The sequence below is a fragment of the Rhizobium hidalgonense genome (genome assembly GCF_005862185.2).
GTDB classification, from domain to species: Bacteria; Pseudomonadota; Alphaproteobacteria; order Rhizobiales; family Rhizobiaceae; genus Rhizobium; species Rhizobium hidalgonense.
This window is the reverse complement of sequence record NZ_CP054028.1, coordinates 1,537,482-1,593,328: the sequence shown is the minus strand read 5'-3', so window position 1 is coordinate 1,593,328 and position 55,847 is coordinate 1,537,482. Positions and strand designations below refer to the sequence as shown.

The 55,847-nt window shown below is 60.7% G+C and carries 53 protein-coding genes and 2 pseudogenes (2 of these 55 cut by a window edge); 30 read left to right on the top strand and 25 right to left on the bottom strand.

Translation table 11 applies throughout. The annotated features are described in order from the left end of the window. The 3 genes in view from FFM81_RS28745 to cydX are tightly spaced (at most 13 nt apart) and all read left to right on the top strand, a layout consistent with a single transcriptional unit that may run on beyond the window. Positions 1–391, top strand: partial view of a cytochrome ubiquinol oxidase subunit I gene (locus tag FFM81_RS28745; RefSeq protein WP_138384642.1) — the end only. It extends 1,190 nt beyond the left edge of the window; only the last 391 of its 1,581 coding nucleotides appear in the window; the start codon falls outside the window, past its left edge; the stop codon is at positions 389–391. Positions 392–396: 5 nt separating this feature from the next. Further along, entirely contained in the window at positions 397–1,551 is a 1,155-nt protein-coding gene (cydB, locus tag FFM81_RS28740; protein WP_003571892.1) for a cytochrome d ubiquinol oxidase subunit II, read from the top strand. 13 nt (positions 1,552–1,564) lie between these two features. Then, positions 1,565–1,687, top strand: coding sequence for a cytochrome bd-I oxidase subunit CydX (gene cydX, locus FFM81_RS28735; protein WP_003571891.1), 123 nt, complete (start codon positions 1,565–1,567; stop codon positions 1,685–1,687). A 44-nt stretch (positions 1,688–1,731) separates the two neighbouring features. Here cydX and FFM81_RS28730 read toward each other — a convergent pair whose 3' ends face one another. From FFM81_RS28730 to FFM81_RS28710, 5 genes are all read right to left on the bottom strand, one after another. Beyond that, the gene (locus tag FFM81_RS28730) at positions 1,732–3,735 is read right to left on the bottom strand and encodes an aldo/keto reductase (RefSeq protein ID WP_003571890.1); all 2,004 of its coding nucleotides are present in this window, start codon (positions 3,733–3,735) and stop codon (positions 1,732–1,734) included. Positions 3,736–3,772: 37 nt separating this feature from the next. Then, on the bottom strand, positions 3,773–4,855 hold the full coding sequence (locus tag FFM81_RS28725; protein ID WP_138384643.1) for an ABC transporter ATP-binding protein: 1,083 nt from the start codon (positions 4,853–4,855) through the stop codon (positions 3,773–3,775). 13 nt (positions 4,856–4,868) lie between these two features. Then, the gene (locus FFM81_RS28720; RefSeq protein ID WP_003571888.1) at positions 4,869–5,705 is read right to left on the bottom strand and encodes a carbohydrate ABC transporter permease; all 837 of its coding nucleotides are present in this window, start codon (positions 5,703–5,705) and stop codon (positions 4,869–4,871) included. Continuing rightward, positions 5,702–6,562, bottom strand: a complete 861-nt coding sequence (locus FFM81_RS28715; protein ID WP_003571887.1) for a carbohydrate ABC transporter permease — start codon at positions 6,560–6,562, stop codon at positions 5,702–5,704. Before FFM81_RS28715 ends, FFM81_RS28720 begins: the two co-directional genes overlap by 4 nt. Before the next feature lie 88 nt (positions 6,563–6,650). After that, positions 6,651–7,925, bottom strand: a complete 1,275-nt coding sequence (locus FFM81_RS28710; protein ID WP_003571886.1) for an ABC transporter substrate-binding protein — start codon at positions 7,923–7,925, stop codon at positions 6,651–6,653. Between the two features lie 86 nt (positions 7,926–8,011). On the opposite strand from FFM81_RS28710, the gene FFM81_RS28705 reads away from it, so the two are divergent. Further along, entirely contained in the window at positions 8,012–8,932 is a 921-nt protein-coding gene (locus FFM81_RS28705; protein ID WP_003571884.1) for a helix-turn-helix domain-containing protein, read from the top strand. Positions 8,933–8,948: 16 nt separating this feature from the next. Here FFM81_RS28705 and FFM81_RS28700 read toward each other — a convergent pair whose 3' ends face one another. The 3 genes from FFM81_RS28700 to FFM81_RS28690 are packed head-to-tail and all read right to left on the bottom strand — an operon-like array spanning position 8,949 to position 11,477. Beyond that, complete coding sequence (locus tag FFM81_RS28700) at positions 8,949–9,344, bottom strand: VOC family protein (protein WP_138384644.1); 396 nt, start codon at positions 9,342–9,344, stop codon at positions 8,949–8,951. Positions 9,345–9,361: 17 nt separating this feature from the next. Next, positions 9,362–10,456 carry a Gfo/Idh/MocA family protein gene (locus tag FFM81_RS28695; RefSeq protein WP_138384645.1) on the bottom strand — a complete coding sequence of 365 codons (1,095 nt, stop codon included), beginning with the start codon at positions 10,454–10,456 and terminating at the stop codon, positions 9,362–9,364. A gap of 10 nt (positions 10,457–10,466) precedes the next feature. After that, a complete protein-coding gene (locus tag FFM81_RS28690) occupies positions 10,467–11,477 on the bottom strand; it encodes a Gfo/Idh/MocA family protein (RefSeq protein ID WP_003571878.1) in 1,011 nt (336 codons plus the stop codon). 369 nt (positions 11,478–11,846) lie between these two features. On the opposite strand from FFM81_RS28690, the gene FFM81_RS28685 reads away from it, so the two are divergent. Continuing rightward, a complete protein-coding gene (locus FFM81_RS28685) occupies positions 11,847–13,007 on the top strand; it encodes a fumarylacetoacetate hydrolase family protein (protein ID WP_138384646.1) in 1,161 nt (386 codons plus the stop codon). 59 nt (positions 13,008–13,066) lie between these two features. Here the strand turns inward: FFM81_RS28685 and scpA are convergent, their stop codons facing one another. Beyond that, positions 13,067–15,205, bottom strand: coding sequence for a methylmalonyl-CoA mutase (gene scpA / locus FFM81_RS28680; protein ID WP_138384647.1), 2,139 nt, complete (start codon positions 15,203–15,205; stop codon positions 13,067–13,069). 96 nt (positions 15,206–15,301) lie between these two features. On the opposite strand from scpA, the gene FFM81_RS28675 reads away from it, so the two are divergent. Then, positions 15,302–16,660, top strand: coding sequence for an LLM class flavin-dependent oxidoreductase (locus FFM81_RS28675; protein ID WP_138384648.1), 1,359 nt, complete (start codon positions 15,302–15,304; stop codon positions 16,658–16,660). Position 16,661: 1 nt separating this feature from the next. On the opposite strand, the gene FFM81_RS28670 is transcribed toward FFM81_RS28675, so the two are convergent. The 5 genes from FFM81_RS28670 to FFM81_RS28650 form a co-directional block, all read right to left on the bottom strand. Beyond that, a complete protein-coding gene (locus tag FFM81_RS28670; RefSeq protein ID WP_003571872.1) occupies positions 16,662–17,315 on the bottom strand; it encodes a methionine ABC transporter permease in 654 nt (217 codons plus the stop codon). Further along, complete coding sequence (locus tag FFM81_RS28665; RefSeq protein WP_025418067.1) at positions 17,296–18,384, bottom strand: methionine ABC transporter ATP-binding protein; 1,089 nt, start codon at positions 18,382–18,384, stop codon at positions 17,296–17,298. The genes FFM81_RS28670 and FFM81_RS28665 overlap by 20 nt, the downstream gene beginning before the upstream one ends. Before the next feature lie 87 nt (positions 18,385–18,471). After that, positions 18,472–19,305 carry a MetQ/NlpA family lipoprotein gene (locus tag FFM81_RS28660; RefSeq protein WP_003571870.1) on the bottom strand — a complete coding sequence of 278 codons (834 nt, stop codon included), beginning with the start codon at positions 19,303–19,305 and terminating at the stop codon, positions 18,472–18,474. A gap of 241 nt (positions 19,306–19,546) precedes the next feature. Next, on the bottom strand, positions 19,547–20,107 hold the full coding sequence (gene msuE, locus FFM81_RS28655) for an FMN reductase (RefSeq protein WP_003571868.1): 561 nt from the start codon (positions 20,105–20,107) through the stop codon (positions 19,547–19,549). 217 nt (positions 20,108–20,324) lie between these two features. Then, complete coding sequence (locus FFM81_RS28650; RefSeq protein ID WP_003571866.1) at positions 20,325–21,527, bottom strand: MFS transporter; 1,203 nt, start codon at positions 21,525–21,527, stop codon at positions 20,325–20,327. A gap of 346 nt (positions 21,528–21,873) precedes the next feature. Here FFM81_RS28650 and FFM81_RS28645 point away from each other — a divergent pair, with 346 nt between their 5' ends. The 8 genes and pseudogenes from FFM81_RS28645 to FFM81_RS28610 all read left to right on the top strand — a co-directional run bounded on the left by FFM81_RS28645 (position 21,874) and on the right by FFM81_RS28610 (position 30,965). Then, entirely contained in the window at positions 21,874–22,332 is a 459-nt protein-coding gene (locus FFM81_RS28645; protein ID WP_003571865.1) for a helix-turn-helix domain-containing protein, read from the top strand. 27 nt (positions 22,333–22,359) lie between these two features. Continuing rightward, positions 22,360–24,309 (top strand): AfsR/SARP family transcriptional regulator, encoded by a 1,950-nt coding sequence (locus tag FFM81_RS28640; RefSeq protein ID WP_025418069.1) that lies wholly within the window; start codon positions 22,360–22,362, stop codon positions 24,307–24,309. 130 nt (positions 24,310–24,439) lie between these two features. Next, a complete protein-coding gene (locus tag FFM81_RS28635; protein ID WP_003571860.1) occupies positions 24,440–24,679 on the top strand; it encodes a hypothetical protein in 240 nt (79 codons plus the stop codon). A gap of 311 nt (positions 24,680–24,990) precedes the next feature. Beyond that, positions 24,991–26,205 carry a plasmid partitioning protein RepA gene (gene repA / locus FFM81_RS28630; protein WP_003571859.1) on the top strand — a complete coding sequence of 405 codons (1,215 nt, stop codon included), beginning with the start codon at positions 24,991–24,993 and terminating at the stop codon, positions 26,203–26,205. Between the two features lie 42 nt (positions 26,206–26,247). Continuing rightward, entirely contained in the window at positions 26,248–27,306 is a 1,059-nt protein-coding gene (gene repB, locus FFM81_RS28625; RefSeq protein WP_138384649.1) for a plasmid partitioning protein RepB, read from the top strand. Positions 27,307–27,375: 69 nt separating this feature from the next. Beyond that, positions 27,376–27,992 (top strand): annotated as a pseudogene (gene repC, locus FFM81_RS28620) (plasmid replication protein RepC); the annotation flags it as partial. A 289-nt stretch (positions 27,993–28,281) separates the two neighbouring features. Continuing rightward, a complete protein-coding gene (locus tag FFM81_RS28615) occupies positions 28,282–28,848 on the top strand; it encodes a sugar transferase (RefSeq protein WP_097537007.1) in 567 nt (188 codons plus the stop codon). A 122-nt stretch (positions 28,849–28,970) separates the two neighbouring features. Then, on the top strand, positions 28,971–30,965 hold the full coding sequence (locus FFM81_RS28610; protein ID WP_138384650.1) for a polysaccharide biosynthesis protein: 1,995 nt from the start codon (positions 28,971–28,973) through the stop codon (positions 30,963–30,965). A 206-nt stretch (positions 30,966–31,171) separates the two neighbouring features. Here FFM81_RS28610 and FFM81_RS28605 read toward each other — a convergent pair whose 3' ends face one another. The 3 genes from FFM81_RS28605 to FFM81_RS28595 form a co-directional block, all read right to left on the bottom strand. Beyond that, entirely contained in the window at positions 31,172–32,446 is a 1,275-nt protein-coding gene (locus tag FFM81_RS28605) for an O-antigen ligase family protein (RefSeq protein WP_138384651.1), read from the bottom strand. 337 nt (positions 32,447–32,783) lie between these two features. Beyond that, a complete protein-coding gene (locus FFM81_RS28600) occupies positions 32,784–33,035 on the bottom strand; it encodes a hypothetical protein (RefSeq protein WP_138384652.1) in 252 nt (83 codons plus the stop codon). A 37-nt stretch (positions 33,036–33,072) separates the two neighbouring features. Then, positions 33,073–33,486, bottom strand: a complete 414-nt coding sequence (locus FFM81_RS28595) for a DUF2934 domain-containing protein (RefSeq protein WP_003571852.1) — start codon at positions 33,484–33,486, stop codon at positions 33,073–33,075. Between the two features lie 147 nt (positions 33,487–33,633). On the opposite strand from FFM81_RS28595, the gene FFM81_RS28590 reads away from it, so the two are divergent. Beyond that, positions 33,634–34,353, top strand: a complete 720-nt coding sequence (locus tag FFM81_RS28590; RefSeq protein ID WP_025418074.1) for a GntR family transcriptional regulator — start codon at positions 33,634–33,636, stop codon at positions 34,351–34,353. A gap of 44 nt (positions 34,354–34,397) precedes the next feature. Next, positions 34,398–35,585 (top strand): mannonate dehydratase, encoded by a 1,188-nt coding sequence (gene uxuA, locus FFM81_RS28585; protein ID WP_138384653.1) that lies wholly within the window; start codon positions 34,398–34,400, stop codon positions 35,583–35,585. Positions 35,586–35,648: 63 nt separating this feature from the next. Here the strand turns inward: uxuA and FFM81_RS28580 are convergent, their stop codons facing one another. Further along, entirely contained in the window at positions 35,649–36,296 is a 648-nt protein-coding gene (locus FFM81_RS28580; protein WP_138384654.1) for a TetR/AcrR family transcriptional regulator, read from the bottom strand. 136 nt (positions 36,297–36,432) lie between these two features. On the opposite strand from FFM81_RS28580, the gene FFM81_RS28575 reads away from it, so the two are divergent. Then, complete coding sequence (locus FFM81_RS28575) at positions 36,433–37,614, top strand: HlyD family secretion protein (protein WP_138384655.1); 1,182 nt, start codon at positions 36,433–36,435, stop codon at positions 37,612–37,614. Between the two features lie 23 nt (positions 37,615–37,637). Then, positions 37,638–39,221, top strand: a complete 1,584-nt coding sequence (locus tag FFM81_RS28570) for a DHA2 family efflux MFS transporter permease subunit (protein ID WP_138384656.1) — start codon at positions 37,638–37,640, stop codon at positions 39,219–39,221. Positions 39,222–39,264: 43 nt separating this feature from the next. Here the strand turns inward: FFM81_RS28570 and FFM81_RS28565 are convergent, their stop codons facing one another. The 3 genes from FFM81_RS28565 to FFM81_RS28555 form a co-directional block, all read right to left on the bottom strand. Next, positions 39,265–39,708 (bottom strand): hypothetical protein, encoded by a 444-nt coding sequence (locus FFM81_RS28565; RefSeq protein WP_138384657.1) that lies wholly within the window; start codon positions 39,706–39,708, stop codon positions 39,265–39,267. A 140-nt stretch (positions 39,709–39,848) separates the two neighbouring features. Next, on the bottom strand, positions 39,849–40,718 hold the full coding sequence (locus FFM81_RS28560) for an aldose 1-epimerase family protein (protein ID WP_138384658.1): 870 nt from the start codon (positions 40,716–40,718) through the stop codon (positions 39,849–39,851). 109 nt (positions 40,719–40,827) lie between these two features. Continuing rightward, the gene (locus FFM81_RS28555; RefSeq protein WP_138384659.1) at positions 40,828–41,157 is read right to left on the bottom strand and encodes a DUF6665 family protein; all 330 of its coding nucleotides are present in this window, start codon (positions 41,155–41,157) and stop codon (positions 40,828–40,830) included. A 141-nt stretch (positions 41,158–41,298) separates the two neighbouring features. Here FFM81_RS28555 and FFM81_RS28550 point away from each other — a divergent pair, with 141 nt between their 5' ends. From FFM81_RS28550 to FFM81_RS28540, 4 genes and pseudogenes are all read left to right on the top strand, one after another. After that, on the top strand, positions 41,299–42,921 hold the full coding sequence (locus tag FFM81_RS28550; protein WP_003571844.1) for an ABC-F family ATP-binding cassette domain-containing protein: 1,623 nt from the start codon (positions 41,299–41,301) through the stop codon (positions 42,919–42,921). 39 nt (positions 42,922–42,960) lie between these two features. Next, a pseudogene (locus FFM81_RS33005) lies at positions 42,961–43,113 on the top strand (VOC family protein); the annotation flags it as partial. 93 nt (positions 43,114–43,206) lie between these two features. After that, positions 43,207–43,797, top strand: a complete 591-nt coding sequence (locus FFM81_RS28545; RefSeq protein WP_138384660.1) for a hypothetical protein — start codon at positions 43,207–43,209, stop codon at positions 43,795–43,797. A 100-nt stretch (positions 43,798–43,897) separates the two neighbouring features. Continuing rightward, positions 43,898–44,062, top strand: coding sequence for a DUF1328 domain-containing protein (locus tag FFM81_RS28540; protein WP_003571841.1), 165 nt, complete (start codon positions 43,898–43,900; stop codon positions 44,060–44,062). A gap of 80 nt (positions 44,063–44,142) precedes the next feature. Here the strand turns inward: FFM81_RS28540 and FFM81_RS28535 are convergent, their stop codons facing one another. Both FFM81_RS28535 and FFM81_RS28530 read right to left on the bottom strand, forming a co-directional pair. Next, positions 44,143–44,499, bottom strand: coding sequence for an EF-hand domain-containing protein (locus tag FFM81_RS28535; protein ID WP_138384661.1), 357 nt, complete (start codon positions 44,497–44,499; stop codon positions 44,143–44,145). Between the two features lie 20 nt (positions 44,500–44,519). Continuing rightward, positions 44,520–44,768: a glycine zipper 2TM domain-containing protein gene (locus FFM81_RS28530; protein WP_003571837.1), complete on the bottom strand. Its 249-nt coding sequence runs from the start codon at positions 44,766–44,768 to the stop codon at positions 44,520–44,522. Positions 44,769–45,341: 573 nt separating this feature from the next. On the opposite strand from FFM81_RS28530, the gene FFM81_RS28525 reads away from it, so the two are divergent. Further along, positions 45,342–45,863 (top strand): DUF992 domain-containing protein, encoded by a 522-nt coding sequence (locus FFM81_RS28525; protein WP_138384662.1) that lies wholly within the window; start codon positions 45,342–45,344, stop codon positions 45,861–45,863. Positions 45,864–45,961: 98 nt separating this feature from the next. Further along, positions 45,962–46,429, top strand: a complete 468-nt coding sequence (locus FFM81_RS28520) for a GNAT family N-acetyltransferase (protein ID WP_138384708.1) — start codon at positions 45,962–45,964, stop codon at positions 46,427–46,429. 15 nt (positions 46,430–46,444) lie between these two features. Here the strand turns inward: FFM81_RS28520 and FFM81_RS28515 are convergent, their stop codons facing one another. Continuing rightward, positions 46,445–47,374, bottom strand: a complete 930-nt coding sequence (locus tag FFM81_RS28515) for a LysR family transcriptional regulator (protein WP_003571829.1) — start codon at positions 47,372–47,374, stop codon at positions 46,445–46,447. A 71-nt stretch (positions 47,375–47,445) separates the two neighbouring features. Between FFM81_RS28515 and FFM81_RS28510 the strand changes: the two genes are divergently transcribed. After that, entirely contained in the window at positions 47,446–48,363 is a 918-nt protein-coding gene (locus FFM81_RS28510) for a DMT family transporter (RefSeq protein WP_025418081.1), read from the top strand. A 41-nt stretch (positions 48,364–48,404) separates the two neighbouring features. On the opposite strand, the gene FFM81_RS28505 is transcribed toward FFM81_RS28510, so the two are convergent. Beyond that, the gene (locus FFM81_RS28505; RefSeq protein WP_003571827.1) at positions 48,405–49,037 is read right to left on the bottom strand and encodes a hypothetical protein; all 633 of its coding nucleotides are present in this window, start codon (positions 49,035–49,037) and stop codon (positions 48,405–48,407) included. A 161-nt stretch (positions 49,038–49,198) separates the two neighbouring features. Here FFM81_RS28505 and FFM81_RS28500 point away from each other — a divergent pair, with 161 nt between their 5' ends. The 5 genes from FFM81_RS28500 to FFM81_RS28480 form a co-directional block, all read left to right on the top strand. After that, positions 49,199–52,726 (top strand): ATP-binding protein, encoded by a 3,528-nt coding sequence (locus FFM81_RS28500; protein ID WP_138384663.1) that lies wholly within the window; start codon positions 49,199–49,201, stop codon positions 52,724–52,726. 40 nt (positions 52,727–52,766) lie between these two features. Next, positions 52,767–53,027: a DUF4242 domain-containing protein gene (locus FFM81_RS28495; protein ID WP_003571824.1), complete on the top strand. Its 261-nt coding sequence runs from the start codon at positions 52,767–52,769 to the stop codon at positions 53,025–53,027. A 214-nt stretch (positions 53,028–53,241) separates the two neighbouring features. After that, the gene (locus FFM81_RS28490) at positions 53,242–54,015 is read left to right on the top strand and encodes a DeoR/GlpR family DNA-binding transcription regulator (RefSeq protein WP_003571822.1); all 774 of its coding nucleotides are present in this window, start codon (positions 53,242–53,244) and stop codon (positions 54,013–54,015) included. A gap of 238 nt (positions 54,016–54,253) precedes the next feature. Further along, positions 54,254–55,768 carry a glycerol-3-phosphate dehydrogenase gene (glpD, locus tag FFM81_RS28485; RefSeq protein ID WP_138384664.1) on the top strand — a complete coding sequence of 505 codons (1,515 nt, stop codon included), beginning with the start codon at positions 54,254–54,256 and terminating at the stop codon, positions 55,766–55,768. 42 nt (positions 55,769–55,810) lie between these two features. Beyond that, positions 55,811–55,847, top strand: the 5' portion of a protein-coding gene (locus tag FFM81_RS28480) for an ABC transporter ATP-binding protein (RefSeq protein ID WP_003571818.1). Its footprint extends 1,043 nt past the window's final position; 37 of the gene's 1,080 nt are visible here — the first part of the coding sequence; the start codon lies at positions 55,811–55,813; its stop codon lies beyond the right edge, outside the window.

Sequence of the window (55,847 nt, the reverse complement as noted above, 5' to 3'; positions counted from 1 at the left end):
CATGGTCGGACTCGGCATCTTCTTCATCCTGCTGACATCAACCTTCTTCTGGCTGTCGGCGCGGCGCCACCTCGACAAGTACCCGCTGCTGCTGCGGATTGCGGTGCTCGCGATCCCCCTGCCCTTTGTCGCCATCGAGCTCGGCTGGGTCGTCGCCGAATTCGGCCGCCAGCCCTGGGTGATCGAAGGCGTGCTGCCGACCGCAGCAGCCGTCTCCAGCCTCGGCGCCGGCACCGTGCTTTTGACGGTCATCGGTTTTGCCGCGCTCTACACGGTGCTGATCGTTATCGAGATGAGCCTGATGATCAAGGCAATCAAACAGGGGCCGGAGCCGGACGACGAGCCGGAAGCCGTGCTGATTTCCGAAACCCTCGTCCCGGCCGCGGAGTGACCTCCATGATCCTTCACGAACTCATCGACTATGAAACCCTGCGCGTCATCTGGTGGCTGCTGCTCGGCGTGATACTAATTGCCTTTGCGACGACGGGCGGCTTCGATCTCGGCGTCGGCACACTTCTGCCTTTCGTCGCCAAGACGGATACGGAACGGCGCGTGGCGATCAACACCATCGGCGCCACCTGGGAAGGCAACCAGGTCTGGCTGATCCTTGGCGGCGGCGCCATCTTCGCCGCCTGGCCGCCGCTCTATGCGGTCTCCTTCTCGGGCTTCTATCTGGCGATGTTTGCGATCCTGTTCGCGCTCATCCTGCGCCCGGTCGGCTTCAAATACCGGTCGAAACGGGAAAGCGCCCGCTGGCGCAACGGCTGGGACTGGGCGCTCTTTGTGGGTGGCTTCGTGCCGTCGCTGATCTTCGGCGTCGCCGTCGGCAATGTGCTGCAGGGCGTGCCCTTCCGCTTTGCCGACGATATGCGGATCTTCTACGAAGGCTCGTTTTTCGGTCTGCTCAACCCCTATGCGCTGCTCTGCGGGCTGCTTTCGGTCGCCATGCTGACGATGCACGGTGCCGCCTGGCTGGTGTTGAAAACGAGCGGCCCGGTTGCGGAACGAGCCAGAAGCTATGGCAGCATCGCTGCTCTTGCCGCCATCGTGTTCTTTGCCCTCGGCGGTCTGTTTCTGTGGACCGGCGTCGACGGCTATCGCATCACCAGCGATATCAGCCCGATCGGGCCGTCCAATCCGCTGCTGAAGACCGCGGTGCTCGAAAAGGGCGCATGGCTTGTCAATTACACCGCGCATCCGTGGATGATCCTGGCACCGGTCCTCGGCTTTGCCGGTGCGGCATTGGCTTTCATCGCCATGCGGGCAAGGCGCGAGGTGATGACGCTGCTCCTCAGCAAACTCGCGATCTTTGGCATCATCTCGACAGTCGGTCTCTCGATGTTCCCGTTCATCCTGCCCTCCTCGCTCGATCCACGATCGAGTCTGACGGTCTGGGATGCATCCTCCAGCCACATGACGCTGTTCATCATGCTGGTGGTGTCGGCGATATTTCTGCCGATCATCTTTGCCTACACGGCCTGGGTCTATAGGGTTTTGTGGGGCAAGGTCGATGAGAAGTCCGTCACTGACAAAAACAGCCACGCCTACTGAGGGAGACGAAACAATGTGGTATTTCGCATGGATCCTTGGCCTGCCTCTGGCCGCCGCCTTCGCCGTCCTCAACGCCATGTGGTATGAGTTGATGGACGACGCCGCGAGAAAAAGGGCGTCCGAAACACGCAGGTAGATATGGAAAGGGCGCGGCTTCAAACCGCGCCCTTTGCTCTTTCGTCAGCCTTCCAGCCATTTCACCTGATCAGGCGTCAGCTTGATGTCGAGCGCCGAAAGGCTGTCTTCCAGCTCGGCGACGGTGCGCGGCCCGATCAGCGGAATGACCGGGAAGGGCTGAGCGATCACATAGGCGAGTGCGATGTGGATCGGATTGCGGCCGAGCTTGTTGGCAAGTTCGATGGCGCGATCGCGGCGTCCGAAATTGCGCTCGGAATACCACACCCGCACGATCTCCTCATCATCACGCTTGTCGCGGCCGGCGCGGTCGGTAAAGAAGCCGCGGCCCTGGCTCGACCAGGCGAAGTTCGGGATCTGCTTCTCGTTCAGCCACTTCTTCCAGTCGTCATCGGAGGCGGCGACGCAGCCGGCCCAGATCGGATCGAGCATCTCGGCGAGCGAGAAGTTGTTGGAGAGCGTAGCCGGTGCCGCCTTGCCGGTCTTTTCGGCATAGGCGATCGCTTCGTCGAAACGCGCCCGCGTCCAGTTCGAACCACCGAAGATGCCGCGGATGCGGCCGCGCTTGACCTCGGCATCCATGGCATCGACGAACTCGCCGACCGGCACGTCGGTATTGTCGCGATGCATGAAATAGATGTCGACATAGTCGGTCTTCAGCCGGGCGAGCGACTGGTCGAGCTGCTTGGCGATCATATCGGGATAGCAGAGCGGCGAATGCGCGCCCTTGCCAATCAGAACGATCTCCTCGCGCGGCACTTTGCGGCTGGTGTGCCAGTCGCCGAAGATCGCCTCCGTCTTGCCGGCGCCATAGACAAAGGCCGTGTCGAAGGCATTGCCGCCGGCTTCGTAGAAAGCATCGAGGGTCAGCGAGGCGGAGGCGAAGTTCGGGAAGAACTCGAAGCCGAGGGTGACGACAGAAGCCGGCTTGGAAATGCCCGGAATCTGACGCTGCGGAATGCTGTTGCCGCGCTTGACGATGCCGCCTGCAATGTTGGCCGTGCGCTTGACGGCTTTCTCGACGCCGTATTCGAGACCGACCGAGGCGCGCCACTGGTCGAGCACGCGCAGGTTTCCGATCGAATCGGCCCAGCTCATGCCGGGAGTGCTGAACTCGGTCTTGCCGGCGCGGATGGCGTCGCCTGCCACGTCCGCCTCGAAGGAATAGAGCCAGCGCTCTTCCTTGATCTCGACGGTTTCCTGTTTGCCGCCCTTGAAGATCTCGATCTTGCCGACACCGCCCTTATGGCCGGAGGCGAACCAGAAATCGGCGACCTCGATCCGGCCTTCGGAGCCGATGATGCGCAGCACATTGTCCTGCTGGGCCATGATCGAGCAGGAGACTTCGGCGATGATCTCGTTCGGGAACTTGAGCACTGCGGACGCCCATTCATCGACGCAGCTCTCACCGAGATGGGCGACGCCGGAAACTTTCTCCGGTTCGAGGAAGGCTTTACCTTCCGCCGCGCCAGCGATCAGCCTCGCCATGGAAACTGGATAGCCGCCGACATCGAGAATGCCGCCGCCGGCGGTATCATTGGCGAACAGCCGGTGTTCCGGTTTGTAGCTGCCCATGTTGAAGCCGAAGCTCGAGCGGATGATGCGGACGTTGCCGATGATGCCGCTCTTGATGAGTTCGACCAGCTTTTCCGTCTGCGGATGCACGCGGTACATGAAGGCCTCGCCGGCAAACACACCGGCCTTCTTGGCTTCGTAATAAACGGCTTCGGCATCATAGGCCGAAAGCGCGATCGGCTTTTCCACCAGGATATGCTTGCCCGCACGCGCGGCCTTGATTGCCCATTCGGCGTGGCCGGTATGGGGCACGGAAATATAGATCGCATCGACCTCGGGGTCGGAAAGCAGCGCCTCGTAACCCTCGACGATGCGGGCACCCGGGAAATTCTCGGCAAGGCCCGGCTTTGCAGGATTGCGGGTGGCGATCGCCACCAGTTTGCCGGTGCGCGAATGGGCGACGCCATCGGCAAAGGTGCGGGCGATGGTGCCGGGGCCGATGATGCCCCAGCGGATCGGTTGATCGGAAGTCATGGAAACCTCTTTCGTCTTTCTGCCTTGGGATTGCGGTTTAGCGAAGCCGTTTGCCGGCGCCGTCGAAAAGGAATGTGTGGCGCGCGGGAAGGCCGACGGTCAGCGTTTCGCGGTTGCCGGCGGTGCGCGATTCCGGACGCTCGATGATCAGCTGCTCGCCGCCGATGGCGGCGTAGATATAGCTGGTATTGCCAAGATGCTCGGCAACGTCGATTGCGACGGTGAGATCGGCATCCCCCATGCCGGCATCGACGAAATGTTCGGGACGGATCCCGAGCGTCACCTTCGTGCCGGCTTCGATGGCTTCGTTGACGGGCAGCGGCAGGCGCGTATCGGCGTCACTTTCCAGCGCGACCACCACCCTGCCCGGCTGCGGCTCGACCACCACGGCTTTCAGGAAATTCATCTTCGGTGAGCCGACGAAACCGGCGACGAACTGGTTGGCCGGATCGTCGTAAAGGTCGAGCGGCGCGCCGATCTGTTCGATATTGCCGGCGCGCAGCACGACGATCCGGTCGGCAAGCGTCATCGCTTCCGTCTGGTCGTGGGTGACGTAGATCATCGTCGTACCGAGCTGCTTGTGCAGCCTGGAGATTTCGACGCGCATCTGCACGCGCAGTTCGGCATCGAGGTTCGACAAAGGCTCGTCGAACAGGAAGACCTCCGGTTCGCGGACGATGGCGCGGCCGATCGCGACGCGCTGGCGCTGACCGCCGGAAAGCTGTTTCGGCCGCCGGTTCATCAGCTCGGTGATTTGCAGGATCTCGGCCACATGGCGCACGCGCCGCTCGGTATCTGATTTCGGGTTGCCGTTCATCCGCAGGCCGAAGCTCAAATTTTCCTCGACCGTCAGGTGCGGATAGAGCGCGTAGGACTGGAAGACCATGGCGATGCGGCGATCGGCCGGCTCGACGTCGTTAACGACCCGGCCGCCGATCCGAAGCGCGCCAGATGTAATATCCTCGAGACCCGCTATCATCCGCAGCAACGTGGACTTGCCGCAGCCGGAGGGGCCGACGAAGACGACGAATTCGCCGTCCTTCACCTCCAGATTGGCGCCGTGGATGATCTCGAAGCCGCCGAAGCGCTTGATGATGTTGGTGAGTGAAAGCTCTGCCATGCGGCCTCCCCGATTATTTAATTGCGCCGGCGGCGATGCCGGCGATGAAATGACGCTGGAGAGCCACGAAGACGACGAGGATCGGTGCCGTCAGCAGCACCGCGCCGGCCATGATGCCGCCCCAGGAGACCTTGGTGAGTCCGATCAGCGTTCCCAATGCCACAGGCGCCGTCATCATTCCGGGTCTGGAATTGATCAGCAGCGGCCAGAGATAGTTGTTCCACGACACGAGAAAGAGGATGATCGCCAATGCGGCCATCGTCGGGCGCGCCAATGGTAGGGCGATGCGCAGGAAGATCTGCCACTCTTTGACGCCCTCGACGCGAGCCGCATCGAAAAGCTCGCCGGGCATCATCGAGAAGGACTGCCGCATGAACAGCACGCCGAGCGAATTGAAGAGCGGCGGCACGATCAGCGCCACCCAGGTGTTCGCCAGTTTGAATTCGCGTGCCACCATGATGAATTGCGGGATGACAACCACCGAGAACGGCAGCGTGATCGTGCCGAGGATGATGGCAATGACGATGGAGCGTCCAACGAAACGATAACGCGCCAGCGCCCACCCCGCCATCGAGGTCAACATCACCGAGAGCACGGTGTAGATCATCGCGACGCCGATAGAGATCACCATTGCGCCGATGAAATCGGTATCGGCCTGCAGGTTCTTGAAATTCGCAATGAAGTTGGTCGATGGCCAGAGCACGATGTCGGGGCTGAAGATGCCGTTGTCGGGCATTGTAGAGAAGACGAACATCATCCAGAGCGGAAACAGCCAGAGCAGTGCCAGCGGCGCCAGCGCAGCGTGCAGCGCGATCTGACGGATGAGAAGGGATTGCGACTTGGATCTCATTTCGGGTCCCTTCCGATCCAGAGATTGAAGAGGGAGATCACCACGGCGAGAGCGGCCATCGTATAGGCGATCGCCGAGGCATAGCCGAAGTTCAGCGCGGTGAAACCCTGGCGGTAGAGGAAGAGGCCTAGCGTCTCCGTGCCGCCGCCCGGACCACCGCGATTGGTGATGAGGAAGGGCTCGGTAAAGAGCTGCATTGTGCCGATCACCGAGAGCACCACACAGAAGAGGATGATCGGTTTCAAAAGCGGCAGGGTAATGTGGAAGAATTGCTGTGTCTTGCTCACCCGGTCGAGCGTCGCGGCCTCGTAGACATCGTCCGGAATCGACTGCAGGCCGGCCAGGATGATGATGGCATTATAGCCGGCCCAGCGCCATGTGACGGCGAGGATGATCACCGCCATCGCCGCATTGGCGTTGTCGAACCAGGATATCGGGCTGAAGCCGATTGCTGAGATCATCTTGTTGATGATGCCGAAATCGAGGCTGAACATCAGCCGGAACACAGCCGCATATGCGACCTCGCCGACGACGACCGGGGCAAAGAAGGCGAAACGGAAAAGCGGGCGCGCTTTCAGGAGCGGCGAATTGAGCAGCACGGCCATGACGGTCGCCAGCGCGATCATCACGGGCACCTGGATCACCAGAATGATCAGCGTGTTGTAGAGGGCGTTATAGAAGGCCGGATCGAAGAAGAGCCGGCCCCAATTGGCCTGGAAACTGTATTTCCACGGATTGATGCGGGTGTTCTGAAAGGAAATCAGGAATGAATCGATGATCGGCCAGACCCAGAAGGTGGCAAAGACCAGCAGATAGGGAGCGAGGAACGCATAGGCGCTCCGGGTTCTGAATGGCATCGAGCCTCCTCCACGTAAAACGGACGAATGACCCGCCCGCCCTACGGCAGGCAGAAAGCCGGGCGCCTGAAGCGCCCGGCATCGTCATTCATTGCGCGATCGGAAGTCCGGTTGCCGCAGCGATCTGCTTGGCGGCATCGTCGAGTGCCGTCTTCGCATCGGGATAGCCGCCTGCGAAGAATTTCGCCTGCGTTGCCCTGAAGATGCCTTCTGCATCGCTCTGGAAGGCGGTGCCGCGGCTCGGCACGATTTTCGGCAACGTCGCCAGGATATCGGCCCAGACCTTCTGGCCGCCCCAATAGGCCTGCGGCTCGCTGACGAAGGGATCTTTCTCGGCAGAGAGCAGCGACGGCACCAGGCCGAATTCCTTCAGCATGGTGACCTGACCCTCGTTCGTGCCAAGGGCGTAGTTGACGAATTTCCAGGCGGCTTCCTTGTTTGCGGAGGTTGCCGAAATGGCGAGCGACGAACCGCCGAGATTGGCGGCATGCGGGCCATCGGCCGTCAGGCTCGGCATTCTGTAGACGCCCCACTTGCCCTTGAGATCAGGCGAGGTCGAGCGCACGGTGCCTTCATACCAGCCGCCATAGAGCTGGCTTGCCGCCTTGCCGGCGGTGTTGGCCTGGATTTTTTCATCCCAGTTGGCCGCCGTCAGCGTGCCAGCATCCTTCATCTCCTTCACTTTCTGCAGCGAGGCGACGCAGGCGGGCTGGTTGATGGTGATGTTCTGGCCATCGGTCGAGAAATAGCCGCAGCCCTGTTCATTGGCGATCATGCGGAACCATTCGCTGTCGCCGTTGAAGTCGGCCTGGGCCATGACGGTGCCGGGATTGGCGGCGGAAATCTTCTTGCCGGCGGCGATGAAATCGTCCCAGGTGCTGATCGTGCTCGGATCGACGCCGGCCTTTTCATACATGTCGCGGCGGTAGAAGACGGCGACGGGACCGGAATCCCATGGCATGGCGTAGGCGACATCGCCGACCTCGAGCTCGGTGCGCTTGAAGTCGGGGAACTTCGACTGGATATCGGCGGTGTAGCCGAGTTCCTTCAGATTGGCGAAGCAATCCGGGAAACGGCTCCAGAAGATTTCAGCCTCGAAATTCTCGATGCTGACGATATCGGGCAGGCCGTCGCCGCCGGCAGCGCAGGCAGCGAGCGTCTTGTCGAACACCTGGCTGTTTCCAAGGTCCTCGACGGTGACCTTGATATCGGGAAACTGTTTGTTGAAGCCCGGAAGCGTGGACTTCAACGCCGAGGCGGCGACATTCCAGCTCCAGATGGTGAGATTGGCCGACTCAGCGAATGCAGAGCCGGTAGCGAGCAGTGCGATCGCTGCGGTCGCAGCGAGAAGTTTGAAGCGCATTGAAAATCCTCCCTTTTCAATTGCCGATCTTTCACGAACGCGGTTAGACTATCTGCAAGGGAGCGGGTGTCTCCTAAAAAGGGAACATGGACTTGGCGGAAAGTAAGGTCGGCACGAGTGCAATCTATCAGCCCGGCGCAAGCAGTATCGAGGGTTCGCCGACGGCGCTGCAGATGTTTCATGCCCATCCGCTCGTCATGGCCATGCCGCACTGGCATGCGCAGGTCGAGGTCAACTACGTCATGCGTGGCACTGTTCACTATCGGATGAGTGACCACGAATTCCGACTGAACGCCGGGGAAATGTGCCTGTTCTGGGGTGGGCAGCCGCATCAAATGGATGAATCCTCGGATGATTCGCTCTATGCCGGCGCCCATCTGCCGCTCATCTATTTCTTCCGACTGCGTCTGCCGATCAGCGTTTCCAGCCGGCTGATGAAGGGCGAGACGCTGCTGACCTCGGCAACCGATGCCGCCGACAACGAGAACTTCGCCCGCTGGTCTCGCTATTCCAAGTCTGGCGATGCCGCCAAGGCCCAGCACGCGGTCGACGAGTTGCTGCTGCGCATCGAGCGCATCGCGCTCGAACCCTATTCGATGACGACGTCGAAGACGGCCGTCAGCCTGGAAGGCGATCAGCCGCATCCGAATTCCTCCCGCAGCGTCGCGCGCATGTGCGATTTCATCGCCGCCAATTTCCTGCAGGACATCGATTCGGTCGATATTGCCCGCGCCGCCGACCTGCATCCGAAATATGCGATGAACCTGTTCAAGCGATCGACCGGCATGACGCTCAGCAAATATGTGACGCTGCTCAGGCTATCGCGCGCCCAGGCGATGCTGATGAGCGAAGGCGCCAATGTGCTGCAGGTGGCGATGGACAGCGGCTTCGGCTCGATCAGCGCCTTCAACAAATCCTTCCGCCACATCGCCGGCATGTCGCCGTCGGACTTCCGCCGCGATATAAGGCTGGTGACGACGATCCCCGCCGGCGCCTTCCGGAATTAGCTGTGGATCTTCCGGTTCACCGTTTTTCGGCGAGCTCGATCTGAATGCCATCGGGATCGCGCAGGAAGGCGACCTTGTGCAGGACCTCGGCGTTGATTGCCAGTCGCGGCCGCTCCTTGATCTCGACGCCGGCCTTTTCCAGCCGGGCGAAAGTCTCATCGACACTGTCGAACAGGAAGGTTAGATGGCGAAGGCCGGCCGTACCCTCCGGTACATCGACCGCCCTTGCCGCGCCGGTCGCCGGTGCGACGATTTCAAGCATGCCGCCACCGGCGTCGAGAAAGGCGATCTCTCCGCCGTCGGCCATGACCTTGCGTAAATGCAGGCTGAGGCCGAGCAGACCGCAGTAGAAATCGACCGTGCGGCCCATATCGCTGACCGTCATGCCGACATGCTCGAAGGATTTCAGCATGGGGCGCCCTTCCCTGCTCAGCCGGCAGCCGCGCGTCGCTGTTCCTCCGGAAGCCAGGAGCGATAGAGCGGATGATCGGCGGCGATCGGCATCGGCGTCGGCCGTCCGGTGCGCTGCGAGAAATAAGCGGCCGTTACCAGTTCCAGCGAATTGCGGGCATCCTGCAGCGTCACCGGCGGCTCCTTGTCCTCGACGATCGCCTTATGGAAAAGCTCGAACTGACGGGTATAGCCGTCCTCGCCGGGCACATAGGCGGCGAGCGCCGCGTCGATTTTCGCCTGATGCTCCTCCGTCCCCGCGGTGAAGACCCAGGGATCGCGGCCCATCGTATAGGGCTCGATGATGCTTTCGGCGACGAGATCGCTGAAGCAGAAGCGCAGCCGCGAAATTTCCTGGCGCGAGCCGAGCGTCATCGACAGCGTCGCCAGCGACCCGTTCTGCATCTTCACCGAAAGGGCCGCCGTATCCTCCACCTCGATCGGATTGACCAGCGTCGCGCCATAGGAAAACACCTCGGCGCAGGGACCATGCACATAATTCAGCATGTCATGGGCGTGTATGGCATGCCCGAGAAGGCCGCCGCCGAGTTCGCTCGCCCATTTGCCGCGCCACGGCACAGCGTAATAATCCGGCCCGCGCCACCAATGGGTCTCGATCGTCGTCAGGAAGGGCTTGCCGGCGAGGCCCTGCTCGATCAGAAGTTTCAACTTCTGAAGGCCGGAGCCATAACGATACTGGAAGATCGGCATCAGCTTCCTGCCGGGAAAGCGGGCGAGGATGCGGCCCATTTCATCGACCTCGGCAATCGAGCCGAAAAGCGGCTTTTCGCAGATCACATGTTTGCCGGATTCGATGCCCTTGCGGCACAATTCGAAATGCGAGCTCGGCGGCGTCGATATGTCGATGATGTCGAGATCGTCGCGGGCAAACAGCGAATCCGTATCCTGCGTATATTCGGCAATGCCATATTCCTGGCACAGCGCCCTGCCGCGCTCCTCATCGAGCGAGCAGAGCACGGGAACCTCGAAAAGATCCTTGTTCCAGCCGAAGCCGGCCAGATGCCGCGCGGCAATGCCTGCGCCGATGACGCCGACGCGCAATTTCCTGGTCATGATATCCTCCTCAGCGAGCGCCGATGCGCGCGGCTTTCGTCTGGGCTTCGAGCGAAAGGCGGCAAACTTCGAAAACGTGATCCTGCGTCATCGCCGTCTGTGTGCGGTTTGCGACGTCGGCGGTGAAAGCATCGAAATAGTCGAGCTTTTCATCGCTGCAATCGATATGGGTCATTTCCTTGCCGTTGACGAGGAAGAGGTGATCCTTGCCCGGCCGGCCGGCGATATCGATATATTTGCGCAGCTCGATATAGCCCTCGGTGCCGAGGATGGTCAGGCGTCCGTCACCCCAGGTCGGCAGCGCTTCCGGGGTGAACCAGTCGACTCTGATATAACCCGCCGCCTTGTCGGAACGCAGCAGCACCTCGCCGAAATCCTGGAAGGCGGGTTTGTCGGGCATGCCGAAATTGCCGATCGAACTGGCGATGACCTCGCCTGTGATCGAACCGGTATAGAACAGGAACTGATCGACCTGATGCGAGGCGATGTCGACGATGATGCCGCCGAAGGCTTCCGGATCGAAGAACCAGTCCGGCCGGGTCGGCAGCTGCAGCCGGTGCGGGCCGACGCCGAGCGTCTGGATCACCTTGCCGATCGCGCCTTCCTTTACCAGCTTGCCGGCTTTGACCGCGGAGCGCACGCAGTGACGCTCGGAAAAGCAGATCGAGAAGATTTTGCCAGTTTCGGCAACGGTGCGCTTGACCTCTTCGAGCTGGGCAAAGGTCGTCACGCCGGGCTTATCGGTCATGACATCCTTGCCCGCCTTCATTGCGCGGATGGCAAGCCCGGCGCGGTCACGCGGGATCGCGGCAATGCAGATGACGTCGATCGACGGATCGTCGAACAGTTTCTCCCGATCGATCTGCGGGGCATCGGGATAGGTCTTCTCGAAGGCCTCCCGCAATGCCGGCACGGAGGTCTGCGGGCAATAGCCGACAAATTCGCCGCCCGAGGCAAGCAATCCCTTCACGTGATCGAACGTATGCCCATGGTCGATTCCGACGACGGCAAATCTCAACATCGCTGCACTATCCTCCCGGGATTTTTTGAGCACCGGCTAGGCCGGCATCCTCCATGTCGGAGCAAAACAGATAACGAAAGCTGGCGCCTGTCAAGGCAAGATTGGGAGTGAAATCGTCCGAATGGCAAATTAAATATATGAAATATAATGATAATTTTGTATCTAAATAGTTATTTTGCGACCATTCCGGGGTTTCGAATTCTGCCGAAAAGGCGCCTTTCGATTCGACCGGGCGAAAGTCTTTTTCCCTAGCGTCTCTTGCCCGATCTCAATGAATGTGATCGATTTCAACCGCCGCCGGGCCGGAGGGCGGCGACGACCCCGAAAATTTTCAAGAGCGCTCCCGGCCCGCTGTGACGGAAGATCACCATGACTTATCCCCTTCTCGATGCCGCCGCTTCGGGTGGTCTTTTTGTCGGCCGCGTCTGGAATCCCGAGGTTGCCGGGCCGAGTGTCGTAACGCTTCGGGATGGCTTACTGGTCGATATGACCTCGTGCGAGGCGCCGACACTAAGCGCCCTGCTCGAGAGAGAGGATGCCGCCGGCTTCGTCCGCGCTGCAAGCGGCAAGTTAATCGGCCCGCTGGAGGAAATCGCCGCCAATAGCACGGGAGCGCCGGATGAGGCGCGCGCCTATCTGCTTGCGCCTGCCGACCTGCAAGCGGTCAAGGCCTGCGGCGTCACCTTCGCCCAGTCGATGATCGAGCGTGTCATCGAGGAGAAGGCCGCCGGCAATCCGGATCGCGCCGCAGCAATCCGCGAGCGCGTCAGCACGCTGATCGGCGGCAGCCTCACCAATCTCAAGGCCGGTTCGCCCGAAGCCGCCAAGGTCAAGCAGGCGCTGATCGACGAGGGCATGTGGTCGCAATATCTCGAAGTCGGCATCGGTCCCGATGCCGAGGTCTTCACCAAAGCTCCGGTGCTCTCCTCGGTCGGCTGGGGTGCGGATGTCGGTCTGCATCCGATCTCGACCTGGAACAATCCGGAGCCGGAAATCGTGCTCGCCGTCAACAGCCGTGGCGAGATCAAGGGGGCGACGCTCGGCAACGACGTCAATCTGCGCGACGTCGAAGGCCGCTCGGCACTGCTGCTCGGCAAGGCCAAGGACAACAACGCCTCCTGCTCGATCGGCCCCTTCATTCGCCTGTTCGATGCCGGTTACGGCCTGGGTGATGTGCGCAAGGCCGAACTCGATCTCAAGGTAACCGGGCAGGATGGCTTTGTGATGCACGGCAAGAGTTCGATGTCGCAGATCAGCCGCGACCCGACCGATCTGGTCATACAGACGGTGGGCGCCCATCATCAGTACCCCGATGGCTTCATGCTGTTTCTCGGCACGTTGTTTGCACCGACCCAGGATCGAGGCGCTCCGAAGCAGGGTTTCACCCACAAGATCGGCGATGTCGTCCAAATTTCCTCGGCCGGCCTCGGCACGCTCATCAATACGGTGCGGCTCTCGACCGAATGCCCGCCTTGGACCTTTGGCATTTCGGCGCTGATGAGCAACCTTGCAAAGCGTGGGTTGCTCTAAGCAATTCCCGCAAAAGTGCGCAGCGGTTTTGCGTCCGGAATTTACGCAAACGCCAGGAGCTATTGATTTCGCCGCCTGCCCTGCAGCAGGTCAAGGACGGAGTTTGCCGCTTCCAGCACGTTCGTGCCCGGACCGAACACGGCTGCAACGCCATGTTCGTGCAGGAATTCATAGTCCTGCCGCGGGATGACGCCGCCGCAGACGACGATGATATCCTCACCGCCCTTTTCCCTCAGCCTGTCGATCAGCTGCGGCAGCAGCGTTCTGTGACCTGCCGCCAGTGACGAGACGCCGACGACGTTGACCTTTTGACCAAGCGCCATCTCGACAGCCTCGTCAGGCGTCTGGAACAGCGGACCGGCGAGCACATCGAAGCCGATATCGCCGAAAGCCGAGGCAATCACCTTGGCGCCCCGGTCGTGCCCATCCTGACCGAGCTTGGCGACCATGATTTTCGGCCGGCGCCCCATCGCTTCCGTGACCTCCGTCATGCGCTCCTTGAGGACGGCGAGTTCCGGCTCGTTGTCATAGGCCTCGCCATAGATACCCGTGATGACCTCAGGCGTAGCAGTGTGATCGCCGAAGGCCTCGCGCATCGCGTCCGATATTTCGCCGACGGTGGCGCGCGCCCGCGCCGCTTCGATAGCGGCTTCCAGCAGGTTGCCACGGCCGCTGCGTGCGGTCTCGGCCAGGGCGGCCAGTGTCTCGCGCACAGCGTTGCCGTCGCGGCGGCGCTTGGTTTCTTCGATGCGTTTGATCTGCGCGGTGCGCACTGCGCTGTTGTCGATCTCCAGAATGTCGATCGGCTGTTCGGTGTCGAGCCTGTAGCGGTTGACGCCGACGATGACCTCCTCGCCCTTGTCGACGGCGGCCTGGCGACGGGCGGCGGCCTCCTCGATCAGCCGTTTCGGCAGTCCCTCTCTAACAGCTTTCGTCATGCCGCCGAGCGCCTCCACCTCCTCGATCAGCCTCCAGGCCTTGTCGGCAAGCTCCTTCGTCAGGCTCTCGACGTAATAGGAGCCGGCCAGCGGATCGACCACCTTGGTGACGCCGGTTTCATGGCTCAGGATCAGCTGGGTGTTGCGGGCGATGCGGGCGGAAAATTCCGTCGGCAGCGCGATCGCCTCGTCGAAGGAATTGGTGTGCAGCGACTGCGTGCCGCCGAGCACGGCCGACATCGCCTCGAAGGCAGTGCGGATGATGTTGTTATATGGATCCTGTTCCTGCAGCGAGACGCCGGAGGTCTGGCAATGGGTGCGCAACATCAGCGAGGATGACTTTTTCGGCTCGAACTCCTCCATGATCTTCGTCCAGAGCAGCCGGGCGGCGCGCAGTTTCGCCGCCTCCATAAAGAAGTTCATGCCGATCGCGAAGAAGAAGGACAGCCTTCCGGCGAAATCGTCGACATTGAGGCCCTTGGCGATTGCCGCCCTGACATATTCGCGGCCGTCGGCCAGCGTGAAGGCAAGTTCCTGCACCAACGTCGCGCCGGCTTCCTGCATGTGGTAGCCGGAGATCGAGATCGAGTTGAATTTCGGCATCTCCTTCGCGGTATATTCGATGATGTCGGCAACGATCCGCATCGAGGATTCCGGCGGATAGATATAGGTGTTGCGGACCATGAACTCCTTGAGGATGTCGTTCTGGATTGTCCCCGACAGATCGGCCTTCGAAACGCCTTGCTCTTCGCCGGCGACGATGAAGGAGGCGAGAATCGGGATGACGGCACCGTTCATCGTCATCGACACCGACATGTCGCCGAGCGGAATGCCGTCGAATAGGATCTTCATGTCTTCGACGCTGTCGATCGCCACACCCGCCTTGCCGACATCGCCTTCGACGCGGGGGTGGTCGCTGTCATAACCGCGATGGGTGGCAAGATCGAAGGCGACCGACAGGCCCTTCTGGCCGGCGGCGAGGTTGCGGCGGTAAAAGGCGTTCGACGCTTCCGCCGTCGAGAAGCCGGCATATTGGCGGATCGTCCAGGGCCGGCCGGCATACATCGTGGCGCGCGGGCCGCGAGTGAAAGGCGAAAAACCGGGAAGCGAACCCAGGTGTTCGGCGCCTTCGAGATCCTCGGCCGTATAGAGCGGCTTGACGCCAATGCCTTCCGGGGTTTGCCAGGTCAGCGTTTCGGGCGCGGCGCGCAACTCCTTTTGCGCCAGTTCCGCCCAATCCGATAGCGTCTTTTTCGTCATGCCTTCCTCCGGCTTTTTCATCCGCACCCTACCATTTCACAGGATCGCCGTGCGATACAGGTCCTTGATTTTTATTCCCGGCTCAGGACTCGTCTCATGAAGACAATGCAGATCTATGCCTTCGACATGAATTGCGTCGGGCATATCAACCACGGCCTATGGACACATCCGCGCGACCGGTCGGTGCGCTATACCGATCTCGATTACTGGACGGAATTCGCCAGGACCGCCGAACGCGGCAAGCTGGATGGTATCTTCCTGGCCGATATCGTCGGCGTCTATGACGTTTATAAAGGCAGCCCGGCGCCGGTGATCGAGACGGCGGCGCAGATCCCCGTCAACGATCCGTTGATCCCGATTTCGGCGATGGCCTATGTCACGAAACATCTGGGTTTCGGCGTCACCGTCAACACCACCTACGAGCCGCCCTTTTTGCTGGCGCGGCGCATGTCGACGCTCGATCATCTGACCAGGGGGCGAATCGGCTGGAACATCGTCACCGGTTATCTCGATAGTGCTGCTCGCAGCATGGGTTTCGACACGCTGCCGGAGCATGATGCGCGTTATGACGCAGCCGAGGAATATCTCGAGATCCTCTACAAGCTCTGGGAGGGCAGTTGGGATGACGATGCGGTTCTGCGCGACAAAGCGGCCGGTATCTATGCCGATCCGTCGAAAGTGCGCGCCGTCAGTCACGACGGCAAATATTACCGCATGGAGGGCATCCATCTTGCCGAGCCCTCGCCGCAGCGTACGCCCCTGCTCTTCCAGGCTGGCGCTTCGGCCCGTGGGCAGGATTTCGCCGCCCGCCACGCCGAATGTGTCTTTATCGCCAGCCCGAACCCCGGAGCAGCCCGGCCGACCGTCGATGCGTTGCGGGCGAAGGCGGCGGCATTCGGCCGTGGCGCCGACGCCGTGAAGGTTCTCAACCTGATCACCGTTGTCGTCGGGCAGACGGAAAAACAAGCGCAGGAGAAGTTGGAGGATTATCGCCGCCATGCGAGCGTCGAGGCCTCGCTTGCGCATTACTCCGCCTCCGTTGGTATCGACTTTTCGAAGTACGAATTGGATGACGTCATCGACCGGAGCTCGACCAACGCCAATCAATCGGCGCTTGCGGCAATCACCAAGCAGGCGGCAAAGCCGGTGACGAAGCGAGAGATCGTCGACCAGATGATCCTCGGCAGCCGGATGAAGCCGATGGTGGGCGCGCCGGAGCAGATTGCCGATCGTCTCCAGACATGGATCGGAGAAGGCGACATCGACGGTTTCAACCTGGCACGGACGGTGGCGCCGGAGAGCCTGCGTGATTTCGTCGAATTGGTGGTGCCGGTGCTGCAGGAGCGCGGCGTCTTCAAGGCGGACTATGCGCAAGGGCCGTTGCGGCAGAAGCTTTTCGGCGGCGGCAACGGCAGATTGCCCGCCGCTCATCCCGCCGCGCTCTTCCGCCGCTGACCTATCTCCGGTCCAGCCTGGCGACGAGCCGGTCGCCAAACCACTGAATGCCGCAGACGAGGACGATGAGGACGGCCACCACCGCGACCATCACATTGGTTTCGAAACGCTGATAGCCATAGCGGATAGCGAGATCGCCAAGGCCACCGGCGCCGATCGCGCCGGCCATGGCCGAAGCGCCGATCAACGTCACCAGCGTGACCGTGAAACCGGCGACGATGCCGGGCAGCGCTTCAGGCACCAGCACCTCGCGGATGATCGTCCAGCGGTTGCCGCCCATGGCGCGCACCGCATCGATCAGCCCGCGGTCGACTTCGCGCAGCGATACTTCGGCGATGCGGGCGTAATAGGGCGTGGCGGCGATGGCGAGCGGCACGATGGCTGCCCAGGTGCCGAGCGCCGTGCCAACGATCAGCCGGGTCAGTGGGATCAGCGCCACCAGCAGGATGATGAAAGGTACCGAGCGGAAGCCGTTGATGACGGCGCCGAGCCCGCGGTTGATCCAGAGATTTTCAGCAATGCCGCCGCGCGCCGTGACAACAAGGGCAAGACCGAGCGGCAGGCCGGCAACGAGCGAGATCACGCCCGAGGCGACGGTCATCAGGATCGTCTCCCACAGCGAGCGGATAAGCAGTTCAAGCATGATCGGTGTCATAACCCAGCACCTCCACCCGGGCGGACCGGGCCGTCAGAAATTGTTCGACCTTTCCGGCCAGCGCGAGATCGCGCGCGGGAACGGCGATGAAGAACCGCGCCACCGGCTGGTTCTGGATGTGGTCGATGCCGCCATGGACGAGGCGGAAGGAATGCGGCAGCGCCGCCGAGAGTTCGGTAAACAGGGCGCCCTGCGCCTGCGGTCCGGCGAGATCGACACTGAGGATCGCCTCGCTGCCCGCCGTCGCCGACAGCCGGGAGGCGATATGATCGGGGAGTTGCGGGCGGATGCCGCCGAGCAGGCTCCGGGTGATGGTTTGCTCGGGATCGGCAAAGACCGACCAGACCTCCCCCTCCTCGACGATCCGCCCGGCATCGATAACCGCGACGCGATCGGCAATGCCGCGCACCACCTCCATCTCATGCGTGATCAGCAGAATGGTTAGCCCGAGCTTGCGGTTGATGTCCTTGAGCAATGCCAGGATCGACCGCGTCGTCTCAGGATCGAGCGCCGACGTCGCTTCGTCGGACAGCAGCAGCGCCGGGCGTGCCGCGAGCGCGCGAGCGATGCCGACGCGCTGCTTCTGACCGCCGGACAGCGATGCCGGATAGGCTTTCGCCTTGTCGGCAAGGCCGACGAGATCGAGCAGCTCATGCGCCCGCTTCAAGCGCTCGTTCCTGGCGACGCCCTCGATCTTCAGCGGCAGCGCGACATTTTCCTCGACGGTCTTGGCGGAAAGCAGGTTGAAATGCTGGAAGATCATGCCGATGCGGCGGCGCAGCGGCTGCAATTCCTGTTCGCCCAGCGCTGTGATGTCGCGGCCTTCGATCAGGATCTCGCCGCTGTCGGCGCGCTCCAGGCCGTTCAGGCAGCGGATCAGGGTCGATTTGCCGGCACCGCTGCGGCCGATGATGCCGAGAATCTCGCCTCTCCTCACCGTCAGCGAAATACCGTCGAGGGCGGCCGTGGTTGCGAACCACCGTTTCACGTCGGTCAGCCTCACCACCTCTTCGACCGCCGCTGCTTGCGGCTGTGCCTCGATCGCTGTGGCGGAAACAAAGGAATTCATGTGCTTTTCCTTACAATACTGAAGGCGGCCCGGGCAAAAACGCCCGGGCCGCCTCTCGGCAGGCCTTAACCCCGGCCCTGTTTCGGATCAATAGGCGCTGAGACCGGTCCCCTTGTAGACCTTGTCGAACTCGGCCTTGACGGTGTCGTTCTGATAGGAAGACACGAGCGTCTTGACCCAGTCGGCATCCTTATTGTCGTCCTTGACGGCGATGAAGTTGCGATACGGATTGTCGGCGATCGGCTCCTGGGCAATGCGTTCGGCCGGAGAAAGGCCGCTCTTCAGCGCCCAGTCCGTGTTGACGACCCCGGCATCCAGATCGTCGATCGACCGGCCGACGATGCCGGCATCGAGCTCCTTGATCTCGATCTTCTTCGGATTGCCGGTGACGTCGGCGACGGTTGCGAGAATGCCGGTGCCGTCCTTCAGCTTGATCAGGCCTTCGCTCTGAAGAACGCGCAGCGCCCGGCCTTCGTTCGAGGGATCGTTCGGTACGCCGATGACGGCACCTTCCGGAATCTCGGCGACCGACTTGTACTTCTTGGTATAGAGGCCGATCGGCCAGACGCCGGTATAGCCGACGCGGGTGATGTGATAACCGTGCTGCTTGATCTGATTGTCGAGATAGGGTTGGTGCTGGAAAGCATTGGCATCGACCTCGCCGCGCTCCAGCGCTTCATTCGGCTGCGTGTAATCGTTGAAGATAACGGTCTCGATCTTGAGGCCTTTCTTGGCGGCTTCGCTGGCCACCACGCGCCAGATGTCCTCTTCCTCGCCGGCCATGATGCCGACCTTGATCGACTTGTCCTCGGCAAAGGAAGGCGCGGGCGCTGCAAAAGCAAGGAGCGCAGCAGCGGAAACGGCAGCAAGAGCCGCGCGTCGCGAAAGGTGGAAGCCGTGAAGATCTTTGTTCTTGGTCATTTTATATCCCGTCTGACTGAATGAGGCCGAACGCCCCGAGCTGGCGGATCATGGCAAATGCACGCATCGGGGGCGAAGCACGAATGTCCGATGTGGAGGAAGGCTTGGAAAAACTCTTGCCCGGCCATCGATATCGGCAGGATAAATTTCCATCAAATTTATGGATTATAGCGCCGTCCTGGGTGGTCCGAAACGAGAAACGGCGCCTCGAGGGCGCCGTTCCAAGTCGTTGCCGGTGGCTTTACTCGGCAGCGATAAGGGCCTGATGGCGGCTGGGAAAGAAGGCCGAAAGCTCGGCGATGACCTCACCGATCCGCTTCGAAAGCGGTTCGGATGCGACACGGAAATCGGTGAAGTCGCGATCGGATGCGTAGACGGCGGTCGGCAGCGTGTGTGACATAAAGAAGCCGAAGAGCGGCCGCAGCTGATGCTCGACCATCAGCGCATGCCGGTCGCCGCCGCCGGTTGCGGTGATGATGATCGGCTTGGCGCGCAACTCATGCGGCTCGATCAGATCGATCAGATGTTTGAACAGGCCGGGATAACTGCCCTTGTAGGTCGGTGCGCCGATGACGAGCAGATCGGCATTGACGATATCTTCGATGACTTCCCTGGCGCGACTGTCGAGATCGTCGCGGCGCAGCGCCTGGCCGAGCGACGGACCGACATCGGTCAGATCGTAGAGGGTGTTGTCGAAGCCGTATTTTTCACCGGCAAGGCCGGCGATGTTTTCAACCAGCGTAAAGGTCTTCGAGGGACGGTTGAAGCTACCCGCCAAGCCGACCAGTTTGTAAGCAGACATGCCATTTCCTTCCAATATCGTGCCGCGACCGATTATTGGACAGATATTATCTATAAAAATAGTGGATTAAAGAAATGCCTATCTCTCTTCGCCATGATGAGGAGAAAAAATACATTCTCATCTGCAGGTGATCGCCCGTTGCGAAACCGCGTCGTACATCGAGCCCGGAATATGATGATATTCGGGGCTCGATACTTTGTCGAAGCGCGATGTCGCCTCAGGCAGGTTTTTGCTTCGGAATGCGCGGCAGAAAGATCGTCAGCAGACCGAGAAGCGGCAGGTAGGAGCAGATGCGGTAAACGAAGTCGATGCCGTGAGTATCGGCGAAACTGCCGAGCAGTGCTGCACCCAGCCCGCCAGCCCCGAACGCAAAACCGAAGAAGACGCCGGCAATCAGTCCGACGCGACCCGGCACCAGTTCCTGCGCGAAGACGACGATTGCCGAGAAAGCCGAAGCGAAAATCAGGCCGATGGCGACGCTGAGCACGCCCGTCCAGAAAAGGTTTGCATAGGGCAGCAGCAGCGCGAAAGGAATGACGCCGAGGATCGAGAACCAGATGACGAAACGGGCGCCGAAGCGATCGCCGATCGGCCCGCCGAGGAAAGTGCCGACGGCGACCGAGCCGAGGAAGAGGAAGAGCATCAGCTGAGCCTGCTGGACACTGAGCGCAAACTTGTCGATGACATAAAAGGTGAAGTAGCTCGACACGCTGGCCATGTAGACGTTTTTCGTCGCCGTCAGCAGCACGAGGATCGCGAGCGCCCAGACCACCCTGTTCTGCGGCAGCGGCAGAGCCCGGCTCACCGCAGGCTTGCTGGCATTCTGGCGCCGATGGCCAATATACCAGTTGCCGACCCAGCTCAGCACGCCCATGCCGACCATGGCGATGGCGGCGAACCAGGAGACGCTGTGCTGGCCGAGCGGCAGCACGATAAATGCGGCGAGCAACGGGCCGATCGCCTGGCCGGCATTGCCGCCGACCTGGAAAAACGACTGCGCGAAACCGTGGCGGCCGCCGGAGGCAAGACGGGCGACGCGCGAGGATTCCGGATGGAAGACGGCCGAGCCGAAACCGATCAGGCTGGCGGCAACAAGCAGCAGCGCGAAGCTGCCGGCATTGCCGAGCAGGATGAGGCCGCAAAAGGTGCTCGCCATGCCGACCGGCAGCGAATAGGGCATCGGCCAGCGGTCGGTGACGATGCCGACCAGCGGCTGCAGCAGCGACGCGGTGACCTGGAACGTCATGGTAAGAAGGCCGATCTGCACGAAATCGAGATCGTAGTTCGCCTTGAACAGCGGATAGAGCGAGGCGAGCAGCGACTGCATGATGTCGTTCAGCATGTGGCAGAAGCTGACCGCCACCAGGATAGACATTGTTGTCTTTTCGAAACGGGGCGCGCTCTCGGCAACTGTTGCCATGGACATTCCTCCTGGACGGCCCGGTTGGTTGCCGTGCCGCGTCGCTTTTGTTCGTTGGATTACGGGCGACCGGGCTGGGGAAGATGATCAAGCGACGGTCGTTAAAATGCATTTAGCGCAAGCCGGGGGGCAATCACAGCCCAGTTTCATCAGGATCGGTACGGCTTTTGTTCGATTTGCCCTTTGCCGACGGATTTCTGCGCGGCCGATCTTTCCGTGCTTTCATATCACAGTGAATCGCGATCATCGCATGTCGACACGCTATATGAAAACAAAGCATGGAAAAACAACGCGGGGGATACTACAGCTTGATCGATTGAAAATGCGATCGAGGCTGAAACACGCGATGAATGTCAAGACACCGAATGCAATCGACGGCTATGTCGGAGCGCGCATAAGGCTGCGCCGGCAGTTGCTCGGAATGAGCCAGGAACGTCTTGCCGAGCAAATCGGCGTGACCTTTCAGCAGGTACAGAAATACGAGAAGGGCATCAACCGCATCGGCGCCAGCCGTCTGCAGCGAATCGCCGAAGTGCTTCACACGTCGCCGAGCTTCTTCTTTGAGCAGGAAAATTCCGAGCCTTTGACGCTGCAAGGGCTGGATCTGCCCGCAAATACCGATCCGGTCGCCGAATTCCTGCGTACGAAAGAGGGATTGGTGCTCAATCGCGCCTTTCTGAAGATCGCCGACCGCAATGTCCGCGGAACGATCATCGCACTGGTGAATGCGATGGCGCAGGCGGAAAGCCGTGGTGTAACATTGGGCGCGCCCATCGCGGAAAGCCCCCTCCCGCTCGGAGAATAGTCGGGCATATCGGCAGGCATTATCCGCATGAAGCTCAGGCTCGAGTCATTTGGTGAATTGCGGCTGATCGACCCGGCCGGGCGACCGGCGGCGTTCCCGGAAAAAGGCCTGCTGGCGATTTGTTATCTGCTGGATCGTGATCTGCAGGACGGGGCCGGGAGCGAATATCCGCGCTCGGCACTGGCGCGCTTCTTGTGGGACAGCCATGATAATTCCGACATCATGGCCAACCTGCGCAAAACCATATCGCGCATTCAGGCGCGTCAGACCGAACTCGGCGCCGAGCTTCTAGCCTTCACGGCGACCGGTGTACGCGTCAGGCCGGATGCATTTTCCGGCGATCTCTTCGAACTTGCCAACTCGAAAGGCGAAGGCGCAGTTGAGAGGCTGCGGCGGCTGGTTGCCACCCTTCGCCAGGATTTCCTGGCCGGGCTCGCCGACCAAAGCGCCAGCACACGGCAGTGGATCGCCGGCCAGCGCGACCGGCACATGGCATTTCTGGTGGATGCGTTGAAGATAGCGCTGCCGATGGCCCAGTCGCGAGAGGATGTCAGCCTGATCAAGGAGGCGGCGCTCAGGATTTTCCGCGAGGCACCGGATGACGAAAACATTCGTCGTATCCTTCTCGATGCCTACGAGTCCGAAGGAGAGCTCGAGAAGGCGCGGCGACTTTTCGAAACGAGCAGGCATCAGCTGGAAAGCGCATTCGATATCGGCCTGGACATGCAGGCGCTGCGAGAGGTCCGCAAGATCTTTGCCGGTGGTCAACCGTCGCAGAGCGCTGCTGTGCCGCTCAGCGACGGCGTCGCCCGGGTTTCCGGTCCCCTGCCCCGCCTTGTGCTGCTGCCGCCGGCCGGGACGGATGCGGCCGGTGCCTTGCCGATGCTCTCCGAGGCGCTGATCGAGGACGTGACCATCGGCCTTTGCGCGCTGAATACGGTTTCGGTGGTGGCGCCCCATACGGCCGCTCGCATCGCACAAGATACCGACAAGGCCCAGCTGATCCTGCGCCATTCTATTTCCTATGTTCTCGACACGAGGCTGACCGATCGTGCGGGCAGCCGTGCGCTCTTTGTCCAGCTCGTCTATGCCGGCAGCGATGAAGTCATCTGGGCCGAGCGTTTCAGTCTCGAGAAATACGAATTGATAAGCCACCGGCGCGACATCGCCCGGCAGATTGCCAGAGAGCTTGCCGGGCAGGTCCGCCGGCACGAAACCATGCGCGATTCCTTCGAGGGCAATTCGGCCGCCTATCACAGCTACCTTCTCGGTCTGCGGGATGTGAAGCGGCTTGCCCTCCCCGATGTACGCCGCTCCCGAAAGGCTTTCCGCGAGGCGCTTCAACACAGCGCACATTTTGCCCCTGCGCTCAGCGGATTGTCGCGCACGTTTCTTGTCGAGTGGCTGCTGACGGCACGCGGCGACAGCGAGTTGCTCGGGCTTGCGGAGGACTATGCGAACCGGGCGATCGCCGCCGATCCGTCATTTGCGGCCGGCTTTCGTGAGCTCGGCGTTGCAAAACTTTATCTCGGGGACCTTGATGAAAGCGTCCTGGCGTTGAAGCTCGCGGAAGAGCTGAGCCCGCATTATGCCGACGGCATCGCGAGTTACGCCGATACGCTCGTCCATGCGTCGCGCCCTGCCGATGCATTGGCCAAGATCGAGCGGGCCATCTCACTCAATCCGCTGAGCCCAACCGACTATCTATGGACGGCGGCCGGTGCGAATTTTGCCCTCGGCCATTATGCCGAGGCGCTCGATCAGATTGCCCTAATGGACGACCGCACACCGGCCGACCGGCTTTCGGCTGCCTGCTGGGCCATGCTGGGCGATACGAAAAACGCGCGTCTCTATATGCGCAAGGTGCGCGAGATCTATCCGGATTTCGATGTCGACAAATGGCTTTCCGTCGTCCCCTTCAAGGAGCAATGGCAGAAGGAACAGTATCGCGAGGCGTTACGCAGGGCGGGGTTCTGAAGTCAGGCACCGAAAAGTGTCAGCCGGCAAATCCTGTCACGCCTGTGTCACGCGCGTCTTTCGTTCAAGAGGATTAAGCTGTCTTTGCTCTGTCGGCATGCGCCGGCACGGGAAGCCGGAGAATTTTCAGATGCACGACGTAGCCGAAGCAACGATCCCGCCGAAAAGTGACGAAGAGCTCAAGGAGCTGGTATCGCTCGCCAGATTGGTTGCCTATGCCCGAGAAAATGCCAAAGATCTGAACGCCGAATTCTCCGCCTATTGCCTGGATCTTGCGCTTGGCGCCCTGCTGCAGGACCTCGACAGAAGCGGCGTGTCCATTTCTCACGAAAGCGTCCAGGACGGTAATCTGCTCGGCACCCGACACTGAACAGCCATCCCGATCCAGCTGACCAGCCGTTGCAGGCTTGCCGGGGAGAGCTGCACGCATCCATATTTCGATGCCTGCTTGTGCCAAACGGCTATCATACCGAGAAGGTGTTGCTCTGGCGATTCGGCCCGTAAACAGGCGGCTGCTGCGCGGGCAACGCCAGAGGGCGCCACGTCCAAGCCGTTGAAAAAGATTAGACAACTCAGCGGTAGGGTCTTGTTAACCCTATTTGCCTTGCCACTCCTCCAGAATTGGCGATAAATGCAGTTTCAAAGCTCGCAGGGCTTTTAAATCGCATTTTCGAGATTTCCATGAATATGGCACCGCAGATAGAAAAAGCAATTTCTGATGTCGACCAACTGATCATTGGTCAGGCGCAGGAGCTATCCGACAAGCTGAAGCAGCATCGGCTCGAAATGTTTCCGCCGCGCGCGCTGAAAGGGCTCAGGGAGTTTCAGCTGGCCGAAGTGGCGCGGTTTCTCGGCGTGACCAGCGGCTATCTTCGCAACCTGTCGCTGGAAGGCAAAGGCGCCCTTCCCCAGGTCACGCCGTCGGGTCGACGGTCCTATACGGCCGAACAGATGGAAGAGATGCGCAGCTTCCTGGAGCACAATGCCCGCGCCGGAACGCATTATATGCGTCACCGCCAAGGCAGCGAACATCTGCAGGTCGTTGCCGTCGTCAATTTTAAGGGCGGCAGCGGCAAGACCACGAGTGCAGCACACCTTGCCCAGCACCTTGCCCTGACCGGCCACCGTGTGCTTGCCGTCGACCTCGACCCACAGGCGTCCCTTTCGGCCATCCACGGCTTTCAGCCTGAGTTCGACGTCAACGAGAATGAGACGCTCTACGCCGCCATCCGCTATGACGATCAACGGCGGCCGCTGAGCGAGATCATCCGGCCGACGAATTTCCCGAACCTGCATCTGGTGCCGGGCAATCTTGAGCTGATGGAATTCGAGCATGATACGCCGCGCGTGCTTGCTCAGGGCAAGGCAGGCGACTATGGTCGCGTCTTCTTCGCCCGCCTGGACGAGGCGCTGTCTTCGGTCGCCGACGATTACGATGTCGTCATCATCGACTGCCCTCCCCAGCTCGGCTTTTTGACGATGAGCGCCATTTGCGGCGCAACAGCCGTTCTGATCACCGTGCACCCGCAGATGCTCGATGTCATGTCGATGTGCCAGTTCCTTCAGATGCTTGGCGAAGTGCTGAATACGCTGAAAGGCGCCGGCGGCAACATGAACCTCGACTGGTTACGTTATCTCGTGACCCGTTACGACCCGCAGGACGGGCCGCAGACGCAGATGGTCGCTTTCATGCGTTCGATGTTCAAGAACCATGTGCTGACCAATCCGATGTTGCGCAGCGTCGCGATCTCCGATGCTGCGATGACCAATCAGACGCTTTACGAGGTCGAGCGGAGGCAGTTCACCCGCGCGACTTATGACCGCGCCATGGAGGCGATGGATGCCGTCAACAATGAGATCGGCGATCTCATTCATAAGGCTTGGGGGCGAAAATGACCGAGAAGTTTACTGCGGTAAACCGAGGCGAGGAGCGGACCGATGGCACGTAAGAATCTCCTTTCCGGCCTGATGGACGATTCCAAGAAGTTTACTGCGGTAAACAATGAGGACGACCCGCTTCAGAAGGACGAGAAGCATATCACCTATAAGGGGATTGGCGCTCTCGGCGCGGTTACGCGCAGTATCGATGCTCTGGCTGCCAAGGCGGACGCGGCCAAAGCGATCGAGGAGAAGCTGGCGACCGGCGAGACGGTGATCGATCTCGACCCTGCCCTGATCGAAGATTCGTTCGTGACCGACCGGCTGGCGCATCCCGACGAACAGTTTCGCGAATTGGTCGAGGCCATCCGCCTGCGTGGCCAGGATTCGCCGATCCTCGTCCGCCCGCATCCTGACAAAGACGGACGGTACCAGATCGCGTTCGGCCACCGCCGCGCCCGGGCCGCCCAAGAACTCGGCAGGCCTGTCCGCGCCGTCGTCAAGAAACTTGACGATCGCGACCATGTCATCGCTCAGGGCCAGGAGAATTCGGCGCGCGCCGATCTCTCTTTCATCGAGAGGACCATGTTCGCCGACAAGCTCGACAGCTTGGGTTTCGACAGGGAAACGATCATGTCGGCGCTCAGCGCCGACAAGACGACGGTTTCCAAAATGCTGTCCGTCACCAAGCGGATCCCAGCCGAGGTCCTGGCCGCGATCGGTGCGGCAAAGACGACCGGCCGCGACCGCTGGCACGATCTGTCGGTAAAATTCGAGACAGAAGACCTCTCTGCCCGGGCGATCGAGTTCAGCAGGTCGGCGGAGTTCGTAACGGCGGAGCCGGATGCCCGCTTCGATATGCTGGCTGCCTTTATCAGCAGGAGGCAACAACCGGCGCCATCCGCCGCAGTGCCGCTTCAGCCTGCGGCTCACGCTTGGCAGCACAAGGACGGCGCGGTCAGGGCGAAGATCAAGGATGACGGAAAACAATTCACCATCGCGTTGAAGGCGGAAAAGGCGTCTGCCTTTGGAGCCTATATCGCCAGCAATCTCGATCGTCTTTACGAGGCGTTCGAAAAGACACAAGATTTGACGAAAAAGGAGATCAATAAGCAATAGAAAAGGCCCCCGAACGTTGCCGTCGCGGAAGCCCTCTCTGATCTAGGCACCCAGGGACGCGAATCTTAGGTCGCAGCCACCCTCGACGAGATGGATCTGTTGCGCGAGGAGATCGTCAGTTGGAAATGCAGGTTAAAACTTACAATCCAGGCGGCAATGCCAAACAGGCTGAGCGCCGCGTACAGAATTCAAATCCACATTCTATTTCTGAACTTGAACCAAGCTTCGAACCGAAGCAGGGCGCCACCTCGGATGATCGATCGGAAGGTTGGGCCGTACCGATAGCCCAAATACAGAAGGATGAAGGAAAGAACGAGCATGTCTCCGCGGCACGCGCTGTCGCCGCTGCCAGCGGTGGGCTCAAATCCTTTCCGCTGGGGTTGGTGCTGCAGGCCTGCCCCGAGATTGCGGCCTACGGACCCCAAGGGGTCGGTCGGCACCTGGCGCGATCTGATCGCGGCGGCTGTGGTTGTTCGTTCGATGCTCGGCGTCAGCCCTTCGGCCTATGAACAGGCCTGCAATATCATGGGACCAGAAAATGCTGCCACCGTTATGGCTTGCGTCCTCGAAAGGGCAGGGCATATCAACTCGGCCGGCGGTTATCTGCGCGATCTGACACGCCCGCCGAGAGAGGAGAATTTGGCATCGGTCCGATGTTGATGGCCCTTGCCCGCACCAATTCGCCGAGGGGAAGCAGGATGAAGGTTCGCGCTTCGCTGTCCGACGCAACTATCATGGTTAATGAATGTGACGGAAATGAAGGCGGAGATCGCTTCGGATTGGGAAATTCTTACTTTTCGATCATGGGGTTAGACGGTTGCATATCGCGAAGCTGGACGGGCGATCAATCATCAACCCGGTCGGCCATGGAGGAATCACGATGTCTCGCAGTTGACGCGAAACGTTTTTTGACGATACGGCAAGGCGATAGCGCAAGAGCGGGTAACCGCCGGTGAGCAAGGAAGAGCTGCGAACATGGGTTTGAAACGGGCGGTGGATTTTTTCCTGGCTTTGATTGCGTCGGTGATCCTGCTCGTTCCGATCCTTATCGTTGCTCTTTGTGTTCGCCTGACCTCGCCGGGACCGATCCTCTATTGGTCACGACGTGTGGGCCGTTTCAACCGGATCTTCCTGATGCCGAAATTCCGCAGCATGCGCGTCGACACGCCAACAGTCGCCACGCATCTGCTCGAAAATCCGGATCGGTTTTTGACACCCATCGGGTCGTTTCTGCGTAAATCGAGCCTCGACGAACTGCCGCAGCTCTGGTGCATTCTGGGGGGCACGATGAGTTTCGTCGGCCCACGGCCGGCACTCTACAATCAGGATGATCTGATAAAGTTGCGAACGGCTTATGGGGTCGACAAACTCCTGCCCGGTTTGACCGGGTGGGCGCAGATCAACGGCCGCGACGAGTTGCCTGTTCCGGAGAAGGTGAAATTCGACATCGAATATCTCGAGCGGCGTTCGTTCGGCTTCGACATGCGTATCCTGTTTTTGACCGCAGAGAAGGTAATCCGCCGCAAGGGAATACGGCATTAAGCTACCTACTTCTGATAGATAAGCGGTGCGGAAGACCTTGATTTCCGATTATTTCAGTTGCGCTCATTGCAGAAAGCGACAAGAAGGTGGTTGTCTGTTGATCTGCGAGACGCTGGTAAGCAATGCCTGAAAATTCTCCCTCTGAGACATCGCGCTCACGATGGTTGTTGGTGCCATTGCAGGCGCTCGTTGCCCCTTTGCTGGCGATGCCGCGGGTTGCCAAACGCGCTTTGGCTTTGCTGGTGGATTCCAGCTTTTGTGTTCTGACGATCTGGCTGGCCTATTGCTTCCGGCTGAATGAATGGACGGTGCTGACCGGCGTGCAGTGGTTGCCGGTTTTCGTTTCGCTGTGCATGGCGCTTCCCATCTTCATCGTCATGGGCATGTATCGGGCGATCTTCCGTTATGCCAATCTGGCCGCTTTCATCACTGTCTTAAAGGCGATTGCGATCTACGGCCTCGCCTTCATGGCGATATTTACGGCTCTCAGCGTCCCAGGCGTTCCGAGAACCGTCGGCATTCTCCAGCCTTTCCTGCTTTTGATCGGGATCGGGCTGTCGCGGCTGGGTATCCGCTACTGGCTGGGCGACGCCTACCAGCGCATCCTTCACAAGAATATGCTTGCGAAGGTCCTGATCTACGGGGCGGGCAAAGCCGGGCGGCAACTGGCGGCCGCCCTGACGAACAGCGCCGAACTCAATGTCGTCGGCTATCTGGATGATGATCCGCGCCTCAAGGGCGGCGTCATGGGTGGCTTGCCGATCTATGAGCCCTCGGATCTTCCGGAGCTGGCCGAAACGCTTGGCGTGCACAATGTGCTTCTTGCTCTTCCGTCAGCATCCCGGCAGCGTCGCAACGAAATCCTGGAGCATATCCGCAAAGCCAGGGTGAATGTTCGCACATTGCCGGATCTCACGGCGCTTGCTCAGGGACGTGTCACTGTTTCCGACATTCGTGAGCTGGAGATCGAAGACCTGCTAGGAAGAGAAGCGGTCGCGCCGCGGCAGGAATTGCTCGACAAAGCAATGCGCAACAAGGTGGTGATGGTCACCGGCGCCGGTGGCTCGATCGGCGGCGAGTTATGCCGACAGATCCTGCGCAACGCGCCTTCCAGCCTGATCCTGCTCGATCAGAACGAGTTTGCGCTCTATAATATCGATGCCGAATTGCGGAAGCTGGCCGAACTCTACGAGCATGAAGATCTGCAGATCGTCCCGATCCTCTGTTCCGTCCGCGATCAGGATCGAATGGAGCATATCATCCGGAGCTGGCGACCGCAGACGCTCTATCATGCCGCCGCCTACAAGCATGTGCCGCTTGTCGAGCATAATGCCGTGGAGGGCATCAAGAACAACGTCATGGGTACGCTTGTTGCGGCTCGCGCGGCGCAGAAATACGGCGTCTCGAATTTCGTGCTGATCAGTACGGACAAGGCCGTGCGTCCTACAAATGTGATGGGTGCCAGCAAGAGGCTGGCTGAGATGGTTCTGCAGGCGCTCGCCGCAGAATCGACGACCGACAGAATGCGGACGAATTTTTCCATGGTCCGCTTCGGAAACGTTCTCGGCTCCTCCGGATCCGTCGTGCCACTTTTCAGGCAGCAGATCAAGGAAGGCGGCCCCGTTACGCTGACACATCGTGAGATAACCCGCTATTTCATGACCATTTCGGAAGCCTCGCAGTTGGTCATCCAGGCAGGCGCGATGGGTGAGGGCGGCGATGTTTTCCTGCTCGATATGGGAGAACCCGTTCGCATTGCCGATCTCGCCCGCAAAATGGTGGAGCTGTCCGGATTGGCCGTCCGTGACGAGGATAATCCGGAAGGGGATATCGAGCTTTCCGTTACCGGCCTCAGGCCTGGCGAGAAGCTTTATGAAGAACTGCTGATCGGGGATAATCCGGAAACAACTGAACATCCGCGGATCATGAAGGCGCGTGAGGATTTCCTGTTCTGGCCGGAGCTTTTGAAAAAGCTCAACTCGCTCAACGCGGCATTGGATCGGAACGACATGGTTGCTGCACGTATGACGTTGGCCGAGCTCGTTTCTGGCTATTCGTCGACGGGTGAGGTTTCGGATCTGGCTTTCACCGGCGCCGAAACCAATACGGCCGCCTGAGAAGCGCAAACGTCAAAGCGCGCCTGCGTCAGGCTTGCGTCCTGTAGCGCGCTTTCGCTCTATGCAAGTCGTCATCCCAGTACAACTGCACCCCTTCCGAAGGCATCGAAGCAATTGCAGGAAAAGTGCGAAGCGGTTTTCCGTCCGGGATTGCATTGAAACAAAGGTTGGAGCGGTTCGGCGCTTCCGTGAAAACCTGTACCGCTCTAGTTTCGAACGACGGGCACAAAGCCTGTGCTGCCGCGATCCACGCAAATAAGAGCTACCAGATAAGCGAAGATCGGATCCAGGGCTTTCTGATTGAACATGATGCCGAGGCTGCCGGTGATGACGTAGCTGCTGACGAGCAGAAGCGCGAGCGCAATGGCCAGATCCCGGCCCGGTCCGGCTTCCTTTCTCCAAGCGCCGATCACCGGCGTCGCGAGCATCAGCGACAGCGCTGCAATACCGAAAATGCCGGCATCGATCCCCGCGGTCAGAAAACCGTTGTGAACATGCGAATAGGTCAGTTGCGGCCTTATGCTTTCGGGCAGCTCTGCCAATACCGAAGCCATCCGGTTTTGCGGGCCATAACCCGTCAACGGGTCTTTGCTGATCGCCGATACTGCGCCTTTGTACAGTGCGAAGCGTGCGCTGAGCGACGTGACCTCGCCGTCGCTGCGTTCGAGCGACGCCATATTCTCCTGCAGCGCTTCGATGCGATGAAGGATTTGGCCGCTGCCGAGGGCAATAAGTCCCGCAAACAGCAAAGACCCGGTGATGGCGAGGCTGCGCAAACTCAGATGGAAGCTGTGTTTGCGAAAATACCAGAGGAAAATAGCGATATGAATGGGTATGACCAGCCAGGCCGAGCGCGTACCCGACAGCAGGACGCAGCCCAGACCGGCGGCATATCCCAATATGGCAATTCTTTGCTCGACACTTTTGGGTGATTGAACGTTGAGAAGCGCGATGCCACCGAAAAGAACGCCTATTACGCCCAGCAGGGCGGCGTTCGATGTCCCGGCCTCTGCCCTCTCCATGGCGAACATGATCTGCAACAGGCTGAAAAGAAAGGTAACGATCATGCCGATCCCTGCGCCGAGAATAAACAGTGGCACGAGGCTGCCATTGGGAGACTGGCGCATCCGCGGCAAAACCAGCCAGACCGCAAAGAAAGGCAGCAGCCGGAATATCCAGTCCAGTTCTTCGGAGTAGGGCGGATTGACGAATATGCTGGCGATCATCACCAGCGGGTAAATCGACATGCCAATGGCAACCAGCCGGTCGGATTTCGACAGGTTCAGGACCATGCTGCCTGCCGCCAGACAGTAGAGGCCCCACACCATCGATCCGAGAAGAATGAACGAGTTAAAGTTCGGCGAAAGTCCAGGAAGGATGGCAAAGAGGAAGACCGCAATGCGGTTGTTCCGATCGAGCGTGCTTCCCGTCCCATTTTCAGGATAGAGCACTGCTATCTTCAGTTGTCTGAGGTATTTCACTTGCCGATCCTGACCATGCTGATGCCGTTTCGCTAAGGATCGCGGTCACGCCTGTCAAGCCGGGGATTGCGTGCAATCTATGGCTTTAAGCCTCGTGGTATTCCAGCAACAGGCCTCCATGGGCGCAGGCGGTTCTATGAAATGTCGCAATCCGGCATAAAGGCCAGCTCCAGCAGTAAAACACGTCTGAGGTGCAGTAGGCCGTAGGTTTGGTCGACATACATATTCGCGCAAGATCGCTGATTGCATTGAAGGCTGAAAAGCATTGACAGAAATGATGCGTGGTCGCGGTCGTCCGGCCAGCTTATATAACCTCCCTGCTATCAAAGTGTCATCGCTATCGCCAATATCGCCCTGTCACATTTTCGGACGATGATCGACCGAGGAGGTAGCCGAGGCCGAATGCCAGAATGCCGGTGCCGAGCAACAGGGCGCTGGCGGTATGCGGATGATCCCTGACGCCGTAGGCGACGGCGTAAGCCTCACGCTTCACCCCATCGGCGGCCGACTTCGCGGCTTTGGTTAAACCCTCTGGCTGCTCAGCCGGTTTTCCGGTGAATCCGGCGTTCAAGTTCTGTTTGTCGGTCATGTCGGGACCTTTCCTGAAATTGGCTCGAGGCGGACGTTCAACTCTGCTCGCGCGTGCCGGGGGAGGCTTCGCGTTGATCGGCATCCTCGAGATCCGTTTTGACGAGGAACGCATCGGTATGTTCGCGCAACGCCTCCCGCAGTGCCGCAAGATTTGGCGGGTTATCGATTTCGCCCTGTACTTCGAGTTCATGGGCATCGAGTTCGTGTTCGGCCAGTGTCCAATGATGCCGGTGCTGGCCTTCCGGCCTGCCTTCCATCTCCCAGAGGGAATATGCCCTTTTCCGAATTTCCTCCTCGCGGGTGGTTGCCGGCAATCCGCCGCTATGCCTGTCGGTTTCGTTTGCGTCTGGCCGGGCTTTCTCCCGTCCGCGCGCCCTCGCGACAGATGAAAATTCCGGCCGGGCGTCGCCTAGCTTTTCGTTTGTCCTGCGTTGTGCTGGATTTTTCATGAGAGTCGCCTTGGGGATTTCAACCAACTCGGCCGATCTAAGTTCCAAAAAAACAGTGTATTGAGGGAAGGGACCCATCACCTCGGTTGGCAAGGCAAGACAACTGGTATACTAGTATGCAAACAGTCTCACCGTCCTGGTATGGGTATGCCGCAGGCGTCAGAAACCGAAGTTTTGGTCGTCCCGCCGCAAGAAATCGGCGGAAGGCTGCGCCGGGTCACCACGGCCGGCGCCATTTATGAGCGGCTGCATGCCAATATCGTCTCGCTGCGGATGCCGCCTGGCATGGCGCTGCAGGAAAAGCGCATCGCCGAGGATTTCGGCGTCAGCCGCACACCGGTCCGAGAGGCACTGCTCAGACTTTCCGAAGGCGGGCTGGTCGATATCTATCCGCAGTCGGGTACTGTCGTATCGCGGGTTCCGGTTTCGGCGATCCCCGAAGCCGTCGTCGTGCGCAAGGCGCTCGAAGGCACAACCGTCGAGACGGCTGCTCTGAACGCCACCGCTGCCGATATCGCCCGTCTCGATGCCATCATCGCCCGGCAGCGCTCGCATGCGGCGACCGGCAATGCTTCGAGCTTCCATGAAGAGGACGAGGCCTTTCACGAAGCAATCGCGCAGATATCGGGTTATCCCGGCATCTGGGTGATCCTGAAGACGGTCAAGGTGCAGATTGACCGGGCGCGACGGCTGACGCTGCCGGTGCTCGGACGAATGGACAATGTGGTGCATGAACATCTGATCATCCGCGATGCGCTCGCCGCCCACGATGCTGCGGCTGCACGTGATGCGATGATCCACCACCTGAGCGCCGTCATTCCCGACGTCGACGAGCTGCGTTCGCGTTACCCCGATTATTTCTGCTGACGGCAGATCCAGACACGAAACAAAATGCAAGGGAAGGAAGAAGCATGCGGCAAGGTTGGAGATGGTTCGGGCCGGAAGCGCCGGTAACGCTGGATGATGTCCGCCAGACGGGCGCGACCAATATCGTCTCTTCGCTGCACCAGGTGCCGATCGGCAGGGCCTGGACGGAAAAGGAAGTGCGCGAGCGCCAATCGCTGATTGAGACGACGCCAGGCGACCGTTCGCCGCTCGTCTGGTCGGTGGTCGAGAGCATTCCGATTCCCGATGCCGTCAAACGCAAGGGCGGCGAGGCGAGGGGCGAAATCGAGGCGTGGATCGCCAGCCTCGAAGCGGTGGCCGCCTGCGGCATTCCGATCGTCTGCTACAATTTCATGCCGGTGGTGGACTGGACCCGCACCGAACTCGACTTCGTGACGCCGACTGGCGCCACCGCCATGCGCTTCGATCACGAGCGCTTCGCGGCCTTCGACCTCTTCGTCCTGGAGCGGCCGGATGCGGGCCAGCAATATACCGCGGAGGACCGCGAACGTGCCCGTGTCGTCTTCGAGGCGATGTCGGAGGCGGAGATCGCCGAGATCACCCGTATCATTACCTCGGCTCTGCCTGGTTCGACCACCGAGCCCCTCACCATTCCGGCCTTCCGGGAAAAGCTGGTCGCCTATAGCGGCATCGACGCCGCCCGGCTGCGCCGGCATCTGATCGAATTCCTGGAGGCGGTGACGCCGGCTGCCGAAGCCCGCGGCGTCAAGCTGACGCTGCATCCGGATGATCCGCCACGTTCGCTGTTCGGCCTTCCCCGCATCGCTTCGACGAGCGATGATTATGCCGCTCTCTTCGATGCGGTGCCGTCACCGGCGAACGGCATGTGTTACTGCACCGGCAGTCTCGGCGTGCGCGCTGAGAACGACCTGCCGGCGATCGCCCGCCGCTTTGCTTCGCGCATCCACTTCGCCCATCTGCGTGCCACGACCCGCGAGGGCGACGGCCGGACCTTCCATGAAAGCGCGCATCTCGAAGGCGACGTCGACATGGTTGCGGTGCTCCGGGAGTTGGTGGCGGAAGATAAGCGCCGCAGTGCCGAGGACACCATCGTCTTCCGCTCGGACCACGGCCATCGCATGCTCGACGATCTCGACAAAACAGTCACCCCCGGCTATCCGGCGATCGGCCGCATGCGCGGCCTTGCCGAACTGCGCGGCATCCTGCATGCGCTGGGCGCCCCGCCGAACTGAGGGCGCCCGGATCGCCGCCCTGCGCCAGCGGAAATCGGCGCGCTCTGAAGTCCAAGCGGTACTTCAGAGCGCGCAACCCTTCAAAAATAGATCGGTGCACATCTTCGCCCGTGCCGCGATCGCATCGATCTTCGGCGGCGGCTCCTGGCGCAGCATCGCGGCGCGCTGCGGCTCCATGATCATCATGCCGCGCAGCATGCCGCAGGCCGCATGCGGATCGTTGAGTGTTATCAGCCCACGCTCGATCTGCCTGCGCAGCCAGTCCTCCATCAGTGTGTTGGTCCTGACGATGGCCTTCTCATAAAAGCTATTGGCGATCTCCGGAAAGCGGTCGGACTCGCTGATGACGAGCCGGGTGACGGTGATCGTATCCATTGACAGTGTCAGCATGCCATAGGCCGTCAGCATACGTTCCAGCCCCTGCCTGAGATCCGCTACGGCGAGCGTGCCGGGGTCAAGCGCCATGAGGAAGCGTCCGGTCCGCTCCGTGACCATCTCGGAAAAGAGATCCGCCTTCGTCGGAAACAGGCGGTAGAGCGTCTTGGTCGAAACCCCTGCGTCTTGTGCGATTGCAGCAATGCTTGCCGCGGCATAGCCGCTCTCATGAAACTGCCTGTTCGCCGCCTCGATGATGACGCTTCTCGTATCGTCGTCGCAGCGGATTTGCGGTCGGCCTCGCGGCCTCTTCTCGATTTCGTGATTTTGGACCATGACTATTTTCCAAATTCTCGTTGACATCCATTTTCTAATACATATTTTGGAAAATATCAAGTTTCCTAAAGTGCATTCCATTCGAATTCAAAGGCCGCGGCCGATAGCGACAGCGACCACTCCCAGGAGAGAGACAATGTCCATCAAAACCCTGCAGGCTCTGAACAACAACGCGCCTGCCTCGGAAATCACGGCGGAAGCCGCACCCGCAACCCTTGACGCCGGCAACGCGCCCCGCATCACTGAGGCCGTCGTCGTATCGGAGCCTGCCGTTCGCAAGCGCCGTGGCCGCGGATTGCTTCTGGGCGCAACGGCTGTCGTCCTGATCGCTGCAGGCGCCTATTACGGCCACGACTACTGGACAGTCGGCCGCTTCCACATCTCGACAGACGATGCCTATGTGAAGGCCGACAATACGACCGTCGCACCGAAGGTTTCGGGCTATCTCGCCGAAGTGCTCGTCAGCGATAATCAGGTGGTCAAGGCTGGTCAGCCGCTTGCGCGCATCGACGACCGCGACTTCAAGGCCGCTCTCGATCAGGCAAGCGCCGATGTCGCCGCGGCCGAGGCAACGCTCAACGCCAAGCAGGCTTCGCTTGATATCCAGCAGTCGGCAATCGCCGCCGCCCGCGCGACGGTTGACGTCGACCGCGCGAACGAAACTTTCGCCGAGCAAAACAACAAGCGTTATTCGAACCTCGCCACCAGCGGCTACGCCCCGGTCCAGACGGCGCAGCAGGCCGCTTCGCAGATTGCCGCCGCCCAGGCCACGATCGTTCGCGACAGCGCTTCGCTCGACGCCGCCGTCAAGCAGGTCGATCTCTTGAACGCCGAGCTTGCCCAGGCGAAGGCTGCGCTTGCCCGCAGCCAGGCCGTGCAGCATCAAGCCGAGCTGAACCTCTCCTATGCAACGATCACAGCACCCGTCGACGGCACGGTCGGCAACCGGACGCTGCGTGTCGGCCAGTATGTTCAGGCCGGAACCCAACTCATGGCGGTCGTGCCGACGAGCGCGGTCTATGTGATTGCCAACTATAAGGAAACGCAGCTCACCGACGTCCGAGCCGGCCAGCCCGTGGAGATCGAGGTCGATACCTTCCCGGGCCGTACCTATCGCGGCCGGGTCGACAGCCTCGCTCCGGCAAGCGGCCAGGAATTTGCCCTGCTGCCGCCCGATAACGCCACCGGCAACTTCACCAAGGTCGTCCAGCGCATCCCGGTCAAAATCGTGCTCGACGGCGACGCCGCCATGAGTGGCGACCTGCGCCCCGGCATGTCCGTCCAACCGAGCATCGATACCAAGAACGACCGCAGCTAGGCCGGGAGCGAGGAGTTCGTGTCATGTCCACCATCGCAGCAACAACCTTAGCCACATCGCAGCCGCGCGCCAGCACCCGGGAATGGATCGCCGTTCTCGCCGGCATGATCGGCGCCTTCATGGCGATCCTCAACATCCAGATCACCAATGCGTCCCTCCTCGACATCGAGGGTGGCATCGGAACGGGCGTCGACAACGGCGCCTGGATCTCCACCTCCTACTTGATCGGCGAAATCGTCGTCATTCCGCTGACGGCCTATTTCAGCGGTGTTTTCTCGTTCCGCCGTTATATCCTCGTCAACTCCGTGCTTTTCCCGCTGTTCTCCATCGCCTGTGCCTTCGCCCATGATCTCGGCACGATGATCGTGCTGCGCGGCCTGCAGGGCTTTGCCGGCGGTGTGCTGATCCCGATGGCTTTCACCATGGTTTTGACCAAGCTGCCGAAATCGCAGCAGCCGCTCGGCCTCGCTATCTTCGCGCTTTCGGTCACCTTCGCACCGGCGATTGGCCCGACCATTGGCGGTTATCTCACCGAAAACTATGGCTGGCAGACGATTTTCTTCATCAATGCCGTCCCGAGCGCGATCATGGTGGTGGCGCTCGCCCTGACGCTCGACAAGCAGCCGATGCAGCTTGGTCTGCTGAGGGAAGGCGATTGGGCTGGTATCTTCACCATGGCGATCGGTCTTTCGGCACTGCAGACGGTGCTTGAAGAAGGCAACAAGGAGGACTGGTTCTCCTCGCCCTTCATCGTCAAGCTGAGTATCGTCGCCTTCGTCTTCCTCGCCGCCTTTATCTGGATCGAGCTCACCGTCAAGAAGCCGCTGGTCAAGCTCAGCCTGCTGAGGCAGCGCAACTTCGGCATCGGTGTTGCGGTCAACGTGCTTGTCGGCGTCGCTCTCTTCGGCAGCGTCTATATCCTGCCGCAATATCTCGGCCAGGTGCAGCGCTACAATGCCGAGCAGATCGGCAACGTGCTGGCCTGGACCGGTCTGCCGCAACTGCTGCTCATCCCACTCGTGCCGATGATGATGAAACGCTTCGATGCGCGTTACATCGGATTCCTCGGTATCTCGATCTTCGCGATCAGCTGCTTCATGAACGTCATGCTTTCGGCCGATACCGCCGGCGACCAGTTCTGGATCCCGAACATCATTCGCGCGATCGGCCAGGCGCTGGTGCTAACGCCGATCACCGCTATCACCACCGCCGGCATCGCAGCCGCCGACGCGGCCGCCGCTTCGGGCCTGACCAACATGCTGCGCAATCTCGGCGGGGCGGTCGGCACGGCAACGCTCGGCACGGTTCTGACCAAGCGCGAGCAGTTCCACTCCAACATCATCGGCCAGTCGATAACGCTCGGCCGCGATGAAGTCCGCAACCGCCTCGACCAGGTGACCGGCTACTTCATGTCGCACGGCGTCTCCGACCATGCGGTCGCAACGCAGAAAGCTGTGGTGGCGCTCGGGCAGATCGTCAAACGCCAGGCCCTGATTATGGGCTTCAGCGATACCTTCGCCGTTATCGGCACGGTGCTTGCCATTGCTGCCATTGCCTTGCTCTTCGCCCAGAAGCCACGCGCAGGCGGGGGCGCCGGCGCCCATTGAAGATCAGCTGTCCTGCCTCGACGGGATGGAGAGCTGGCGGCCACTACAGCCCACCGCCGACCCATAGTCGCGACGGGGGCCTCTCGATAAGTGCCGGGTTGCCCACGCGCACTGAGCGGGTCCTTCGTAGCAATCCCTTCTTTGCGGTGGTGTATCGCTGACAAAACAGCGCACCGAATTCGGCATGGGCCTCGCCAGCTTCAACGCAAATAGCATCCCATTTACGCCCTTCAAGCGTGACGAAGCCGTCCCAAGCTATTGCATACATCGCTATCGCCTCAGCCGGCGCGACACTATTCTTGGCAGCTTGAACACCATCTTCGAGCTTGGCCATGGCAAAGCGAGTGAGCTTTTTTTGACCCGCTGGGTCCACAAGCATTGTGAACGGGGTAAGCGGCCCCCCACCATCTTCAACACTCGCGAAGCCGTGGTCGATGGCAAGAAAGAAAAAATCAGCGAAGGCTTGTGACGGACTGAAGTTGTTCATGCTCTGCATCCCGGGCATTTCGGCTGACAAGCTTTTAAAGCTCTCTCGTTGACGACCAGAAACGCGAAACCGTAAAATCTTATCGATTCCACATTTTCGTCAGTGGCTGGCTCACACGAAGGAGGGCTTTTCTGCAAAGCCTATTTCGGAATCTCGACCCTAAAGGCGAAGCTTGCCACGGCACCCGGCGCCAGGATGGTCGTGGAGGGACGTTTCGACAGTTCGGTCGAACTTCCGCCCTCCGCAGCCGTTCCATGCCAAGGCTCGATGCAGATGAACGGCGCACCCGGTTTGGTCCACAAGGCAAGGTTGGGCAGGTTCTTGAAGCCAAATAGCAAGCTCGGTCCGCTTTCGGCGCCGTAACGCAGCCCTTCGCCCGCACCTTGCGGGAAGATCATCGCATCCTGCTCGAACATCGCATGATCCAGCACCAGCCGGCCGGCATTGAACGGCGAGGGCAGCGCCGCAGGGTTGATCAGGCCACCCTCCAGCCGTACGAGCCCCGGCTCGCCTTGATTGTCGAGCATAACCGTATGGGCGTGCCCGGCAGCACCGGGCAACGGCCAGGCGAAAGCCGGATGGAAGCCGAGCCCGAACGGCATCGCCTTGCTGTCGCGATTGGTAACCTCTGCTGTCACCGTCAAAATGCGGCCCTCGACCGCATGCTCCAAGGTCAGCTGAAAATCGAATGGATACACTGCTCTCGTGGCTTCGGAGGCGACCAGCTGGTGCCGGCACATCGTTGCCGTGGATGCTGCAAGTCTAAACTCGCTCCGGCGGGCAAAACCATGCTGGGCCATCGGGTAGACCGCGCCGTCGATCGCGATCTTGTCATCCGGAGCCTTGCCGACGATCGGAAACAGGATCGGCGACCGCCCGGTCCAGAAGGCTGCATCGCCCGTCCACAGCCAGGAGCGTCCGTCGCTTGACGTAAGCGACTGCATCTCGGCGCCAAGGGGAGAGATGTCGACGGTGAGATCCTGATTGCCGATCCGGATTAAGGTTGGCATCGCAATTCCCTTTCGCGCTGGTTCGGTACCAAGCCATACCTTTCCGCACCAGGGATTTCCACTCAATAGGTGGAGCGCGCGGTGGTGTGATCATGTTGTTGGGCGGACGTTATTTCCTGATCGCACCCAATCTTGCGAGCACTTCATTCGGGATTCCGTAGCGCTGAATGGCATCGCGATTGTTGCGCAGCCCGCAGATCTCGCGCTGGATGAAGAATTCCCAGACGGCATCGGAGGCTGCATTGAGCAGCCTCTCGTGTTCCTCGGCACTCTGGCGCTCGGCGGCCCAAGCCTTCAGCGCTGCAAGCGCCGCTTCCACCTTCAGCCCGTGACGCCCGAGCGCATCGGCACGTTCGGCCATCAGCTCGTATTCGAGGACGTTGAAGCCGTTTCTATCCTGCTGGGATTGTCTGAAGGATTGCGGCGGACGAACGCTCATTGGCACGAATTCCCTTCGGCGAAGGCCACGATCTTAGCCAATCCGGCTCGACAGATCGAGAGGGTTCGAACGGGTCTATCCCGTCATTTCCATGCGTGGCATAAGGGCGCCGAAAAACTTTCCCCCTGGGCCCAGCACATCATGATTCGTATCGAGAATATCAGCAAACAGCTCAGCCACCGGATCCTCTTCATCGAGGCATCGGCAGCCCTCAACAGAGGCGAGAAGATCGGTCTCGTCGGCCCGAATGGCGCCGGCAAAACGACGATCTTCAGGATGATCAACGGTGAGGAACAGCCCGATGAGGGGCAGGTGTCCTGCGAGAAGGGCGTTACCATCGGCTATTTCAACCAGGACGTCGGCGAGATGGCGGGGCACAGTGCCGTCGCCGAGGTGATGAACGGCGCCGGTCCGGTCAGCATCGTTGCCGGCGAGTTACGCGAGCTGGAGGCCGCCATGGCCGATCCCGAGCAGGCCGACGACATGGATAAGATCATCGAGCGTTATGGCGAGGTGCAGGCACGCTATGAGGAGCTTGACGGCTATGCGCTCGAAGGCCGCGCCCGCGAAGTGCTCGCGGGCTTAAGCTTCAGCCAAGAGATGATGGACGGCGACGTCGGTGCGCTGTCGGGCGGCTGGAAGATGCGCGTGGCGCTCGCCCGCATCCTGTTGGCGCGACCCGACGTCATGCTGCTCGACGAGCCGAGCAACCATCTGGATCTCGAAAGCCTGATCTGGCTGGAAGAGTTCCTGAAGGGATACGAAGGCGCGCTGCTGATGACCTCGCACGACCGCGAGTTCATGAACCGGATCATCACCAAGATCATCGAGATCGACGGCGGCACATTGACGACCTATTCGGGCGATTACGAATTCTACGAGCAGCAGCGGGCGCAGAACGAAAAGCAGCAGCAGGCCCAGTTCGAGCGTCAGCAGGCGATGCTCGCCAAGGAAATCAAGTTCATCGAGCGGTTCAAGGCGCGCGCCTCGCATGCCTCGCAGGTGCAGAGCCGCGTCAAGAAACTGGAAAAGATCGACCGGGTGGAGCCGCCCAAGCGCCGGCAGTCGGTCGCTTTCGAATTTCAGTCGGCGCCGCGATCCGGCGAGGACGTGGTCAGCTTGAAGAACGTACACAAGAAATACGGTAGCCGAAGCATCTATGAAGGGCTTGATTTCATGGTGCGGCGGCGGGAACGCTGGTGCATCATGGGCATCAACGGCGCCGGCAAGTCGACACTGCTGAAACTGGTGACCGGCACCGCCGAGCCAGATGAAGGCAGCGTCGCTCTCGGCGCCAGCGTCAAGATGGGCTATTTCGCCCAGCACGCCATGGATATTCTCGATGGCGAGCACACCGTCTTCCAATCGCTGGAAGACCGGTTTCCGCAAGCGGGGCAGGGGCCTTTGCGGGCGCTTGCCGGATGTTTCGGCTTTTCCGGCGACGACGTCGAGAAGCGGTGCCGCGTGTTATCGGGCGGCGAGAAGGCGCGGCTGGTCATGGCGATGATGCTGTTCGACCCGCCGAACCTCTTGGTGCTCGACGAGCCGACGAACCATCTCGACCTCGACACCAAGGAGATGCTGATCAAGGCGCTGTCGCAATATGAGGGCACCATGCTGTTCGTCTCGCATGACCGGCATTTCCTCGCCGCACTCTCCAACCGGGTGCTGGAGCTGACGCCGGACGGCATCCATCAATATGGCGGCGGCTATACGGAATATGTGGCCCGCACCGGCCACGAGGCGCCGGGTCTGAGGAGCTGACGATTATTTTCGTGCGCATGTCGAAACCGTCAGCATGCGGGCTGGGGCAGTCGCGTCCTGCTGACCATCAAGGTCGACGATGTTTAGCGCGCGGAGCTGCGCAGGCTTGGCGTGACGCTGCTCAATGGCCCGCTAGATCGTCCCTGCGGCTGCCGCACGGCAACCTTTGCGGATCCGTCCGGCCACGTCTGAGAGGTCGCGCAGGACCTGCGCTAAGTGTTGCATCCAAGGCCTTGGCAAGCCGCTTCCTTCACCCGGAGGGCGGATTCGGCGGCTATTGCCACGATGATGACCAAATTCCGTGGTGTTCGGAGCCCTCTTCATGCAATCGGGGACGGGCGCATCAGCATGGACTGGATCAATCGCTATATCGATCAGCCGCTACTGCACGGCGCGGCGGGCTTGTTGCGGAGCTGGCATCTTCGCACGCGGCAACCGCCGGAACTGCTGGAGCCGACGTGGAATCTCGTCGTGCTCTCCTTTCTACTGATCGCGAGCGGGCAGGTCCTGGGCGGCAAACCTTTCGCGCTCGGTGTTGCCGCGCTGATCATGCTAGCGCTGCCGTCCGCGCGAAAACTGCTTTCGGTGATGAAGGCGAGCGGAGGCGGCTACGGCGCCCGGGAATACAAGTCGTTGAGAGCGCGCGCCATCGCCAAACGTGAGGCGGAGTGGTCGGTGCGGATCATCGTCCTGTTTTGCTCCGCCTGCCTTCCCTTCTTCACCCGCATCGACGATCCGGCGGGAGCCTGTTTCATGTTGGGGGCGAGCATCTGGTTCGTCCTGACCGGGCCGCTCAAGGCCTATCTCGAGGCGGCCGAGCCCCCCGAGCCGAATGAAGGCGACCGGATGTTCAGCGGCGCTTTTCATTTCGGCTGAACCGGGCCGATGCGGCGTTCCATGCGCCGGCCCCGAGAGGGGCAGGGAACCAAATGGGGCGGTCTCCGTTATCTCCGCAGCAACGTAAAAGGAGATTGCGATGCTTTATTACGCTCTGGTGTTTCTCGTTGTGGCCTTGATAGCCGGCGTCCTCGGATTTGGCGGTATAGCAGGGGCTTCAGCTTCTATTGCCCAGGTTCTGTTCTTCATTTTCCTGGTGCTGTTCGTCGTCTCGCTCGTCATGCGCTTTATGCGCAGAGTATAGCGCGAATAGAATAAGTATAAAAACCCGGCGAACACATCGCCGGGTTTTTCTTTATTGCTGCATCCGGTTTGACGCCGCCCTCATTGGAGGTTTCCGTTACGGTCATGGTCGGCTGTCGCGAAATCCGCCATGACCCGCTGCATGAATTCGCTTCGGCTGATGCCACCATTGTGGTTGGCGTCGGTCAAGGTGAATTGCTCGACTGTCAAGATCTGAACCGTCTCATCGGACTGGAGGCTGCCGTCCTTGTTCTTGTCGAGACTTCCGAACGCCGTGCCCATGAAGGTTTCGTATTCGGAGCGATCGACCGTCTTGCTGGCATTGCCGTCGAGTCGGTCCATCTGGCCCTGATACATCGATCCGGGCTGCTGTTGTTGTGCTGCTGCCCCGAGGCATTGGCATAGGATGAGAGTCGTCGCGAAAGCCAAGGTTTTCATCGTTTGATATCCTTCCCCCATTATCGGCAAGCCAGACGATTGCCGACGAAACCGCCACCGCCTATGCCGGCTCCAATAGCAAGCACCTGTCCGGTTCCAGCCCCGATCGTGCTGCCGATCAGGCCTCCGACAATCGCGCCGCCGACGGTTCCGGCAATACAGCCGAATTCGGAATTGTGATCCGCGACCGCCTGTGATGTCGGCCCGGACTGGCAGCCAGAGATGGCAAGGCATCCCGCCAGCATGATGTTTGTCGTGCGTATGCGCATGTTTCCCTCCCGATAAATATACCCGCCATCTGCAAAAGAGACCGGTGGGTGTACGATTGTTCGGTCCCTGCGAAAATATCGCCTGATTATATCGCTGAGATTCAGACTTTATTTCTGTTCGAACAGAAGGAGAATTCCGGAAAACAACCGGACATTCTGCGGCAGTGCAAAGCAATCACGCCATTTCCCCCGCCGTTACAGTCTTGCAGGGAGAATACTTCCAAATAGTACAGCTGTGGACCCCGAATGGCAACCTGCGCGGTCATCATCGCAATCGGCAACAGGGCGCTCGTCCGGAAAAGACGATGGCGATCGCAATCGTGCCTTTCCGGCAACCATTCCTGACAACATCATGAAATAACCGGATGACGTGAATTAGTGCCTTTGAAATGTCCCAATGGGGCTGAACCGTAGGCATGTTTGTCGCTCGTGCCCTCCCATGCGCTTCGACAGGCGATGCGAAAAGGATGCCGGTTCCGGATCGTTTAGTGGTTCCGTCCGTTATCTGTAGCCGAATCTGGTGGCGAGTAGCCGGGTATTTTGCTCCCGTCACGATTTGAGAAGGAGACACTTATGAAGAAGACTTTTGCGACGGCGTTTGCCGCGGTATCGTTGAGCCTCATCTGCGCGGCGGCGGTCAATGCCGCCGACCCGGTCACCAGGACATATGAAGAGCCGGACCTGCGCAACGGCGTGAAGATCGGTTACCTCACCTGCGATATCGGCGGCGGCACGGGTTATGTGCTCGGTTCATCCAAGGAGGCCGATTGCATCTTCCAGTCGACCGTCGGCAACGAGCTTACGGATCGTTATACCGGCGAAGTGAGAAAACTCGGCATCGACCTCGGTTTCACCACGCGCAGCCGGTTGATCTGGGCCGTGTTTGCGCCGACGGCCGGTTATCATCGCGGATCGCTCGCCGGCCTCTATGTCGGCGCCACCGCCGAGGCGACGCTCGGCGCCGGTGTTGGCGCCAATCTCCTGGTTGGCGGCACCTCCGGCTCGATCCATCTGCAGACGGTCAGCCTGACCGGCCAGCTTGGCCTTAACGTCGCGGCCGGCAGTGCCTCGATGACGCTGACGGCCGACAATTGATATGCCTTTTGGCGCCCCGCCGCGTTGCGACGCGGCAGGGGCGCCACTCCTCCGAAGGGCCTTTCACGCCGCAACTTGCCTCAGCCGGTCACGATATGATGAATATTCGCATGGCAACGCCTGACGAGGACGACATCCTGGTGAGGCACTATCTGAAGATTTGGGACAGCTACGGCACGCCGCCGGAACATTACAGGCCAGATGCGGTGGCGCGGATCTTGTCTTTCATCAGCAGCGGCCGCGAGCAGCGACGTCTGACTTCGTTCCTTGCCATCGTCGAAGGCGAAATCGCCGGTTCCGTATCCTGCCAGCTGCACCAGTCGCCGTTTCCCGAAGTCATCCGGGAAGAACAGCGGCTGCATGGTTACATCTGGTCCGTCTATGTCGCGGACGCCTTCCGACGGCGCGGCATCGCGCAGGCGCTGACCGGCAGGGCGGCCGACTATCTGAAATCGATCGGCTGCACGACCGCTGTCCTCCACGCCTCGGAGGCCGGAGAGCCGGTCTATCGGACCGTCGGTTTCGAACTGGCGAAGGAAATGCGCCTGCAGTTTCCGGCGGAGTAACGAAGGGTCTTCCGCTTATGTTTTCGCCCGGCCGGGTGCGACAAAAGTGGCGATCGTCGTCTCGTCATGGCCGGCCTCGCGCAGGAAGCGGCTGGCAAATTCGATGGCGGGGCTTCTCAGCGCATCGTCTGGTCGGATCAGATGAAAGGCCACGTGATAATCGAGCGTCCGGTCCGAGACGGCGACGACGCGCCCGTCGGCAAGTGCGGCGTCCGATAGAGGTGGCCGGGCAAGCGCGATGCCAAGCCCTTGCGCGCAGGCATCGATCACCAGATTGTAATCCTCGAAGCGCCGGTCGTGGCCGCGCGGGATATAGTCGACGCCCTCGCGGGCAAGCCAGCGGCGCCAGCCTTCGATATTCGAATCGTGGAGGATCGGCAGATCGAGCAGCGAAAGGGCGTCGGAGCGCGGGCCGAGCCGGTCCGCCAGGGCCGGGGCGGCGATCGGAAACGACTTCTCCTGCCAGAGCGGCAGGGCGCGCACGCCGGCCCACGGCCCCTTGCCGCAGCGGATGGCAAGGTCCGTGCCTTCGCCGAAATCCGCCAGCCGGTGTTCGAGCGTCAGTTCGACATGCAGCTCGTTTCCTTCGAGCTTCGGCAGTCGCCGAAACAGCCACAAAGAGGCGACGGAGGGTGTCACCGAAAGACGCACCACCGCCTTGTTCCGCCGAGGCAGCCAGCGCTCGCCGCTATTGCCGAGCAGGGCAAGCGCTTCCTCCGCCCGCGCGAAAAACCGCATGCCCTCCGGGGTCAGGCGTACGCCTCTGGCCTCGCGGGCAAACAGGCGCACCCCCATCCAGCGCTCGAGGCGGGAGACTTGGCGCGACACCGCGCCATGAGTGATGCCGCTTTCCTCGGCCGCGGCGGAAAACGAGCCGAGACGGGCGGCACGTGCAAAGGTCTCGAGCGTATCGAGTGGCGGCAGAACCTGCGAGCTGTGAACCATATGCACATTTGATCATCGATTGCGATGCTTTTCAAGCACGCATCGAAGGCCTATCCATTGGCGCATCACATATGGAGGCGAAAATGAGCATGGCTGCAAGCGCACCGGTTTCGGCGAAAGAGCAAGGCAAGTTCGACCTGGTGGCATTTGCGGCGATCGTCGTCACCATCCTCTTCTGGGCATCGTCCTTCGTGGTAATCCGCATCTGTCTCGGGCCGCTGACGCCGATCGAACTGGCAACGGCGCGTTATGTCGCCGCTGGTGCCATCGCGCTGGTCTATCTCGCCCTCTATCGGCCGATGCCGGAAAAGCGCGATTTCCTCCGCCTCTCCGTCGCCGCCGTGCTCTTCATCGCCGCCTATGCGGTTCTGTTGAACACCGGCGAGCAGACCGTTGCGGCCGGGCCGGCGAGCTTCATCATCAATACCATGCCGGTCTTCACCGCCCTGATCGCCACGTTCGCGCTCGGCGAGCGCTTCGGACGCTGGGGCTGGGCCGGTACCGCGGTGTCCTTCGGCGGCGTAGCGTTGATTGCGGTTTCCTCCGAGGGCGGCTTCAAGCTCGATCCGAATGCCGTCCTTATCCTTGGCGCAGCGCTCTGCTCGGCGATCGCCAGCGTGTTGCAGAAGCCGCTGCTCGGGCGGCTACCGGCCCTTGCCGTCACCGCCTGGATCCTGCTGATCGGTTCCGTGCCGCTGTTTCCGGCTGTTCCAGCGACGATCCATGCAATGGCCGCCGCACCGGCTGAGGTGAACTGGGGTGTTGCCTATCTCGTCATCTTCCCGACGGCGATCGGCTACCTTACCTGGGCGATCGCGCTGAAGCGCCTGTCAGCCGCCCGCGCTTCGAATTTCCTCTATGGCGTTCCGCCGGTCGCCACGCTGATCGGGTTCGTCTGGCTCGGCGAGACGCCGACGGTGCTGGGCGCGGTCGGCGGTGTCATGGCAATCCTCGGCGTGCTCGTCGTCAACGTGATGCGGAAGCGATAGACACAAATCGGTCCGGAAGGTGATCATGTCTTACCCCAGATCTAGCGGAGCAGTCCGTCCCGCCCAAACTCATCCCAACCCCGTAGCTGTGCGGACGCTTCTTCGGTGAGTTCTTGCGATGCCGCAGCCGCCTTATTGTCACTCTTCAGCGAACGCGTCAGCTTCGCCTTGTAGGCCGCCCTCCGCCTGTTTTCCATGGCGGCCGCGGTGTCCTCTTCACGCCACTCTTCGACAGCGCCTCGGTCGAGCAGATCCTCGACCATCCGTGGTTCGAAGACGTGGAAGGTAATCTGCCTGGCGCGGCCTCGAAGCTTCACCGTACGCGTTCCCGCGCTGGGCAGGCGACCGTCCTGCAGCCAGCGACGCCTCTCGGTCGTTGAGATCGTCAGGATGTCCTCGATTTCGCGCGGGATCACCGGCAGGCTTTCGACACCTTGGAGCGATTTCGCAACGACTGCCGAGGCATGACGAAACTCGCTCCTCGCGCTTTCAGGCATTGTCAGCGTGAAAACCGTCCCGCTGATGTCGAGCGATTTTCGGAGGGGCGAGGGGAGGCGCGCACGGATTTCCAAGAGGATTCCCTTGGCACGCACTGAAGACCCTAGCGTGGCCGCGGGCGGGAGCGCCCACGTTTCGACCAGTGCAGGAGTGTCATTCTTCTTGTTTTTCGCCATGCGCAAAGAGATGGGATCAAGGCGCAGCCCCGTCAACGCTCACCGCGTTTATACATCGACCTCCTCGATCCCCGCCAAAACGAACAGCTCCTGCGCCACAGCGTGGTACGACGACGGCGTTCGTGGTATTTTTTGAGAACGGTGGAGCGGGATCAACGTCGATGCAGACGATTGAGGATTGGCTAGGTCAACTCGGTCTCGGCAAGTACGCCGACGCTTTCCTCGGGAATGACGTCGATCTGAGAGCGCTCCCTCATCTTGCCGAATCTGACCTCCAGGAGCTCGGCGTCTCGCTTGGGCACCGGAAGATTATTCTGGCTGCTATAGACCGGCTTGCGCATCAAGGTCCCGGCGAGCAGCCTCCTGCTCCGGCCGTTACCGAGGCCCAATCCGAAGCGGCGGCTGACCGGCGACTGCTCAGCGTGCTCTTCTGCGACCTGGTCGGGTCGACAGCGCTGTCCGCGCAGCTCGACCCGGAAGACATGCACGAGCTGACCCGCCGCTATCAGGATAGCGTCGCCGGCGCAGTCACGCGCTTCGGGGGCTACGTCGCCAAATATCTCGGAGATGGCGTGCTTGCCTATTTCGGATGGCCAATGGCCTACGAGGACCATGCAGAGCGTTCAATTCGAGCCGGCCTCGAGGCGATGGCCGCCGTCGACGCCCTGCAGTCTCCTAGCGCGCAACAATTGAAGGCGCGCATCGGCATCGCATCCGGGCGCGTGGTCGTTGGCGACACCGACGGCAGCGCGAAGGAACGTGCATCGATCGCGGGAGACACTCCCAACCTGGCCGCACGTCTGCAGGCCGCGGCCGCCCCAGGCCAGATCGTGGTCTCCGACAGCACCCGCCGCCTCGCTGGGCAGTCGTTCGAAATCGAGAGCCTCGGCACGCAGGAGCTCAAAGGCTTCACCTCGCCCATTGCGCTGTTCGAAGTCCGCGGTCAGCGAGAGGTGGACAGCCGTTTTGAAGCCGCGCATGCCAGCGGGCTTTCGAAATTTGTCGGCCGCGTCAGTGAGATCGGCCTGCTGCTGGAACGGTGGGAGTTAGCGAAAGCCGGGCAAGGCCAGGCGGTCTTCCTGTCGGGGGAGGCTGGTATTGGGAAATCGCGCCTTATCGAGGCTTTCGAAGAACGTCTGCAAGGGTCACAGCATGAACTCATCCGATTGCAATGTTCGCCCTATCACGTGACATCGGCCTTTTACCCGATCGTCGAGCGACTGAGCCGGCTCGCGTCGTTTTCGCCGGCAGATGATCGGAACACGCGCGTCGAAAAGTTTCTCACCCTTGTTCGCCGCTACGGCGAAAACCCCTGCGACGTTGGCGCGATCTACGCCGAGCTGCTTTCGCTCGACCTCGGCGACGAGTTCAGGCCGCCTGATCTCTCCGCGCACCAGCGCAAAGAAATTCTCGTCCGCACATTGGCGAACCGTCTGCTGCTTGCGGCCAGGATCGCACCGGTGCTCATGGTTTGCGAGGACGCGCACTGGATGGACCCGTCCACCAGCGAAGTGCTGAGAGAACTCGTCAGCCGGCTTCACGGCGCCGCCGCCCTTGTCGTTGTGACCCACCGACCGGAATGGAGCGCGAACTGGGCAAGCGGACTGGCGCAGGCGACGACGCTCTCCGTTGGGCGCTTGACCAGGCAGCAGATGCGCGAGTTGATCGAGTCCATGGTGTCCGACATTCCCGAACAGCTCGCCGAAAGGATTGCGGAGCGGACGGACGGAGTGCCGCTGTTCGTCGAGGAGTTGACCCGCTCGGTCGTGGAGAGCGGAAAACCGTCATCGCTGGACGCAGAGATCCCGGACAGTCTGCAAGGCTCCCTCATGACTCGTCTCGATCATTTGTCGACCACGGCCAAGGAAATCGCGCAAATTGCCGCCGTCATAGGCAGGGAATTCGATCGCGGCCTTCTTTCGAAGATAGCCGGCCTGGACGACCGGGCGCTGGAGAAAGCGCTGAACCAGCTCGAGTCCAGCCAGATCGTCGTCGAAGGCGGCGTCTTGCACGACGCTCTCGTTTTTCGACATGCGCTGATTCAGGATGCGGCCTACCAATCGCTCCTCAACCGGCGCCGGCGCCATTTCCACGAGAAGATCGCCAGGGTGCTCGTCGAACAATATGACGATGTCGCTGCCACCCAGCCCGAGCTCATCGCCCAGCACTACGAGAAAGCGCAGCGGATTGAGCTCGCGCTTCCCTACTGGATGAAGGCTGGAGAACGCGCCCTCGCACGATCAGCCAACTACGAGGCGGTCGACCATTTCCAGAATGCCTTGGCAATCGCAGAGCAGCTGCCTGAAGGAGCTGAGCGGCAAAGGGACCTGCTCACCGCGATCCTAAAACTCGGCGACGCCCTGTTCGCTGCGGGTCGCATGACGGATTCGCTGGCGAAATACAGGCTGGCCGCCCCATTGGCACGCAAAGCGGCCGACACGCAGGCCTTTGTTCGCGCGGTGATTGGTCTTGACGGATCCAAATTCCTCTCCTCGAATTCGCTTGCCGAAACGGTGCCGCTTCTCGAGGAAGCCCTCGAGATGGTTGAACCTGCGGATCTAAGTTCACGGTGTCAGCTTCTCAGCCGCCTTGCGCGAGCATACACCTACCTGAGCGACAGCAAGAACGCCGCAAAATGCCATGGAGAAGGGATAGAACTGGCCCGGCGGGTTGGCGATAAGACTGCGCTTGTGGAGCTCTCCGCACTGCCATTCCTGACGCCGGCACCGGTTAAGTCCGTTAGCGAGAGAAACGACCGGATCGCACGCATAGATGAAATAAGACGCCTCGCGGGTGAGATCGATGACGACGACGTGCAAAGCCGAGCGCTTTCAGTCGACGCCTATGTCTCGACGGAACTCGGCGATCGCGCACGCGCCAATCGGGCGGTTGACGCGCTGGACGAACTTGGTACCAAGCGGCAGCATCTCAACGTCCAGTTCTACGCTCGCATCGCAAGAGCGATGATGGCCATACTCGATGGAAGGTTCGCGGCTGCGGAGGAGTTTGCTGAAGACGCGCTGAAGCTCGGCATGCAGACCCTTGGCGTTGCGCCCGAGGGCGTTTACGGCATGCAGATGTTCGCGATCCGACGGGAGCAGAGCCGCCTCTCGGAGGTCGCACCGGTCATGAAGCTGTTGATTGAGGAACACCCGGACGAAACTACCTGGCTGCCGGGTTTTGCGTTGGTTGCCTTTGACCTGGGCTATCGGGATGCGGCTCAAAGAAGGTTGAGCGAGCTTGCCCGCACCCGCTTCGCCCTTCCGCTTGACGGAAAGCGGAGTGCATCCCTCTCGTTCCTGACAGAAGTCGCTGCCGGTCTCGCCGATACGGACGCTGCTAGAACCCTCTATAAGCTTATGCTCGACTACAAGGAGATGACCGTCACGATCGGTATGGCAACCGTTTGCTTCGGCGCGGCCAGCCGCTATTTGGGAGTGTTGGCAGCGGCGCTGGGCGAATTCGACAGAGCGTCGGAGCACTTTGAGCATGCGCTCGAAATGAACGCGGCGATCGGTTCGCGGCCGTGGCTCGCGCACACAGAGGCAGATTATGCGGACTTGCTAATGAAAATAGGTAGCCGGGCCGCGATAAAGAGAGCAATGTTGCTATCCGAGAATGCCCGGTCAACCGCGGCCGAACTGGGAATGGTCCGGCTGCAACAGCGACTGAAGCCAACGATGCATTAGGACCAACAGTTCGCTGCTTTGGTGGGAGGAAGGTCTCGTCATGCCACGCTACATCATCGAAAGAAACTTTGCAGAACAGCTCGATCTATCAAAAGAGGGGGTCGAGGAAATCAACCTGATCAACGATCAGGAAGGAGTGAAGTGGATTTTTTCGTTCCTCAGCGCGGACAGAAAAAAGACTTACTGCCTTTACGAGGCGCCCAGTACGCAAGCCATTCTCGCCGCGGCCCGGAGGAACAATGTCCCCGCGGATGTCATCATAGAGGTCAGCGAGGAAATCGGTCCCAATATGTTTGCTTAGCGCTCCTCGGCCAGCACAGGCGTCAGGCGCTGCCGCGAAGGCTGCCAGAACGAACTGGTGGCCGTCGATATCCGCCTTGTGTCCTCTCAAAGGCTGCGGGTCCAGAATTTTCGGGTGGTCAGTCTGAACTTAAATGGAAGGCGATATCAGCAGATAAGCATTGCGCAGGCGTTCGCTTTCTTTAAAACGAAAGCAGATCGAAAGGTGCCTGCTCATGTTCTTGACCGACCGGCAAACTGAAATCGTGGAAATAGCGAAATCGAGCGGCAGGGTCCTGGTCGAGGAGCTCGCTTCCCGCTTTTCGGTGACGCCGCAGACGATCCGCAAGGACTTGAACGATCTCTGCGATGCGCAGGTGCTGACGCGCATCCATGGCGGCGCCACATTCCCGAGCGGCACCGAGAACGTCAAATACGAGGCACGCCGGCAGATCGCCGCTTCCGAGAAACAGGCGATCGGCATGGCTGCGGTCGAACTGATCCCGAGCGGCGCCTCGCTCTTCATCAATATCGGAACGACGACCGAGGCGGTGGGCGAGGCGCTCGCCAACCATCACGAGTTGATGGTCATCACCAATAATATAAATGTCGCCAACAGGTTGCGCTTGCTGCCGGCGATCGAGGTGGTGATCGCCGGTGGCGTCGTGCGCGGTTCGGACGGCGGCATCGTCGGCGAAGCGGCAGTCGATTTCATCCGCCAGTTCAAGGTCGATTATGCCGTGATCGGCGCGTCGGCGATCGATATGGACGGCGCGCTTCTCGACTATGACTTTCGCGAGGTGAAGGTCGCCCAGGCGATCATCGCCAATGCCCGGCATGTCATTCTGGTTGCCGATTCGACCAAGTTCGAGCGCACGGCACCGGTCAGGATCGGCCAGCTTTCTCAGGTTCATACCTTCATTACCGATCACTGTCCGGCGCCGTCGATCCGCAATCTCTGCCTCGAGAATAATGTGAAGCTGATCGAAACGAACGCTCGATCGCGCTAATCGCGCCGCGATCTTCAGATTCGCTTGGCCCACGTGTCGGTCTTTCGTTTTGCGTAATCCGGGGCGACATACATTAGGACTTCGGCCGAGGATCTCCCGTCAGCGCCTTGTACTCTCCGTCAGTCAACCCGCGAAACATTCGTTTGACATTCGTATTGCTTTCGTTTTAACTGCCTCTACTTTCGCAATTGCGCAGGTTTTGTGCGATGCGAAATCGGCATTTGGGCTCGGAGGGGTAATGGGCCGGGAGATTCACGACATATTCGTCATCGGCGGCGGCATCAACGGCTGCGGCATCGCGCGCGATGCCGTCGGGCGCGGTTATTCCGTGGCGCTGGCGGAGATGAACGATTTCGCCTCGGGCACCTCGTCGGGCGCCACCAAGCTCATTCATGGCGGCCTACGGTATCTCGAGCATTATGAGTTCCGCCTCGTGCGTGAATCGCTGATGGAGCGCGAGATCCTCTGGGCGATGGCGCCGCACATCATCTGGCCGCTGCGCTTCGTGCTGCCCTACCACAAGGGCGGTATCCGCCCGGCCTGGTTGATCCGCCTCGGCCTCTTCCTCTACGACCATCTCGGCGGCCGCAAGCTGCTGCCGGCGACCTCCGTGCTCGACATGCGCCGCGATCCGGCTGGCAAGCCGCTGAAAGCGCTGTTTGCCAAGGCCTTCGAATATTCCGACGGCTGGGTCGACGATGCCCGCATGGTGGTGCTGAACGCCCGCGACGCCGCCGACAAGGGAGCGACGATCATGCCGCGCACCAAGGTGGTGTCGGCAAGGCGCGAAAATGGCCTGTGGCATATCGAGACGACCGATACGGTCACCGGGCGCAATGGCAGCCATCAGGCCAGAATGCTGGTCAATGCCGCCGGTCCCTGGGTCGATCATGTCATCCGTTCGGCCTTTGGCCAGAACGAGGCGCATCACGTCCGCCTCGTCCAGGGCAGCCACATCATCGTCAAGAAGAAGTTCGACGATCCCAGAGCCTATTTCTTCCAGAATCCCGACAACCGTATCATCTTCGCCATCCCCTATGAGGGCGAATTCACGCTGATCGGTACCACCGACCGGGATTACACCGCCGATCCCAGGGATGTCCGGATCTCCGAGGAGGAGACCGTCTATCTTTGCAATGCGGCATCGGAATATTTCAAGGAGCCGGTCAGGCCCGAGGATATCGTCTGGACCTATTCGGCGGTCAGGCCGCTTTATGACGATGGCGCTTCGAAAGCGCAGGAAGCGACGCGCGATTACGTGCTGAAGCTGGAGGGCGAGGGGAGTGCCGCGCCGCTGCTCAACGTCTTCGGCGGCAAGCTCACCACCTATCGCCGGCTTTCCGAGCATGCGCTGGAAAAGATCGGTGCCGCAATCGGCGTCAAGGGCGCCCCGTGGACGGCAAAAAGCCATCTGCCGGGCGGCGATTTCCCGGTCAAGGGTTACGAGGCCGAGGTCGCCAAGTTGAAACGGCGCTATGCGTTCCTTGCCGACCAGCATGCGCGCCGGCTGGTGCGCCGCTACGGCACGAAGGCCGAGGCGCTGCTGGGCGATGCCCGTGCGACCGAGGATCTCGGACGGTTGTTCGGCGGCGATCTCTACGAGGCCGAAGTCAAATATCTCGTTGAACATGAATGGGCCCGGCACGGCGAAGACGTGCTGTGGAGGAGAACAAAGGATGGTCTGCGCCTTTCCCAGGAGCAGGCTCAGTCACTGGAGGAGTACATGGCTGCCATACCGGCAATGGCCGGATAAGGCGGCGTGTGGTCCCCGCTGCGTGGAGGCACGGGAACAGGAATGCTGGAACTGCGAAACGCCGCCAAGATGGTGGGCG

What these genes read in the sequence shown, in the direction of transcription:
- cydB (WP_003571892.1), top strand. Translation starts at nt 397, where the DNA reads ATGATCCTTCACGAACTCATCGACTATGAAACCCTGCGCGTCATCTGG.
- cydX (WP_003571891.1), top strand. Translation starts at nt 1,565, where the DNA reads ATGTGGTATTTCGCATGGATCCTTGGCCTGCCTCTGGCCGCCGCCTTC.
- FFM81_RS28730 (WP_003571890.1), bottom strand. Translation starts at nt 3,735, where the DNA reads ATGACTTCCGATCAACCGATCCGCTGGGGCATCATCGGCCCCGGCACC.
- FFM81_RS28725 (WP_138384643.1), bottom strand. Translation starts at nt 4,855, where the DNA reads ATGGCAGAGCTTTCACTCACCAACATCATCAAGCGCTTCGGCGGCTTC.
- FFM81_RS28720 (WP_003571888.1), bottom strand. Translation starts at nt 5,705, where the DNA reads ATGAGATCCAAGTCGCAATCCCTTCTCATCCGTCAGATCGCGCTGCAC.
- FFM81_RS28715 (WP_003571887.1), bottom strand. Translation starts at nt 6,562, where the DNA reads ATGCCATTCAGAACCCGGAGCGCCTATGCGTTCCTCGCTCCCTATCTG.
- FFM81_RS28710 (WP_003571886.1), bottom strand. Translation starts at nt 7,925, where the DNA reads ATGCGCTTCAAACTTCTCGCTGCGACCGCAGCGATCGCACTGCTCGCT.
- FFM81_RS28705 (WP_003571884.1), top strand. Translation starts at nt 8,012, where the DNA reads ATGGACTTGGCGGAAAGTAAGGTCGGCACGAGTGCAATCTATCAGCCC.
- FFM81_RS28700 (WP_138384644.1), bottom strand. Translation starts at nt 9,344, where the DNA reads ATGCTGAAATCCTTCGAGCATGTCGGCATGACGGTCAGCGATATGGGC.
- FFM81_RS28695 (WP_138384645.1), bottom strand. Translation starts at nt 10,456, where the DNA reads ATGACCAGGAAATTGCGCGTCGGCGTCATCGGCGCAGGCATTGCCGCG.
- FFM81_RS28690 (WP_003571878.1), bottom strand. Translation starts at nt 11,477, where the DNA reads ATGTTGAGATTTGCCGTCGTCGGAATCGACCATGGGCATACGTTCGAT.
- FFM81_RS28685 (WP_138384646.1), top strand. Translation starts at nt 11,847, where the DNA reads ATGACTTATCCCCTTCTCGATGCCGCCGCTTCGGGTGGTCTTTTTGTC.
- scpA (WP_138384647.1), bottom strand. Translation starts at nt 15,205, where the DNA reads ATGACGAAAAAGACGCTATCGGATTGGGCGGAACTGGCGCAAAAGGAG.
- FFM81_RS28675 (WP_138384648.1), top strand. Translation starts at nt 15,302, where the DNA reads ATGAAGACAATGCAGATCTATGCCTTCGACATGAATTGCGTCGGGCAT.
- FFM81_RS28670 (WP_003571872.1), bottom strand. Translation starts at nt 17,315, where the DNA reads ATGACACCGATCATGCTTGAACTGCTTATCCGCTCGCTGTGGGAGACG.
- FFM81_RS28665 (WP_025418067.1), bottom strand. Translation starts at nt 18,384, where the DNA reads ATGAATTCCTTTGTTTCCGCCACAGCGATCGAGGCACAGCCGCAAGCA.
- FFM81_RS28660 (WP_003571870.1), bottom strand. Translation starts at nt 19,305, where the DNA reads ATGACCAAGAACAAAGATCTTCACGGCTTCCACCTTTCGCGACGCGCG.
- msuE (WP_003571868.1), bottom strand. Translation starts at nt 20,107, where the DNA reads ATGTCTGCTTACAAACTGGTCGGCTTGGCGGGTAGCTTCAACCGTCCC.
- FFM81_RS28650 (WP_003571866.1), bottom strand. Translation starts at nt 21,527, where the DNA reads ATGGCAACAGTTGCCGAGAGCGCGCCCCGTTTCGAAAAGACAACAATG.
- FFM81_RS28645 (WP_003571865.1), top strand. Translation starts at nt 21,874, where the DNA reads ATGAATGTCAAGACACCGAATGCAATCGACGGCTATGTCGGAGCGCGC.
- FFM81_RS28640 (WP_025418069.1), top strand. Translation starts at nt 22,360, where the DNA reads ATGAAGCTCAGGCTCGAGTCATTTGGTGAATTGCGGCTGATCGACCCG.
- FFM81_RS28635 (WP_003571860.1), top strand. Translation starts at nt 24,440, where the DNA reads ATGCACGACGTAGCCGAAGCAACGATCCCGCCGAAAAGTGACGAAGAG.
- repA (WP_003571859.1), top strand. Translation starts at nt 24,991, where the DNA reads ATGAATATGGCACCGCAGATAGAAAAAGCAATTTCTGATGTCGACCAA.
- repB (WP_138384649.1), top strand. Translation starts at nt 26,248, where the DNA reads ATGGCACGTAAGAATCTCCTTTCCGGCCTGATGGACGATTCCAAGAAG.
- FFM81_RS28615 (WP_097537007.1), top strand. Translation starts at nt 28,282, where the DNA reads ATGGGTTTGAAACGGGCGGTGGATTTTTTCCTGGCTTTGATTGCGTCG.
- FFM81_RS28610 (WP_138384650.1), top strand. Translation starts at nt 28,971, where the DNA reads ATGCCTGAAAATTCTCCCTCTGAGACATCGCGCTCACGATGGTTGTTG.
- FFM81_RS28600 (WP_138384652.1), bottom strand. Translation starts at nt 33,035, where the DNA reads ATGACCGACAAACAGAACTTGAACGCCGGATTCACCGGAAAACCGGCT.
- FFM81_RS28595 (WP_003571852.1), bottom strand. Translation starts at nt 33,486, where the DNA reads ATGAAAAATCCAGCACAACGCAGGACAAACGAAAAGCTAGGCGACGCC.
- FFM81_RS28590 (WP_025418074.1), top strand. Translation starts at nt 33,634, where the DNA reads ATGCCGCAGGCGTCAGAAACCGAAGTTTTGGTCGTCCCGCCGCAAGAA.
- uxuA (WP_138384653.1), top strand. Translation starts at nt 34,398, where the DNA reads ATGCGGCAAGGTTGGAGATGGTTCGGGCCGGAAGCGCCGGTAACGCTG.
- FFM81_RS28580 (WP_138384654.1), bottom strand. Translation starts at nt 36,296, where the DNA reads ATGGTCCAAAATCACGAAATCGAGAAGAGGCCGCGAGGCCGACCGCAA.
- FFM81_RS28575 (WP_138384655.1), top strand. Translation starts at nt 36,433, where the DNA reads ATGTCCATCAAAACCCTGCAGGCTCTGAACAACAACGCGCCTGCCTCG.
- FFM81_RS28570 (WP_138384656.1), top strand. Translation starts at nt 37,638, where the DNA reads ATGTCCACCATCGCAGCAACAACCTTAGCCACATCGCAGCCGCGCGCC.
- FFM81_RS28565 (WP_138384657.1), bottom strand. Translation starts at nt 39,708, where the DNA reads ATGAACAACTTCAGTCCGTCACAAGCCTTCGCTGATTTTTTCTTTCTT.
- FFM81_RS28560 (WP_138384658.1), bottom strand. Translation starts at nt 40,718, where the DNA reads ATGCCAACCTTAATCCGGATCGGCAATCAGGATCTCACCGTCGACATC.
- FFM81_RS28555 (WP_138384659.1), bottom strand. Translation starts at nt 41,157, where the DNA reads ATGAGCGTTCGTCCGCCGCAATCCTTCAGACAATCCCAGCAGGATAGA.
- FFM81_RS28550 (WP_003571844.1), top strand. Translation starts at nt 41,299, where the DNA reads ATGATTCGTATCGAGAATATCAGCAAACAGCTCAGCCACCGGATCCTC.
- FFM81_RS28545 (WP_138384660.1), top strand. Translation starts at nt 43,207, where the DNA reads ATGATGACCAAATTCCGTGGTGTTCGGAGCCCTCTTCATGCAATCGGG.
- FFM81_RS28540 (WP_003571841.1), top strand. Translation starts at nt 43,898, where the DNA reads ATGCTTTATTACGCTCTGGTGTTTCTCGTTGTGGCCTTGATAGCCGGC.
- FFM81_RS28535 (WP_138384661.1), bottom strand. Translation starts at nt 44,499, where the DNA reads ATGAAAACCTTGGCTTTCGCGACGACTCTCATCCTATGCCAATGCCTC.
- FFM81_RS28530 (WP_003571837.1), bottom strand. Translation starts at nt 44,768, where the DNA reads ATGCGCATACGCACGACAAACATCATGCTGGCGGGATGCCTTGCCATC.
- FFM81_RS28525 (WP_138384662.1), top strand. Translation starts at nt 45,342, where the DNA reads ATGAAGAAGACTTTTGCGACGGCGTTTGCCGCGGTATCGTTGAGCCTC.
- FFM81_RS28520 (WP_138384708.1), top strand. Translation starts at nt 45,962, where the DNA reads ATGAATATTCGCATGGCAACGCCTGACGAGGACGACATCCTGGTGAGG.
- FFM81_RS28515 (WP_003571829.1), bottom strand. Translation starts at nt 47,374, where the DNA reads ATGGTTCACAGCTCGCAGGTTCTGCCGCCACTCGATACGCTCGAGACC.
- FFM81_RS28510 (WP_025418081.1), top strand. Translation starts at nt 47,446, where the DNA reads ATGGAGGCGAAAATGAGCATGGCTGCAAGCGCACCGGTTTCGGCGAAA.
- FFM81_RS28505 (WP_003571827.1), bottom strand. Translation starts at nt 49,037, where the DNA reads ATGGCGAAAAACAAGAAGAATGACACTCCTGCACTGGTCGAAACGTGG.
- FFM81_RS28500 (WP_138384663.1), top strand. Translation starts at nt 49,199, where the DNA reads ATGCAGACGATTGAGGATTGGCTAGGTCAACTCGGTCTCGGCAAGTAC.
- FFM81_RS28495 (WP_003571824.1), top strand. Translation starts at nt 52,767, where the DNA reads ATGCCACGCTACATCATCGAAAGAAACTTTGCAGAACAGCTCGATCTA.
- FFM81_RS28490 (WP_003571822.1), top strand. Translation starts at nt 53,242, where the DNA reads ATGTTCTTGACCGACCGGCAAACTGAAATCGTGGAAATAGCGAAATCG.
- glpD (WP_138384664.1), top strand. Translation starts at nt 54,254, where the DNA reads ATGGGCCGGGAGATTCACGACATATTCGTCATCGGCGGCGGCATCAAC.